Source organism: Bradyrhizobium sp. MI1.4 (genome assembly GCF_055811315.1).
Genome location: NZ_JBVVPP010000011.1, coordinates 85354 through 143024, shown reverse-complemented (window position 1 = coordinate 143024; position 57671 = coordinate 85354). Strand labels below are relative to the sequence as shown.

At 64.0% G+C, this 57671-nt stretch carries 52 protein-coding genes, 1 other RNA gene and 2 pseudogenes (1 of these 55 running past the window's edge); 38 read left to right on the top strand and 17 right to left on the bottom strand.

The genetic code is table 11. The annotated features are described in order from the left end of the window. On the bottom strand, positions 1–185 hold the beginning of the coding sequence (locus AC0L23_RS15680) for an ABC transporter substrate-binding protein (RefSeq protein WP_026232708.1). 982 nt of this gene lie to the left of the window's left edge; only the first 185 of its 1167 coding nucleotides appear in the window; its start codon is at positions 183–185; its stop codon lies beyond the left edge, outside the window. A gap of 316 nt (positions 186–501) precedes the next feature. Between AC0L23_RS15680 and AC0L23_RS15675 the strand changes: the two genes are divergently transcribed. From AC0L23_RS15675 to AC0L23_RS15665, 3 genes are all read left to right on the top strand, one after another. Continuing rightward, entirely contained in the window at positions 502–2892 is a 2391-nt protein-coding gene (locus AC0L23_RS15675) for a bifunctional diguanylate cyclase/phosphodiesterase (RefSeq protein ID WP_473357100.1), read from the top strand. Between the two features lie 100 nt (positions 2893–2992). Continuing rightward, a complete protein-coding gene (locus AC0L23_RS15670) occupies positions 2993–4285 on the top strand; it encodes an MFS transporter (RefSeq protein WP_473357109.1) in 1293 nt (430 codons plus the stop codon). Between the two features lie 151 nt (positions 4286–4436). After that, positions 4437–7022, top strand: a complete 2586-nt coding sequence (locus AC0L23_RS15665; RefSeq protein ID WP_473357099.1) for an EAL domain-containing protein — start codon at positions 4437–4439, stop codon at positions 7020–7022. Positions 7023–7087: 65 nt separating this feature from the next. On the opposite strand, the gene AC0L23_RS15660 is transcribed toward AC0L23_RS15665, so the two are convergent. Beyond that, positions 7088–7372, bottom strand: a complete 285-nt coding sequence (locus AC0L23_RS15660; RefSeq protein ID WP_377829544.1) for a hypothetical protein — start codon at positions 7370–7372, stop codon at positions 7088–7090. A gap of 416 nt (positions 7373–7788) precedes the next feature. Here AC0L23_RS15660 and AC0L23_RS15655 point away from each other — a divergent pair, with 416 nt between their 5' ends. From AC0L23_RS15655 to AC0L23_RS15640, 4 genes are read left to right on the top strand one after another with little or no spacing between them, the layout of a single operon-like run. Continuing rightward, positions 7789–7980: a hypothetical protein gene (locus AC0L23_RS15655; RefSeq protein WP_018454304.1), complete on the top strand. Its 192-nt coding sequence runs from the start codon at positions 7789–7791 to the stop codon at positions 7978–7980. Positions 7981–8004: 24 nt separating this feature from the next. Then, on the top strand, positions 8005–8970 hold the full coding sequence (locus AC0L23_RS15650) for a class I mannose-6-phosphate isomerase (protein WP_377829545.1): 966 nt from the start codon (positions 8005–8007) through the stop codon (positions 8968–8970). Continuing rightward, positions 8958–11234 carry a glycosyltransferase family 4 protein gene (locus AC0L23_RS15645; RefSeq protein WP_446480135.1) on the top strand — a complete coding sequence of 759 codons (2277 nt, stop codon included), beginning with the start codon at positions 8958–8960 and terminating at the stop codon, positions 11232–11234. The genes AC0L23_RS15650 and AC0L23_RS15645 overlap by 13 nt, the downstream gene beginning before the upstream one ends. 44 nt (positions 11235–11278) lie before the next feature. Beyond that, positions 11279–12583, top strand: a complete 1305-nt coding sequence (locus tag AC0L23_RS15640; RefSeq protein WP_247475484.1) for a glycoside hydrolase family 130 protein — start codon at positions 11279–11281, stop codon at positions 12581–12583. 95 nt (positions 12584–12678) lie between these two features. On the opposite strand, the gene AC0L23_RS15635 is transcribed toward AC0L23_RS15640, so the two are convergent. After that, the gene (locus tag AC0L23_RS15635; protein WP_247475483.1) at positions 12679–13482 is read right to left on the bottom strand and encodes an isocitrate lyase/PEP mutase family protein; all 804 of its coding nucleotides are present in this window, start codon (positions 13480–13482) and stop codon (positions 12679–12681) included. A gap of 56 nt (positions 13483–13538) precedes the next feature. Beyond that, positions 13539–14447, bottom strand: coding sequence for an alpha/beta fold hydrolase (locus AC0L23_RS15630; protein ID WP_473357098.1), 909 nt, complete (start codon positions 14445–14447; stop codon positions 13539–13541). A gap of 119 nt (positions 14448–14566) precedes the next feature. Here AC0L23_RS15630 and AC0L23_RS15625 point away from each other — a divergent pair, with 119 nt between their 5' ends. Both AC0L23_RS15625 and AC0L23_RS15620 read left to right on the top strand, forming a co-directional pair. Continuing rightward, positions 14567–15055: a MarR family winged helix-turn-helix transcriptional regulator gene (locus tag AC0L23_RS15625; protein ID WP_240543379.1), complete on the top strand. Its 489-nt coding sequence runs from the start codon at positions 14567–14569 to the stop codon at positions 15053–15055. Positions 15056–15169: 114 nt separating this feature from the next. Further along, entirely contained in the window at positions 15170–15625 is a 456-nt protein-coding gene (locus AC0L23_RS15620; RefSeq protein ID WP_085360651.1) for a hypothetical protein, read from the top strand. A 76-nt stretch (positions 15626–15701) separates the two neighbouring features. Here the strand turns inward: AC0L23_RS15620 and AC0L23_RS15615 are convergent, their stop codons facing one another. From AC0L23_RS15615 to AC0L23_RS15600, 4 genes are all read right to left on the bottom strand, one after another. After that, positions 15702–16124, bottom strand: coding sequence for a hypothetical protein (locus AC0L23_RS15615; RefSeq protein WP_018454312.1), 423 nt, complete (start codon positions 16122–16124; stop codon positions 15702–15704). Positions 16125–16146: 22 nt separating this feature from the next. Next, positions 16147–16500 (bottom strand): hypothetical protein, encoded by a 354-nt coding sequence (locus tag AC0L23_RS15610; RefSeq protein WP_026232714.1) that lies wholly within the window; start codon positions 16498–16500, stop codon positions 16147–16149. Between the two features lie 59 nt (positions 16501–16559). Beyond that, positions 16560–17096 carry a hypothetical protein gene (locus AC0L23_RS15605; RefSeq protein ID WP_085385109.1) on the bottom strand — a complete coding sequence of 179 codons (537 nt, stop codon included), beginning with the start codon at positions 17094–17096 and terminating at the stop codon, positions 16560–16562. A gap of 186 nt (positions 17097–17282) precedes the next feature. Further along, positions 17283–17894 carry a TetR/AcrR family transcriptional regulator gene (locus AC0L23_RS15600; RefSeq protein ID WP_085385110.1) on the bottom strand — a complete coding sequence of 204 codons (612 nt, stop codon included), beginning with the start codon at positions 17892–17894 and terminating at the stop codon, positions 17283–17285. Positions 17895–18021: 127 nt separating this feature from the next. On the opposite strand from AC0L23_RS15600, the gene AC0L23_RS15595 reads away from it, so the two are divergent. The 5 genes from AC0L23_RS15595 (at position 18022) to AC0L23_RS15575 (ending at position 25517) form a co-directional block, all read left to right on the top strand. After that, a complete protein-coding gene (locus tag AC0L23_RS15595; protein ID WP_085385111.1) occupies positions 18022–19251 on the top strand; it encodes a cytochrome P450 in 1230 nt (409 codons plus the stop codon). A 140-nt stretch (positions 19252–19391) separates the two neighbouring features. Continuing rightward, positions 19392–23015: an AsmA family protein gene (locus AC0L23_RS15590; RefSeq protein WP_085385112.1), complete on the top strand. Its 3624-nt coding sequence runs from the start codon at positions 19392–19394 to the stop codon at positions 23013–23015. A gap of 326 nt (positions 23016–23341) precedes the next feature. After that, the gene (locus AC0L23_RS15585) at positions 23342–24460 is read left to right on the top strand and encodes a DUF2336 domain-containing protein (RefSeq protein WP_085385113.1); all 1119 of its coding nucleotides are present in this window, start codon (positions 23342–23344) and stop codon (positions 24458–24460) included. 58 nt (positions 24461–24518) lie between these two features. Continuing rightward, positions 24519–24761 (top strand): hypothetical protein, encoded by a 243-nt coding sequence (locus tag AC0L23_RS15580; protein WP_018454319.1) that lies wholly within the window; start codon positions 24519–24521, stop codon positions 24759–24761. Between the two features lie 270 nt (positions 24762–25031). After that, complete coding sequence (locus tag AC0L23_RS15575; RefSeq protein WP_085360657.1) at positions 25032–25517, top strand: YkgB family protein; 486 nt, start codon at positions 25032–25034, stop codon at positions 25515–25517. A 15-nt stretch (positions 25518–25532) separates the two neighbouring features. Here AC0L23_RS15575 and AC0L23_RS15570 read toward each other — a convergent pair whose 3' ends face one another. Further along, positions 25533–26030: a GNAT family N-acetyltransferase gene (locus AC0L23_RS15570; RefSeq protein ID WP_018454321.1), complete on the bottom strand. Its 498-nt coding sequence runs from the start codon at positions 26028–26030 to the stop codon at positions 25533–25535. A gap of 143 nt (positions 26031–26173) precedes the next feature. Here AC0L23_RS15570 and AC0L23_RS15565 point away from each other — a divergent pair, with 143 nt between their 5' ends. Continuing rightward, positions 26174–27349 carry a GAF domain-containing sensor histidine kinase gene (locus tag AC0L23_RS15565; protein ID WP_018454322.1) on the top strand — a complete coding sequence of 392 codons (1176 nt, stop codon included), beginning with the start codon at positions 26174–26176 and terminating at the stop codon, positions 27347–27349. 319 nt (positions 27350–27668) lie between these two features. After that, positions 27669–29330: a hypothetical protein gene (locus tag AC0L23_RS15560; RefSeq protein ID WP_085385114.1), complete on the top strand. Its 1662-nt coding sequence runs from the start codon at positions 27669–27671 to the stop codon at positions 29328–29330. A 169-nt stretch (positions 29331–29499) separates the two neighbouring features. On the opposite strand, the gene feoB is transcribed toward AC0L23_RS15560, so the two are convergent. The 7 genes from feoB to ssrA form a co-directional block, all read right to left on the bottom strand. Further along, positions 29500–31371 carry a ferrous iron transporter B gene (gene feoB, locus AC0L23_RS15555; protein ID WP_085385115.1) on the bottom strand — a complete coding sequence of 624 codons (1872 nt, stop codon included), beginning with the start codon at positions 31369–31371 and terminating at the stop codon, positions 29500–29502. Between the two features lie 20 nt (positions 31372–31391). Next, positions 31392–31667: a FeoA family protein gene (locus tag AC0L23_RS15550; protein ID WP_018454325.1), complete on the bottom strand. Its 276-nt coding sequence runs from the start codon at positions 31665–31667 to the stop codon at positions 31392–31394. Positions 31668–31807: 140 nt separating this feature from the next. Continuing rightward, entirely contained in the window at positions 31808–32062 is a 255-nt protein-coding gene (locus AC0L23_RS15545) for a ribbon-helix-helix domain-containing protein (protein WP_018454326.1), read from the bottom strand. Beyond that, the gene (locus AC0L23_RS15540) at positions 32059–32247 is read right to left on the bottom strand and encodes a DUF4169 family protein (protein WP_018454327.1); all 189 of its coding nucleotides are present in this window, start codon (positions 32245–32247) and stop codon (positions 32059–32061) included. The genes AC0L23_RS15545 and AC0L23_RS15540 overlap by 4 nt, the downstream gene beginning before the upstream one ends. 276 nt (positions 32248–32523) lie before the next feature. After that, complete coding sequence (fumC, locus tag AC0L23_RS15535; protein WP_244561280.1) at positions 32524–33969, bottom strand: class II fumarate hydratase; 1446 nt, start codon at positions 33967–33969, stop codon at positions 32524–32526. A 99-nt stretch (positions 33970–34068) separates the two neighbouring features. Beyond that, entirely contained in the window at positions 34069–34584 is a 516-nt protein-coding gene (locus AC0L23_RS15530) for an SspB family protein (RefSeq protein WP_018454329.1), read from the bottom strand. 114 nt (positions 34585–34698) lie between these two features. After that, positions 34699–35065: a transfer-messenger RNA gene (gene ssrA, locus AC0L23_RS15525) on the bottom strand. An 84-nt stretch (positions 35066–35149) separates the two neighbouring features. On the opposite strand from ssrA, the gene AC0L23_RS15520 reads away from it, so the two are divergent. The 11 genes from AC0L23_RS15520 (at position 35150) to AC0L23_RS15470 (ending at position 44848) form a co-directional block, all read left to right on the top strand. Continuing rightward, positions 35150–35767, top strand: a complete 618-nt coding sequence (locus tag AC0L23_RS15520) for a chromate transporter (RefSeq protein ID WP_018454330.1) — start codon at positions 35150–35152, stop codon at positions 35765–35767. Then, complete coding sequence (locus tag AC0L23_RS15515) at positions 35764–36294, top strand: chromate transporter (protein ID WP_085385116.1); 531 nt, start codon at positions 35764–35766, stop codon at positions 36292–36294. The genes AC0L23_RS15520 and AC0L23_RS15515 overlap by 4 nt, the downstream gene beginning before the upstream one ends. Positions 36295–36389: 95 nt before the next feature. Next, entirely contained in the window at positions 36390–37151 is a 762-nt protein-coding gene (locus tag AC0L23_RS15510; RefSeq protein WP_018454332.1) for a tripartite tricarboxylate transporter TctB family protein, read from the top strand. A 7-nt stretch (positions 37152–37158) separates the two neighbouring features. Then, complete coding sequence (locus AC0L23_RS15505; protein WP_018454333.1) at positions 37159–38724, top strand: tripartite tricarboxylate transporter permease; 1566 nt, start codon at positions 37159–37161, stop codon at positions 38722–38724. Between the two features lie 221 nt (positions 38725–38945). Next, on the top strand, positions 38946–39740 hold the full coding sequence (locus AC0L23_RS15500; protein ID WP_007613362.1) for a thymidylate synthase: 795 nt from the start codon (positions 38946–38948) through the stop codon (positions 39738–39740). 5 nt (positions 39741–39745) lie between these two features. After that, positions 39746–40231 carry a GNAT family N-acetyltransferase gene (locus tag AC0L23_RS15495; protein ID WP_018454334.1) on the top strand — a complete coding sequence of 162 codons (486 nt, stop codon included), beginning with the start codon at positions 39746–39748 and terminating at the stop codon, positions 40229–40231. Then, positions 40231–40740, top strand: coding sequence for a dihydrofolate reductase (locus AC0L23_RS15490; protein ID WP_018454335.1), 510 nt, complete (start codon positions 40231–40233; stop codon positions 40738–40740). The genes AC0L23_RS15495 and AC0L23_RS15490 overlap by 1 nt, the downstream gene beginning before the upstream one ends. 153 nt (positions 40741–40893) lie before the next feature. After that, a complete protein-coding gene (gene hflK / locus AC0L23_RS15485) occupies positions 40894–42030 on the top strand; it encodes an FtsH protease activity modulator HflK (RefSeq protein WP_007600977.1) in 1137 nt (378 codons plus the stop codon). Then, positions 42027–42923, top strand: coding sequence for a protease modulator HflC (gene hflC / locus AC0L23_RS15480; protein WP_018454336.1), 897 nt, complete (start codon positions 42027–42029; stop codon positions 42921–42923). The genes hflK and hflC overlap by 4 nt, the downstream gene beginning before the upstream one ends. Positions 42924–42994: 71 nt before the next feature. After that, positions 42995–43201: a DUF2065 domain-containing protein gene (locus tag AC0L23_RS15475; RefSeq protein ID WP_018454337.1), complete on the top strand. Its 207-nt coding sequence runs from the start codon at positions 42995–42997 to the stop codon at positions 43199–43201. 144 nt (positions 43202–43345) lie between these two features. Next, positions 43346–44848, top strand: coding sequence for a Do family serine endopeptidase (locus AC0L23_RS15470; protein ID WP_018454338.1), 1503 nt, complete (start codon positions 43346–43348; stop codon positions 44846–44848). 122 nt (positions 44849–44970) lie between these two features. Here AC0L23_RS15470 and serB read toward each other — a convergent pair whose 3' ends face one another. Next, positions 44971–45876, bottom strand: a complete 906-nt coding sequence (gene serB, locus AC0L23_RS15465; RefSeq protein WP_085385117.1) for a phosphoserine phosphatase SerB — start codon at positions 45874–45876, stop codon at positions 44971–44973. 11 nt (positions 45877–45887) lie between these two features. Between serB and miaA the strand changes: the two are divergent. From miaA to AC0L23_RS15410, 11 genes and pseudogenes are all read left to right on the top strand, one after another. After that, positions 45888–46844 (top strand): annotated as a pseudogene (gene miaA / locus AC0L23_RS15460) (tRNA (adenosine(37)-N6)-dimethylallyltransferase MiaA). A 330-nt stretch (positions 46845–47174) separates the two neighbouring features. Then, entirely contained in the window at positions 47175–48950 is a 1776-nt protein-coding gene (locus tag AC0L23_RS15455) for an acetolactate synthase 3 large subunit (RefSeq protein ID WP_085385119.1), read from the top strand. Positions 48951–48955: 5 nt separating this feature from the next. Further along, entirely contained in the window at positions 48956–49939 is a 984-nt protein-coding gene (locus tag AC0L23_RS15450; RefSeq protein ID WP_085350263.1) for a threonine dehydratase, read from the top strand. Positions 49940–49962: 23 nt separating this feature from the next. Next, entirely contained in the window at positions 49963–50505 is a 543-nt protein-coding gene (ilvN, locus tag AC0L23_RS15445) for an acetolactate synthase small subunit (RefSeq protein WP_007613340.1), read from the top strand. 3 nt (positions 50506–50508) lie between these two features. Next, the gene (locus AC0L23_RS15440; protein WP_085385120.1) at positions 50509–51198 is read left to right on the top strand and encodes a class I SAM-dependent methyltransferase; all 690 of its coding nucleotides are present in this window, start codon (positions 50509–50511) and stop codon (positions 51196–51198) included. A 69-nt stretch (positions 51199–51267) separates the two neighbouring features. Then, on the top strand, positions 51268–52143 hold the full coding sequence (locus AC0L23_RS15435) for an EamA family transporter (RefSeq protein WP_473357097.1): 876 nt from the start codon (positions 51268–51270) through the stop codon (positions 52141–52143). A 7-nt stretch (positions 52144–52150) separates the two neighbouring features. Then, complete coding sequence (locus AC0L23_RS15430; protein ID WP_085385122.1) at positions 52151–52753, top strand: LysE family translocator; 603 nt, start codon at positions 52151–52153, stop codon at positions 52751–52753. A 147-nt stretch (positions 52754–52900) separates the two neighbouring features. After that, positions 52901–53920: a ketol-acid reductoisomerase gene (gene ilvC, locus AC0L23_RS15425; protein ID WP_085385123.1), complete on the top strand. Its 1020-nt coding sequence runs from the start codon at positions 52901–52903 to the stop codon at positions 53918–53920. Positions 53921–54391: 471 nt separating this feature from the next. Continuing rightward, on the top strand, positions 54392–55243 hold the full coding sequence (locus AC0L23_RS15420) for an SDR family oxidoreductase (protein WP_473357096.1): 852 nt from the start codon (positions 54392–54394) through the stop codon (positions 55241–55243). Positions 55244–55305: 62 nt separating this feature from the next. Beyond that, positions 55306–55596: pseudogene (locus AC0L23_RS15415) on the top strand (DUF1330 domain-containing protein). A 232-nt stretch (positions 55597–55828) separates the two neighbouring features. After that, on the top strand, positions 55829–57541 hold the full coding sequence (locus tag AC0L23_RS15410) for a sulfatase-like hydrolase/transferase (protein WP_085385124.1): 1713 nt from the start codon (positions 55829–55831) through the stop codon (positions 57539–57541). The last annotated feature ends 130 nt before the right edge of the window (positions 57542–57671 follow it).

Here is a 57671-nt window from a genome sequence, read left to right as displayed (position 1 = left end):
GCTGCGACGATGCCCTGCCGCATGCGCTGTCCGAGTGTGGAGGAGGGACCCTCGAGCGCTGCGGCTTGGCCGAACAGGATCGCATCCTCGCTGACGCCGATCTCGTCGGCTTTCGCCGGCAGCATGATTGCTGCCAGGACGGCGACGGTCATGACGATGCATGTCGCAGATCGAGATCGATACATCAGAAAAGTCTTGCCGGGTGCGGTGAGTAGCTTCGTGAAAGCTATCGCCACGGGATGAATCGGCGATGTATCGACGGCTCCGTACTACTCCGGGGAAAACCGGCAACTTGCTTCGACAGAGCCCGCATCATCCTGCACTTCATTAACTAAACCGGGTAATGCGGAAAAGCCGGGTTCCGAAATTGTGCAGTTCTTAACCGCGGTCCTGTTCCGATAGTGGCTCCGGCGGCTCAACCAGAGGTTCGGTTGAGCGCGACAGGGGACGGCGGTTTTTGGAATGGGCGGTCGGGATCAGAACGATCAGGATCGGGGGCGTATGACCGGATGGTGGCGTGCCGCGCCGCTGCTCGGGCTCTATCGCCCTGCGCTCGTCGCAGTCGGCGTCGGTCTTCTGTTTTCGGTCATGGCTGCAGCCGCCGTGGCGCGATGGGAAGGCCGCGTCAACAAGATCGAGTTCGAGAACGCGGCCGAGACCGAAGTGATCGTCATGCAGAACGGCATGAGCGAGTACATCTCCAGGCTCGTCGCGCTGCGCACGCTGTTCGAATCGACCAATCAGGAGATCACCCGCAGCGAATTCGAGACCTTCAGCGCCCGCCTGTTCGAGCGCCATCCCGGCATGCTGCGCATCTCCTGGGTGCCGCGGGTGAACCGCAAGGAGCGCGCCGAATACGAGGCCGCGGCGATCACGGACGGCGTGTCCGGCTATCGCATCAAGTCGCTCCAGGGCGATGCGTTCGCGACCGCGCCGCAGAGCGACGAATATTTTCCGGTGTTCTACTCGACCCAGCCGAAGACGTCTCCAGTCTACGGAATGGACTACGCGACCGTTCCGGAGCGCCGCGCGGTCCTCGAGCGCGCGCGCGACACCGACCGGATAGGGGCCATTCGCACCCGCCTCTACGAGCCGAAGGAGGGCGGCCGGTTGCCCGACGTCCTCGTCGCCATTCCCGTCTACGCCAAGGGAACGTCGCGCGACGCGGTCGTGGACCGGCGCCGCAATCTCGCCGGCTTCGTCGTCGGCGTCTTCGACCTGCCGCTGCTGATCCAGTCCATTCGCGTGACCACCGGGGCAAGCCCCGCGGTCAGCGTCAACGTCTATCCGCCGTTCGCGGGTCAGATCGTCGGCCTGGAGCAAATGCTGCCGGATTACTCGTCGGCCGCGACGGCGCCGCAGACGATGCGGGACGTCGCGCGGACCCTGCACTGGTCGGGCAATCTCAAGATCGGCGACACCGATTGGCAGGTGCGGGCGGTTCCGGCTGCCGGCGGTCCGCTGGAGACGACTTACGATCGCGCGGGTGCGGTGCTGATCGTCGGCATGCTGCTGACGCTGTCGCTTTCGACCTATCTCATGCTCGCAAGCCGCAATTCGCAGCGGCTGTCACTGGCGAACCGGCGGGTGCTCGAACTAGCCCAGACCGACATCCTGACCGGATTGCCGAACCGCGCTTTCTTCCTGGCCCGGCTCGACGAGCTCAAGGGCCGTTTGAAGGACACCGGTCCGACCTTCTCGATCCTGATGCTCGACCTCGACCGCTTCAAGAACGTCAACGACTCGCTCGGTCACGGTGCCGGCGATGCGCTGCTGCGTCAGGTCGCACAGCGGCTGAAATCCGCTTTGCGCACCAGCGACGTGCTGGCCCGGCTCGGCGGCGACGAATTCGCCATCATCCAGGAAGCTTGCGAGGATCAGCGCGTCTGCTCGACCGAACTGGCGGGGCGGATCGCCAAGCTCGTGGCCGAGCCGTTCCTTCTTCCCGGACACCGCGTCGAGATCGGTACCAGCATCGGCATTGCGATCGCGCCCGATCATGGCAGCGATCAGGAGCAGCTGCTGAAGAAGGCGGACCTGGCGCTCTACCGCTCGAAATCGTCGGGCCGCAACTGCTTCACCATCTACGACAAGGCGATGTCGGCCGAGCTCGAGGCGCGCAGCACGCTGGAAGGCGATCTGCGCGACGCCATCGCGCGGTGCCAGCTCGAGGTGCACTACCAGCCGTTCGTCGACGCCCTCAGCGGCACGCGGCGCGGCTTCGAGGCGTTGGTGCGCTGGCGGCATCCGACGCGCGGCTTGATTGCGCCGGACCAGTTCATCCCGCTTGCGGAGGAGACCGGGCTGATCGTGCCGCTCGGCGAGTTTGTGCTGCGGCGCGCCTGCGCGGACGCGGCCGGCTGGCCGTCCGATCTTGCGGTCGCCGTCAACCTGTCGCCGATCCAGTTCAAGGAGGCCGAGCTGTTCGAGATGATCAGCGCGGCGCTCGCCGATTCCGGATTGCCGCCGCAGCGGCTGGAGATCGAGATCACGGAATCCGTGCTGCTGGAGCGTGGCGTCGAGAACCACGCCTTCATGGAGCGGCTGAAGAGCATCGGCATCGCGCTCGCACTCGACGATTTCGGCACCGGCTATTCGTCGCTCAGCTATCTGACCGCTTTCCCGTTCGACAAGATCAAGATCGACAAATCGTTCATCCGGAACCTCACGCATCAGCCGCGCAGCTCCGCCATCATCTCCTCGATCGTGACGTTGGCGCGCGGGCTGGACATGTCGGTCACCGCCGAGGGCGTCGAGACCCGCGAGGAGTACGAGCGGCTGAAGGCGCTCGGCGTCAATTTCGCGCAAGGCTATCTGTTCGGCCGCCCGCAGCCGATCGAACGGATCCTGTTCGACGCGCCCGCCAAATCGTCGCAACGCGACGCGGCCTGAGGGCGGCCGCCCAAGGGTCGCTCAATGAGGCATGCGCGAAAAGCGCTTGACCCGGGCGGTCCCGGATGGTCGGAAGGACCGTCCAGGGATGAAACACACAATGCGGCTTCCGTTCTTCTACGGCTGGGTCGTGGTCGCGGTGACCTTCGTCACCATGGCCATCGGCGTCAACGCGCGCACCGCCTTCTCGCTGTTCTTTCCTCCCATCATCTCCGAATTCGGCTGGGAGCGCGGCGTCACCGCGGGCGCCTTCTCCTTCGGCTTCGTCGTTTCGGGCATGGTCAGCCCGCTGATCGGCCGGCTGATGGACCGCGCCGGCCCGCGCGCGGTGATGGAGCTCGGCGTGGTTCTGATGGGCGGCGGATTGCTGCTCGCGCCGCTCACGAGCCAGCCCTGGCATCTCTACGTCACCATCGGCGTCATGGTCGGTGCCGGCTCGGTGTGTCTCGGCTATTCCGGACAGTCGTTGTTCCTGCCGAACTGGTTTATCCGCACGCGCGGCCTCGCCATCGGCATCGCCTTCGCCGGGGTCGGCATCGGCTCGGTCACGCTGCTGCCATGGGTGCAACACATGATCGAAGGGACCGGCTGGCGCACCGCCTGCACGGCGATGGGCCTGATGATCCTGATCGTGCTGGCGCCGATCAATCTGTTCCTGCATCGACGTCCCGAGGATATCGGCCTGCGGCCTGACGGCGATGCGGCCCCGGCCGCAGGCGCCGCAAAACCCGTCTCCAACATCGTCGATCCCGTCTGGGCCGGGACCGAATGGACACTCCGGAAAGCGGTCGCCACGACACGGTTCTGGTGGATCGCGCTCGGCTATTTCTGCGGCCTCTACATCTGGTACGCGGTGCAGGTGCACCAGACCAAATTCCTGCTCGACATCGGCTTTAGCCCGGGTGTCGCGGTGTGGGCACTCGGCATCGTCAGCCTGCTCGGCATTCCCGGCCAGATCCTGCTCGGCCATGTCTCCGACCGGATCGGGCGGGAATGGGTGTGGGCGATCAGCTGCGCGGGTTTTGCGATCTCTTTCGCGGCGCTGATGGCCCTGAAATTCCAGCCGTCATTGTGGCTAGTCTATCTCATGGTGTTCACGCAAGGCGCGCTCGGCTACGGCCTGACCTCGATCATGGGCGCGGTGGTGTTCGAGATTTTTCAGGGCAAGCACCAGGGCAGCATTTTCGGCACGATCATGCTGGCGGCATTGGCCGGCGGCGCTGCCGGTCCCTGGGTCACCGGCTTGCTTTTCGATCGGGTCGGCGACTACACGCTGGCCTTTGGCGTCGCCATCATCGTGAGCGGATTGTCGGCGCTCTCGATCTGGCAAGCTGCGCCCCGCAAGGTGCGCGCCGTTGCCGGCAAGCTTCAGGTGGAAACCGGCGCCGAATAGGTTCCGTGCGCGCCCAATTACCTTCGTTTCTTTCGCGGAATGTTAATCATGTCGCGTCTTGGCGCGGTGCGAGGGGACTGCAAAAACGACTTGGACACCATGGTGGCGCTAGCGTCGGTTGCATATTTTCCCGATGCCTCCGGGTCTAGCGATGTCCGCCTCCGATTGTGCCATGATAGAAACTCCGGAAGTGCTATTGGCCGCGCTCGAACGCGCCGACGAGGGCATCGTCATCGTCGACAGCGCGCATCGCATCACGCATTTCAATGCCGGTGCGGAGCGGATCTGGAAACTCGCACGCGCTGATGTGCTCGGTCACGACGCCGAAATTCTCACCCTCAAATGCCTTCAGGCCGATCCGGTTGCAGAATTCCGTGACGAGATCAGCCTCGTGCGAAACGACGGCAGCCGCATCCGGGCGGCCATCTCGCTTTCATCCATTGCAAGTGAAGGCATCACCTATCGCATCGTGTTCGCGCGCGACGTCACCGCGGATGCCGAACGCCGCGCCAGGATCGGGCTTCTCCACGCCGTCTCCGACCAGACCAACCGCGCGGTGCTCATCACCGACACCGACCAGAGCATCGTCTACGTCAATGCCGCCTTCACGACGCTGTTCGGCTACACCAGCGAGGAAGCCGAGGGCCGCCGTGCCAGGGGCCTGCTCGCCGGCCGCCACACCGATCGCAAGGCCGTTGCGAAGCTCGTCAAGCGCCTGATGGAGGGTGGCCACCGCGGCGAGGTCGAGATGCTCGCCTATGACAAGGACGGCGAGGAGATCTGGGTCTGCGCTCGCATCGATGCCTTCCGCGACAGGAAGGGCCAGGTCAAGCACATCTTCGCGCTGCTCGAGGATATCACCGAGACCAAGCAGCTGCGCTCGCTGCAGCAGCTCATCATGGGCGCGCTGGCTGACGAGGTTCCGATCGGCGAGATCGCCGACCGGCTGTGCCGCCGTGTCGAGCAGATCGCGCCCGACGTCGTCTGTTCGCTGCTTCATATCGATGCCGCGGGCCTGATCCATCCGCTCGGCGGCCCAAGCCTGCCCGAGGACTATTCCCGCGCACTGGACGGCGTTGCCATCGGCCCCAATGTCGGCTCGTGCGGAACCGCGGCCTTCTACGGCGAGCCGGTGCTGGCGACGGATCTGGAGACCGATCCGCGCTGGCGGCCGTACAAGGCGATGCCGCTCGCGATTGGCCTGCGCGCATGCTGGTCGACGCCGGTCAAGGCCAAGGACGGACGGGTCATCGCCACCTTCGCCTTCTACTACCGGGAGCCGCGCGCGCCGAGCAATTGGCATCGGCGCATCGTCGAGGCCTGCGTCAATCTCGGCGCTTTCGCGATCGAGCGCAAGGAAGCGCGCGCCGAGATCGCGCGGCTCGCCTATCACGATATCCTCACCGGCCTGCCGAACCGCGCGCAATTGCGGCGCCTGATCACCACCGCCATCGATGCCTGCCCGACCGGCAGCCACGTCGCGCTGGCCTTCCTCGACGTCGATCATTTCAAGGACGTCAACGACACACTCGGTCATGCCGCCGGCGACGAGCTCCTGATCCAGCTCGCGCAGCGCCTGCGCGAGCAGATCGGGCCCGAGGACATGCTGGGGCGACTCGGCGGCGACGAGTTCGTGATCCTGCTGCCGCAGCGCAACGCCGAGGGTGCCGAGCGCGTCGCGGCCGGAATCACCGAAGCGCTGGCCGCGCCGCTGCGGCTCGGCTCCAGGCAACTGCAGATGTCGGCGAGCATCGGCGTCAGCCTCTATCCCGATCACGCCACCGACATCGACACCCTGATGCAGCAGGCGGACGCGGCCATGTACATGGCCAAGCAGGCCGGCCGCTCGACCCATCGCCTGTTCAGCGCCGAGATGAACGGGCTCACCGAGCAGCGGCTGGCCTTGATTGCGGCGCTGCGCCGCGCCATCGCCGAGGGCACGCTGACCCTCCGCTATCAGCCGCAGATCCGCAGCTGCGACGGCGCGATCCATGGCGTCGAGGCGCTGGCGCGCTGGCACGATGCCGAGCTTGGCGACGTCTCGCCGGCAAAATTCATCCCACTCGCCGAAGAGTGCGGCCTGATCGAGCAGATCGGCCTGTGGTCCGTGCGCGAGGCCTGCCGGCAGATGGCGAGCTGGCGCCGCGCCGGGCTGAACATTCCATCTGTGTCGGTGAATCTGTCGCCGATCAATTTCCGCAACGTCACGCTGGCCGCGCGGCTCAAGGACATCCTCGCCGAATACGATCTGGCGGCGGATGCGCTGATGCTCGAGATCACCGAGGGCGCGTTCATGCAGGACAGCGTCGCCGCGCTCGAGACGATGAACGCGATCCGGGAGCTCGGCGTCGGGCTTTCCGTGGACGATTTCGGCACCGGCTATTCCAGCCTCAGCCGGCTCGCCCATCTGCCGATCCGCGAGCTCAAGATCGACCGCAGCTTCATGCGCGACATCGAGCGTGACGCTGGCGCGCTCGCGATCGCCACCGCCGTGGTGCGCGTCGGGCAGGGCCTCGGCATAACCGTCGTCGGCGAAGGGGTTGAGACCGAGGCGCAGCGCAAGGTGCTGGCCGAGCTCGGCTGCGACGTCGTGCAAGGCTTCCTCTACGCGCCCGCGCTCGCGCCCCTAGCGTTTGAGCGCTGGCTGATCGAGCACTGCGCCGAGCAGGCGCGGGCGATGCTCGCTCGTCTCGACATTGCACCGGCCGGCGCGACCGCGGTGAAGCGGTCGGCGTAGGGCGTCTACTCTCGGAGCCGCCACGGCAGCAACGACCGGCTAGTCATCGAAATCAACGAAACGCGTTACTTCGATCGTGTCTGGTTTGATTTTGCTCGGCATTGACGCGGCAATGCATAGTGAACGGTCAGCAGGCTTTCGTTCCTGTCATCGAAAATCAAGTGATCGGTCAAGGCCATTTCCGCGCGCATCGCGTTGCAGCAGAAGATCATCCATCGATTGAACGTGGGCAACTGGCTCATGGAGCGGTAAAGCTCGCCACACTCGATGGTCAGGTTCGGCCGGCCTTGCGCGTTCGCCAATTCGAGCCGGGATCGAATCTCTTGCCGGAAACCATCCGTTGAAACCATGCGACTCCGATAGCCGAAAACCCTTCTGAGAGGGGGATCAGCCGGCCAGTATTGAAATCGAGCGATGAGCCCCGTCAACTCAGACGTCAGGCCGTGTGACCATAGAGCAATGCCAACACAAAGATACAGCTAATAAAGCCGATCGGATCGATGCGCTCGTCTCGCTATTGGGTGACGGCGTTCCTATATGCTCGAGATCACCGCCCGCCCTTGGCAGTTATCGGTGACTGAGAGCATTGCGCTCCCGCCTCAACCACGCAGGCGGTCGGATGTCCGATATCCCAAAATACAAATCTCCTGGACTGATTGGTATCTCGGGTGCCGGTGCGGGTCGCTTCGTCGGCCTGCATGCGGCGGAATCCATTTTCAATTGATCTGCGGCAGCGATCTCGCACGCAGATCGTCAGGAGGTTTACGTGGCAAACACAGCAACGATCCGAAATTCGAACGGACTTCCGGCCACATTCACGGGATCGAAGACCGGGCAGGACGACGCTCCGTTTGTCTTCGTCAAGGTCGGCGATGAAGAGCGCCGCATGCGAAGGGCCGAATGGGATGCGCTTCCGCCCTGGACCGGTCCGCGCCCGGCACGAACAGCCAACGACTGATCGCACAGCCTTGGGGAGGCCCGCTTGACGGTCGAACATGCCATCGTGCGAACCAAGCCGAAGCCCTGGGGCAGTCTCGATCTGCGGCCCTGGAGTGAGACGTCGACGAGCGACGGGCCGATCGGGGAATTGTGGTTCGAGCGCCCGGGTCTTGCTGCGCCCAAGACGACGTTGCTGCTCAAAATGCTCTTCACCACCGAGCCGCTGTCGATTCAAGTTCATCCGGATGATGCGTTCGCGCGCTCGATCGGGCTTGCCAATGGCAAGACCGAAGCCTGGTATATCGTCTCCGCGATCCCCGGCGCCCGGGTCGCGGTGGGATTGAACCATTTGCGCTCCGCCGCGGAGTTGCGAACCGCGATCACTGATGGCTCGATCGCCGATATCGTGGATTGGCAGCCGGTTCATCCAGGCGACGTCATTCTCATTCCTGCTGGAACGATCCACGCGATCGGCGCCGGCATCGTGCTCGTGGAAATCCAGCAGCACAGCGACGCCACGTTCCGGCTGTTCGACTATGGACGAGCGCGCGAACTGCACATCGACCATGCCGTCGCGGTGGCGACGGCAGGCCCACGCCAGATTCAATCGCCGTCCGAACGCCTGAGCGGCGCGCGAACGGTCCTCACGGTCAATTCCTATTTTGCGCTGGAGCAGACGGACCTTGCTCCTGGCTCCGTTTGGATGCTCGACGCACCGAAAGAGACCTGGCTGCTGGCGATCGAAGGCCACGCCCAACTCGGCTCGACGAGGCTGGCGCCGGGGGAGGCGTTCTTCCTAGAAGCCGACCACGCGGAAATCGAGGTCGGTGCGAGCGGCTTGAAAGCGCTGCTGGCCTATCCCGGCCCGAAGATAAACCCTGCTGCGCTAACAGAGCGCAGCGCCGCGAGCGCCAGTCGCGCACCGCACGCCTTTCCCGGCACCCTGGTCCCGTCTCCCGTCGAGACCGCCACGCTCAAACAATCGGAGACGCCAAATTGGCTGCCGTAAATCGTATTGCATTCATCGGCAATTCGCTTCCCCGCCGCTGCGGCATCGCGACCTTCACCACCGACTTGCAGAGCGCCGTTGCGGCGTCCCGGAGTGATCTGGAGACGGTCATCGTCGCGATGACCGATCACGGCCAGGTCTACGATTATCCTGCCACCGTGGGCCTGGAGATCAACGACGACAGGCAAGATGATTATGTCCGTGCGGCTGCCTATCTGAATAGCGGCGGCTTCGAGGCCGTTTCGCTGCAACACGAATTCGGCATTTTCGGCGGCGAAGCCGGATGCCAGATCATGGCGCTTCTGTCGCGCCTGACCATACCGATCGTGACAACCCTGCATACGGTCTTGTCCGAGCCGACCGAGGCTCAGCGCGACGTCATCACGCGCATCGTCGAGTGCTCGTCCAAGATCGTCGTGATGGCTGAAAAAGGCCGGGAGTTGTTGCGCTCCGTCTATCACGTGGCTGACGAGAAGATCGAGATCATCCCGCACGGCATCCCGGAATTTGCGTTCGTCGAACCCGACGCGGCCAAGGCTGCGCTCGGATTCAGCAACAAGTCGGTCATCCTGACCTTCGGATTGCTGTCGCCGAACAAGGGCATCGAAGTCATGATCGATGCGATGCCTTCCATTCTGAAGACCCGACCCGACGCCGTTTACGTCGTCCTCGGTGCGACGCATCCCAACCTCGTGCGCGATCGTGGCGAAGCCTATCGTGAGTCCCTGATCGCGCACGCGCGCCAGGCTGGCGTCGAGGATCACGTCGTGTTCCTCGATCAGTTCGTCGACAAGAAGACGCTGCTCGATTTCATCTCGATGTCCGACGTCTACGTGACGCCGTACCTCAGTGAGGCCCAGATGACCTCGGGCACGCTGGCCTATAGTTTCGGCCTCGGTAAGGCCGTGGTGTCCACCCCGTATTGGCATGCCCGTGAACTATTGGCCGATGGCCGCGGTATCCTGGTTCCGTTTGGCGATGCGGCAGCGCTTGGCGTCGAAATCGCCAAGTTGCTCACCAACGACGTGCTTCGGCAGGCGATGCGCAAGCGCGCCTATTCGAGCAGCCGCGCGATGACATGGGAAAGAACCGCCGAGCGCTATATGTCGGTCTTCGAGAACGCCGGCCGCCGGCATCGGCTCAAGACCATCGCGCGTATGGATACTGGCACGCTGCTGCGCGACAGCCGCGCCCCGCCGGAAATGCAGCTCGGCCATTTCCTGTCGATGTGCGACGACACGGGACTGTTTCAGCATGCCGTTCATAGCGTGCCGGATCGTGCCCACGGCTATTGCGTCGACGACAACGCCCGGGCGCTGCTCGTGGCCTGTGCGCTCAACAATCCGGGTGAAGAGCGGCTGCCGGAAGCGCTGACGGCGCGATTTGCCGCTTTCGTCCAGCACGCCTGGAATCCGGATACACGACGATTTCGCAATTTCATGGGCTTCAACCGCTGCTGGTTGGAGGACAAGGGGTCGGAGGACAGTCACGGACGTACGCTCTGGGCCTTGGGCGTGTGCGCGTTGACCGACGCCAGTTCGTCGCGGCGCTCATGGGCCGCGGCCTTGTTTTCCGAAGCAATGGTGACAGTGGAAGATTTTCGTTCGCCCCGTGCGTGGGCGTTCGTATTGCTGGGCCTCGATGCTTACTGCTCGGCTGTCCCGGGCGATGTCCAGGCGACCCGCCTGCGTGCCGTGCTTGCCGATCGGTTGATCTTGATCTTCGACACCGTGGCAACCGGCGATTGGGTCTGGTTCGAGGACGGGTTGGCCTATGATAACGCGCGCTTGCCCCAGGCGCTGATCATAACCGGTCTTGCCAGCAAGACATCGCGCTATGTCAATATCGGGCTGGAGTCGTTGCGCTGGCTTGTGAAGCGGCAAACCTCAGCGAAAGGCCAATTCCGCCCGATCGGCACGGCGGGGTTTGGCGATCGACGCCAGCCGTCGCAAGCCTTCGACCAGCAGCCGCTGGAGGCCGCGGCGACCATCGCGGCATGCCTCGCCGCGTGGCGGGCCGATCACGATGTCGAATGGAAAGCCGAAGCCGCGCGGGTCTTCGCGTGGTTTCTGGGCAGCAACGACCTGTCGGCCTCGCTGGTCGATCTGGAGACCGGAAGCTGCCGGGATGGCCTGCATCCCGATCGTCCCAATGAGAACCGGGGAGGGGAATCCGCGGTGTCCTATTTGCTTGGGCTTTCCGAGATTCGGCAAATTGCCCGCCTGAGCGAAAGCCGGGCCAAGCCTGCTCCTCTCGTCGCTTGACGGAGCAGGATTACGATTTCCTCCTTCAACCCATCGAGGCCGTCTTGTCGCAATCTCCCTTCCTCAAACGTCAAGCCCTTCAGCTGCGGCCTGATCCGACCCGTGTCATCGTTCGGCCTTTCAAGCCGGCAACAGAGCCGCGCGACCTCAATCCGACGGACAAGACCCGCGCCAACCATATCGTCGAACGGGTCCTCGCGCTCGATGCCGAGACGGCTGACCGGCAATTGGCCGACGTTCTGGAGAATTTCCTCGGCCGTCACCGCAACCTGTTGCAGATATTCGAGACACGCGCCGCGGAAATGGAAGAGGCGCTGGCCGACCATGCTGTATTCACGCAGGTGCAGCGCCAACTCGCGGGCGCCTATTTTCTCAACGAATATTCGTTCGAGGCCTCGGCATTGTTCAATCCGAGTATCGTGCCGCATCCCGATCAATCCGGAACGCCGGAAGGCAGCCTTCGCTTCATCCTAAGTCTTCGTGCCGTCGGCGAGGGTCACGTGTCGTCCCTGACATTTCGCTCGGGGCTTATTGCGGCAGACGGGACCGTGACCATCGACCCGACGGCGCGCCTTGCATCCAGCCCCGATCTCGTCAAGCTGACATCGGGCGCCGGCGGCGACGAGATTGATGTTACATTTGCGGCCGGCCAGGATCTGAGCGAGCGGGTGATTTTCCCGGTCACTGAAGCGCAGTCGAACGGGATCGAGGACGCCCGCTTTGTGCATTTCAGCAACGCCGGCGAGACGATCTACTACGCGACCTACACCGCTTATAGCGGACGGGCGATCCGGTCGGAGCTGATCGAGACGTCCGACTTTGTATCGTTCCGGCTATCGACCCTGAAAGGCAGTGCCGCGCGCAACAAGGGCATGGCGTTATTCCCGCGCAAGATCGGGGGCAGATATGCGATGATCGCGCGCCAGGACAACGAGAACCTCTATCTGATCTTTTCCGACGACCTCCAGACGTGGGATGGCGGCCAGCCGATTCTGAAGCCGCGATACCCCTGGGAATTTGTGCAGATCGGCAATTGCGGATCACCCATCGAACTCGACGTCGGGTGGCTGCTTCTGACGCACGGCGTCGGACCTTTGCGAAAATATTCGATCGGGGCCGCGCTGCTGGACAAGAACGACCCTTCGAAGGTGCTCGGCCGCCTGCGCGAGCCACTATTGCGCCCGGACCCTTCCGAACGCGAAGGATATGTTCCAAACGTCGTCTACACTTGCGGCGCGATGCGCCACCACGACAAGATCATCTTCCCCTACGCGGTCTCCGACAGCTACTGCAATTTTGCGACCATCGAGATCGCATCCTTGATCGCGGCCATGGACAGGAGCGCATAGGAACTGCGCTGACCGTTCTCGACATCCATCCGGTGGATTGGAAAAGCGTGAAGCGGTCGGCGCAGAACACTGCGTCGAGCGGGTGATTTCCGGGCTCAGGCATCCGGTTGCAGGAACGTGCCGTACTGCTTGGTCGCGGCGACCGCGGCCGCGGCCTGTCCGATCATCCGCATCGCGGCCATCATCGGCCACGGCCCAAGGCTGACCCGCCGAACGCCGACGCGAGCCAGATCCGGAAGTGCGGGAACGCCTTGTGTCACCATGATGTTGACCGGCAGAGGCGTGAGCTGAACGAACTTTTCAATGAGAGCGAGGTCGGTGAGGCCGGGGACGAAAATTCCGTCGGCGCCGGCCTCGGCATAGACCTTCGCCCGCCTTGCCGCTTCATTCATGCACTCGTCCGGCGATCCGAATTTCAGTAGGAACGGATCTGTTCTCGCATTGATGAATAGCTGAACTCCCAGATCTTTCGCGGCGTCGCGCGCGGCCTTGATCTTGGCGGCATGGAGTTCGGGATTGACCAGTTGCCGCTTTCCCCCCGATAGCCCGTCCTCGATATTGATGCCGACGGCGCCGGCTTTCAAAATCTCGGTCGCCGATCTGGCGGCGGCCTCCGGGGTGTCGCCATATCCTGCCTCCAGATCGATTGAGACTGGAACCGACACGGCCGCAGTCATCCGCGATACGAGGCCAGTCACCATGTCGAACGGGACATTTTCTCCGTCGGCGTATCCAAGTGCGGAGGCGACCGCGCCGCTGCTGGTCGCGATGGCCGGAGCGGTCTTCGCGATGGCTTTGGCGGTGGCGGCGTCCCAGGCGTTGAACAGGACGAGCGGATCGCCCTTCCTGTGAAGGGCATGAAAGGTCTCGGCATATTGATGTTGTGTCTTGGCGTCCATTGCGCGCACTCCAGATTAGAAAATCGAAGGATGTTGTGGGCCACCGCCCTCTGCGTTCAGTCAGGCGCGTGCGTCTTGAACCAGTCCATGATCAGGCCGGTGACTTCTTCCTCACGCTCGAGGTGCGGGAAGTGCCCGACATCGGGCAGGACAATCCGCTTGTGCGGCCCCTTGAACAGCGGCTCCTCCTTGACCGAGTACCTCGCTGTCGGATCGTTGCTGCCATAGATCGTCAGCGTCGGCGTGTGCATGTCATTGATCGGCAGCCGGCCCGTGAGCCCCGCATCGGTCAGGCCTCCGTAATATTTCAGCGCCGCGGCCATCGTGCCGGGCGAGCTGAGTGTCTCCTTGATCGAACGGATGTGCTCGGCATTGTTGAATGTCGGTGACCACAGCTTCCAGAGATAGTCGACGAAGGGGAGGCCCTCGGTATTGACCGCGGATTCGGCGCCGGGCAGCTGGAAAAAATAGACGTGGAAGACGGCTCGAACGAGCTCCGGATCCCGTCTGATGCTCGAAATTGTAATCGGGTGCGCGGTGTTCATGACCACGGCGGCCTTGATTGCCGATGGCGCCGTGGCCAGCGCCTGAAGGGTCGAGGTGCCGCCCCAATCCATGCCGACGACGCGTGCCTGTCCGTCGTCGCTCAGCGCCGCGATGAGGGCTTCGAGATCCTTGCCCAGTGCGATCGGATCGAAAATGCCGTCCGCCGGAATCTCGGTCGGCGCATAGCCACGCAGGAACGGCGCGACGGCACGATACCCGGCATCCGCGAAGACCTGCAGCTGCTTTCGATACGACCAGGCATTGTCGGGAAAGCCGTGCAGGAGCATGACCAGGGGGCCATCGCCCTGTTCGAGATAGGCGAAGCGCACGCCGTTGGCCTGCACGTATTTCAAGGCGGGTTCGGTGCCCCTGGTATCCGCTTGGGCATTCGCTTGTCGTGCCGCGCTCCGAGTATTCATCGTCATTCTCCATGTGATCGAGCCTGCGATCCAAATTATGTGCGGAGTGCACATATCGTCAAGTTGTTTTTTGTGCGCTCCGCACATATTGTCGGCGTATGGAAACTGGAATCGCAAATTTGCTGGGGGCGCTTTCGCTCGCCGTCATGGATCGGATTGAGCAGGGCGCGCGCGAGGTCATAGGCCGCGGTGGCGAGACCCCTGCGGCACTGGTCGTCATCGGCTATGGCCAGGGCATGACCAACGACAAGCTGCGGCGGATCCTTGGCCTGTCGCATTCAGGAACGGTCCGGCTGGTGGACCGTCTGGTGTCGGATCGGCTGGTCGAACGTCGGCCCGGACAGGACGGCCGCGAGGTTGCCTTGCACCTGACGGCGAAGGGCGCCGCAATCCGCAACGATTTGATGACTTCGCGGATTTCGGCCGTCGCGTCGCTTCTGGATGTACTGTCGCCGGCCGAAACGAAGCGCCTTGAAACGCTGCTCCATGAGTTGTTGGCTCGGCAGGATACCTCCGAGATGGATCGCTTCACGATCTGCCGCATGTGCGACGACAGCGCTTGTACGAATTGCCCCTTGCCCACGGACAAGGGCAAACGCGCTCGCTAGCGGGCGCGCTCGAGACTATCATCCGGCTTGGGCGCAACGCGCGTTCACATCGCGGAAAGGAACGTCCGGCGTTTCCCCACGTTGTCGGCCCACCAGCAAAAGCCGGGCCATACGATGAAGAAGATCGCCACCATCCTTGTCATGCTCTTTGCCTTTCCGGCTGCCGCCCGCGCGGACAGCTGGAGCGGCTATCGCATTCCCGAGACCGGGACCAGCGTCGATATCCCTTCGTCCATCTTCACCGAGCAAGCCGGCCGGCCCGACGGCTATGGCATGCAGTACCGGACCAGCGACGGCCGTGCGGATTTGACGGTGCAGGCCGTTCCCAATGACGGCAGCTCACCGGCCGCTTTCCTGGCGCGGAAGAATCCGCCGCCCGGCATCACCTACAAGCGCATCACGCCGCGCTTCTTCGTGGTCTCCAGCACCCGGGGCGGCAAGATCTGGTACGACCGCTGCAACTTTGGCCGCCGCTACGTGCATTGCGTGCTGATCAACTATCCGGCCGCCGAGAAGCGGCAGTGGGATGCACTCGTGACCCGCGTCAGCCGCACGCTGAGCGGCGGTTGATCCGTTCACCAACGAACAACCTGCTCACAAAGAAAAACTGCCCGCAGGTTGCGGGCAGCAGTCTCGTGAGGATGGTTCAGCGCACGTTGGTCGATGTCGTCGACATGGTCGGCTTGGAGCCCGGCACGTGCGACATGGTCTTGGTGGTCGACCCGACCTCCTCGCCCGCCTTGACTTTCGTGCGGGTGTGGGAGCGGCTGAACGTACCACCCTCATGCGCCTGCGCGCGCGCATTGGAATTGAGCACCGGACCGTTGCCCTTGTTCATGCTGGTGCCGGACTGCGCCTTGCCGTTGGCAGACGCGGCGCTGCCGCCCGCTGCAATCGACGAGCCGGTCTGTCCGGAGCCCGACGTCGACGTGCCGCCGGTGCCGAGCGTGCTGGCCGAGGTGCCGCCGGCCGCGGCCGAGCCCCCAGTGCCGCCGGTCATGCTGGTTTGCGCCGACAACGGTGAGGCGGCGGCGAGCAGAAGTGCGACCGACGAGGTCGCGATCAACATTCTCATCTGTGAAATCCTTTTGCTAGGGCGACGATGTCGAGATGGTGCAGCCGTTGACCGTGACGGTGCTCGCGCTGGTCGAACCCGGGCCGCCGGCCGTCGAGGACGAACTCGACACGTTGCCGCCACCGGCCTGGACGTGCACCGACGATCCGCCGGCCGAGCTAGAGCTCGACAGCGAGCCGCTCGATGAGGTCGAGCCGGTGGTGCCCGAACCCGATGACCCCAGCGCGGTAATGCTGCCGTCGGGATGTTTTTCCACCGTGACCCGGCAGGTCTCGCCGGACGCGGTCTTGCCGGTTTTCTGCATGGTTTCCCCCGCAGCGGCGCTGCTCATCAAAGTCAAAACTGCGATCGCAACGATTGGTCTGTTCATGCCAGTCCTCCTCAGGAAGGACGAAGGAGCGGCATTGCTGCCGCTCCGCCGGCCGGATGTCAGTCCTTGTCCTTCTTCATCTCGTCCTTGTGGTGGCCTTTGCCCTTTTCCCTGCCCATGTCGCTGGCATGTCCCGCGGAGGAGCCGGCCGCTCCCACGGTCGAGCCGCTCTTGCCGCCGCCGGCCGACGAGCCGCCCGTGCCGACTGTCGATGCCGAGTTGGAGCCGGAGCCTGCCGCAGAGCCGCCGGTGCCGACGCTGGACGAACTCTTGCCGCCACCCGCCGACGAACCACCGGTGCCGAGCGTCGAGGCCGAGCCTGAGCCGCTGCCGGAGCCTGCGGCGGAGCCGCCGGTGCCGATCGACGAACTGCTGGTGCCGCCGCCCGCCGACGAGCCGCCGGTGCCAAGCGTCGAGGCCGAGCCCGATCCGCTGCCCGAACCCGCCGATGAACCGCCCGTGCCTACGGTCGAGTTGCTGGTGCCACCGCCGGCTGACGACCCGCCAGTGCCGACCGTCGAACTCGACTGCGCCACGGCGAGCGCGGTACCGGCCAGCAGCGCAGCTGCGGCCGCAGACAATTTCAGAATCCTCATCGCTGTCTCCTCGAATGATCAAATTGCCAAAACAGGCACGGGATAAAGTGGCAAGCTGCAGAAACGTTCCTTGGATCGGTATGAGGATGTGGAAATGCGCGCGAGAATTGCGACGAGGTTCCAGCGGCGCGGCGCGCCGATGCCGAGCGGGAACAGCGAAGCGCGACGATCTGAAGAAAACAAACGCTACTTCAACGACAATCCCGTCCTGCGCCGCAGATCCGTGATCGCGCGCAGAAAACTGTCGGCCGGCGTCGTCTCCGGATCGATCAGGCGGTGCAGGCGAAAGCCGTCTTCCAATGCCAGCACGACGGAGGCCATCCAGGGGGGATTGAGCGTGTCGCCCTTCGCGTTGCTCTTCAGCGTTGCCTCGATGATGTCGGCGACCAGCTTGCGCCGCGCGCGCAGGCGCTTTGCAAGCTCCGGTCGGCGCTTCTCGGCGCGGGCGACAAACAGGATCATCTCCATGTGGAGCAGCGGCGAGCGGCCGAGCGGATCCTGCCTTGTGCGATCCATCGCCTTCAGCGCCGCGATGAAGTCGTCGAGATTGTCGTGCTGCGCGAGGATGTCCATGTTGCGCCGGATCGACTGCGCGACATGGTCCTCGAGCATGGCGATAATCAGCTCGTCCTTGCTCTTGAAGTTGGAATAGAACGCGCCGCGGCTAAATCCGGCCGCCGCCGCGATCGCCTCGATGCTGGCGCCGCCGATGCCGTCCTGCTCGAACACGCGCGCCGCCGCCTCGAACAGCCTGTCGCGCGTGTCGTCCCTGGTCGGCCTAGTTCTCACCCTTGACATCGGGGCAGTTTAGGGCAAAATGCAACTCGATACAACAATGTATCGAGTTGATAATTCCGGGATGGTTACGCTGCGCAAGAGGGGCTGCGGCGTATGCGATTCATGCGGCAACCGATATGAGGTCACCATGAACGAGCACGTGCAGGGCACCGGCGGTCCGCTGTTCAACCCGCTGTCGCCGGACTTCATCCGCGATCCCTATCCGCATTATGACCGGCTCCGCGCGATCTACCCGATTCACGTGACGCCGTTCGGCCAGTTCGTCGCCAGCCGCCATGCCGATGTCAGCCTCGTGATGCGCGACAAGCGTTTTGGCAAGGATTTCGTCGAGCGCTCCAGGCGCCGCTATAGCGAAAAGATCATGGAGGAGCCGGTCTTCCGCAGCATGAGCCACTGGATGCTGCAGGCCGATCCGCCCGACCACACCCGCCTGCGCGGCCTCGTCGTGAAGGCCTTCACCGCCCGCCGCGTCGAGGACATGCGGCCACGCATCCAGGAGATCGTCGACCAGACCATCGATGCCGTGATCGACCGCGGCCACATGGACCTGATCGAAGACTTCGCCTTCCGCCTGCCTGTGACCATCATCTGCGACATGCTCGGCATCCCCGAGGACCATCGCGAGACTTTCTATAACAGCTCGCGCGATGGCGGACGGCTGCTCGATCCCGTGCCGCTGTCGCCGGAGGAAATCGCCAAGGGCAACGCCGGCAACATGATGGCGCAGATGTATTTCCAGCAGCTGTTCGAACTGCGTCGCAGAAATCCCGGCGACGATCTCATCACCAAGCTGGTGCAGGCCGAGGAAGACGGCAACAAGCTCACCAACGAGGAACTGACCGCCAACATCATCCTTTTGTTCGGCGCCGGCCACGAGACCACGGTCAATCTGATCGGCAACGGCCTGCTGGCGCTGCATCGGAATCCGGACCAGCTCGCGCTTTTGAAGGCGCGGCCGGACCTGATGGTGGGCGCGATCGAGGAGTTTCTGCGCTACGATTCCTCGGTGCAGATGACCGGGCGGGTCGCGCTGGAGGATATCGACGATCTCGGCGGCGCCAAGATCCCCAAGGGCGAGACCGTGCTCTGCCTGCTGGGCTCGGCCAACCGCGACCCGGCGGTCTATCCTGACCGCCCCGACCGGCTCGACGTCACCCGCCAGAATGTGAGGCCGCTGTCGTTCGGCGGTGGCATCCATTTCTGCCTGGGGGCCCAATTGGCCCGGCTCGAGGCCGAGATCGCCATCGCCACGCTGTTGCGTCGGCTGCCCGACCTGCGCATCGACGACGTCGAAAACCCCGAATGGCGGCCGACCTTCGTGCTGCGCGGCCTGAAGCGGCTGCCTGCGAGCTGGTGATGGCTCGCCGGCGTTAACCTCCGCGCGCAACAGTCGCTGTGACTTCGCCACACTTCCCCCTATATAAGGGGCTGTTCCGGTACGTCTGAGGCCCTGCGGCTCAGGCAAGGCCCGCATCCGGTTTGGCCGAGGGGAGACCCGTGCAGACGACGCTGCTCGGATTGGCGATTGCCTTTATCTTGGCGCTGCTGGCCGCTCTGATCGGACCGTACTTCGTCGACTGGAACCAGTTCAGGCCCCAGTTCGAAGCAGAGGCCGGCAGGATCATCGGCGTGCCGGTGCGGGTGGCGGGCGAGCTCGACGCGCGGCTGTTGCCGGCGCCGACGCTGCGGCTGCGCGCGGTCACCTTCGGCGGCAACAACGATCTCGGCCGCCTGCGCGCCGACAAGCTCGACGTCGAATTCAGCCTGAGCTCGCTGATGCGCGGCGAATGGCGCGCCACCGAGCTTTCGGTCAACGGCATGGCGGTCGATCTCGGTCTCGACGCGCGCGGGCGGGTCGATTTGCCGTCCACGGCGAGCGGCAGCTTCAATCTGGCATCGCTGGCGATCGAGCGGCTGAACCTCACCGGCCGCATCGCCCTGCATGATGCCGCCAGCCATTCGACACTGGAGCTCAACGACATCGCTTTCTCCGGCGATGTGCGCTCGCTGGCCGGCTCGGTCCGGGGCGACGGCAGTTTTGCCCTCAGCGGCGTGCGCTATCCGTTCCGCGTCTCCTCCGGCCCGAGCGCCGACGGCAACGCCACCCGCCTCCACCTCAACATCGATCCCGGCGAGCGCGCGATCCTCGCCGATCTCGAAGGCGTGCTCGCCTTCGACAACCGCCTGCCGAAATTCGAGGGCGCGCTGACGTTCGCCGTGCCGGCGCCGAAGAAGCCGGGCGAGGCGGGGCCGATGCCCTGGAAGCTCACGACGAAACTCAAGGCTGATCCGGCCGGCGCCAAGTTCGAGCAGGTCGACGCCAGCTTCGGGTCCGAAGACTCCGCGCTGAAGCTCGGCGGCGTCGGCGATATCAGTTTCGGGGCTTCGCCGCTGCTGCGTGCGGTGCTGTCGGCGCGCCAGGTCGATGCCGACAAGCTGACCGGCAAGGATGAGCCGCAGCGCATCCTTCCGGCGCTCCGCGCAGGCCTCGCCGCAATCCCGCAGGCGCCGATCCCGGCACAGATCGAGTTCAACTCCGACCAGATCATGCTCGGCGCACGGCCGCTCCAGAACATCACGGCCGAGCTTGCGACCGACGGACGATCCTGGACCTTCCAGCGGCTCGAGCTGCGCGCGCCGGGACAGACGCAGCTCTCGCTCAACGGCGCGACGCCCGGTGCCGACAGCTTCAGCGGCCGTCTCAGCGTCGATTCCTCCGATCCCGATACGCTAGTGGCCTGGCTCCAGGGCCGCAGCGAGGTCAACCGCCGCAGCACGCGGCCGCTGCGCCTTGCCGGTGACGTGACCATCGCCGCCAACCATTTCGCCATCGACAGGCTGAAGGCCGAGATCGACGGCGGCGCGGTCGAAGGCCGCATCGCTTTCGTCCAGACCGGCGCGAGCAAGGGCTCGCGGATCGACGCGGAGCTCAAGGCCGACCGCCTTGACCTCGATGCGGCCGCAAGTTTTGTGCGCGCGCTTTCGGGATCGCAGGGCGAATGGCCGGAGGAAGCGAAGCTGTCGCTCGATATCGGCCGCGCGATCTCGGCCGGGCAGGAGCTGCGGCCGTTCACCGCGAAACTCGGCTACGGCCCCGCATCGCTCTCGCTGGAGCAGTTGCGGTTCGGCCAGGCCAGTGGCGTGACCACGGAAGCAAGTGGCAGCTTCGACCGCGCCAAGGCCACGGGCAAGCTCGCGCTGAAATCCTCCGCCAATTCGCTGCGCGATCTCACTGCACTGCTCGAGCCGTTTGCGCCATCGGTGCGCGCGCGCTTCGACGCCATCCCGTCGCTGCCGGGTGCGACCCGCCTGAAGCTCGACCTCAGCCTCGACAAGAACGCCGAGCACGCCGATCGCAACGACGCGCGCGCTGTCCTCGAACTCGACGCGCCGCAGCTCAAGGCCACCGCGACGCTGGCTGCGCAGACGCCGGTGGCCGCCGTCAACGGCATCGACGTCGACCGCTTGCGCAACAGCGACTTCACGCTGGACTCGAAAGTCGCGACACCGCAAGCCAGTGCACTGCTGGCGTTGCTCGGGCTCGATCGCGTGGTGGCCGCAGGCGAGGGCGCTTCGCAGTTCGAAGGCCGCTTGAGCGGCGCGTGGCGCCATCAGCTGCAATTGAATGCCAAGCTTAGCGGCGGCGGGCTGGATGCGGACGCACAAGGCAACGTCGAATTGTCGGAGCCGAAAGGCAGCGTAAATTTGCGCGTGCGCAACGCCAATCTGGGGCCGCTGTTCGGGACCAGCCCGGCCGATAAATCGGTGCAGAGCGTCAATCTGTCCTCGCGCGTCGGCCTCTCCGGCAACCGCCTGACCTTCAACGATCTCGAGAGCACCCTGGCCGGCTCGCATTTGCGCGGTCATCTGGCGGTGACGCTCGATCAGGAGAAGACCGTCGACGGCGAAGTCGGCCTCGATACGCTCGACCTCGTGCCCGCGCTCGCGATGGCCATCGGCGCGGCCGGACACGATGCCAATGCGCCGCTGAGTGCCGGGCTTCTCGGCGGCTGGCGCGGCCGCGTCGCCTTCCAGGCGTTGCACGGCACGTTGCCCGGCGGCATCGAGCTGCGCCCCTTCGGCGGTACGGTCCGGAGCGACGGTCAGTCGCTCGCGCTCGACGCAATGAAGGGCGGCGTCGGCGGCGGCGAGATGTCGGCGAGCCTTGATGCGCGCAATGGCGCCAATGGTCTGACGCTCAACGCGCGCATCGAGCTCGGCAATGTCGACGCGGCGGCGCTGCGCTACCGCGACCTCGCGCTGCCGAAGGGACGAGCCTCGGCGCAGATGGCGCTGACCAGCCAGGGCCGTAGCGTCGCGGCGCTCACCGGTGCGCTCGCCGGCAACGGTACGGTGACGCTCGAATCCGCTGAAATCTCCGGCCTCAATCCACGCGCCTTCGAAATCGCCATCCGCGCCAGCGACGGCGGCCAAATTGCCGACGACAATCGGCTGCGGCAGCTGGTCGAGCCCGCGCTGTCGGCGGGTCCGATTGCAGTGGCCTCGGCGCAGATCCCGTTCACGATCCGGGACGGGCGCCTGCGCGTCGGCGCAACGTCGCTAGAGGCGAAGAACGCGCGTGCCATCGTCTCCGGCGGTTACGACATCCCCGCCGACCAGGCCGACATCCGTGCCAGCCTGACGCCGATCATGACCGGGCTCTCCGGCGCGCCGCCCGAAATCCAGCTGTTCGCGGCCGGTCCCCCCGACAGGCTCAATCGCACCGTCGATCTTGGGCCGCTGTCGTCGTGGCTCGCGGTACGCACGATCGATCGCGAGACGCGCCGGCTGGACGCCATCGAGCGCGGCGAGCCGCCGCCGGCCACCGCCGCGTTGCCGACGCTGGTGTCGCCCGAACCGGCGCCGGAGCCGTCGCTCACGGATGTGCCGATGCCCGGCCGCGATCCGCGCCGTGCGCCGCCGCCGAAGCCCAAGTCCGATATCAGGGTTGCGCCGACGCCAAAGGCGCCGCAGGCCGCTCCCGCGGCACCAAGCCCGCCGCTTGCAAGCACGCAGATCGCGCCGCTGCCTCCGCCGATCGACGTCAGGCCGGCCCCGGGCCCGCCGCCCGCAAAGCCCAAGCCAAAGCCGCCGCTGGTGCTGACGCCGTCAAATCCGTAGGCGATAGTCCGTCATGCCCGGGCTTGTCCCGGGCATCCACGTTCTCCGTCCCAGGCGGTGAGACGTGGATGGCCGGGACAAGCCCGGCCATGACGCCGGAGAGACACCCTCACCCCAACCCTCTCCCGCAAGCGGGAGAGGGGGCGCAGCTTCCTCGTGACGTACCGGTAAACTCATTCTCTCGCTTTTTATCGAATTTTCCGCGGCAAAACTGATCTGCCGACTTTACCGGATTCTCGCGTTTGTTCCCTAGCCTCTGTTCCCAGAGGAACTCGGCGTCCTGCCGGCACAAGCAGGATGGCCAGCCAAGAACTGGGGTCATCGGGATGAACGGCGCGACAACACTTCTGCAGGATCTGGACGACGCAATCGCACGCGGCACCGACGAAAGCCGGACCAAGGCGTTGTGGCATGCGACCGACATTCTGATCACCGGTCGCTACAGCGACGACGAGATCAGCACGTTCGGCGAAGTCATCGGCCGGCTCGCCGACGAGATCGAGGTCGCCGCACGGGTGCAGCTCTCCGAGGTGATGGCAGCCTGCGATCACGCTCCGCTCAATGTCGTTGCGCAACTCGCGATCGCCGACGAAATCGAGGTCGCCGGTCCCGTGCTGCGCGATTCCAATCGTATCGACGAGAAGCTGCTGGTCGAGAGCGCCATGACCAAGAGCCAGTCGCATCTGCTCGCGATCGCCCAGCGCAAGTCGATCGGCGAGGCCGTCACCGACGTGCTGGTCAAGCGCGGCGACCAGGAGGTCGTGACGTCGGTCGCCAAAAACGAGGGCGCGCGCTTTTCAGGTTCGGGTCTGCTCCACATGGTCCGCCGCGCCGAGGGTGACTCGATTCTCGCCGAGCAGCTTGGCCTGCGCAAGGACGTGCCGCGTCACATCTTCCAGCAACTGATCTCGAAGGCGTCGGAGGACGTCCGTCGCCGGCTCGAGCACGAGCGCCCGGAAATGATGGCGCAGATCCAGAGCTCGGTAAGCGACGTCACCGGCGATCTGCAGTCCAAGTTCGGCCCGTCCTCGCGCAGCTATTTCGTTGCCAAGCGCGTGGTGACGACGCAGTACCGGCAGGGCAACCTCAACCAGGACTCGATCTCGAACTATGCTCGCCAGCACCGGTCCGACGAGGTGCAGATCGGCCTGTCGCTGTTGTCGTCGCTGCCGGTCGACGTGATCGAGCGTGCGATGATGGACCGCAATCGCGAGATGATCCTGGTGCTGTGCAAGGCGCTCGACTTCTCCTGGGACACCACCATGTCGCTGCTGTTCCTCGGCGCCAAGGATCATCTGATCACGGCGCGCGAGCTCCACGACAACGAGCGCGATTTCGGCAAGCTCAAGATCGAGACCTCGCGCAGCGTCTTGAAGTTCTACCAATCGCGCAAGACCGGCACCGATCCCGTCACGGGTCGTCAGCCCGAGCTGCAGGTGCACTGAGCGGTACACCGAACAGGTACACCGAGCATCATCCGGGAATTGGCAGGGAGTATTTTCAATGTTGCCTCAATTCGGCACCGCAGTTCGCAAGAAGAACCTCAACAACGCCGCAGCCGGCGAGATCGGCGGCGGAGCAGCGGACCAGGCCTCGGTCGATGCGGCATGGCTCGTGCTGGAAGCCGCCAACGACCTCGGCGACCATGCCGCGATCGAGGCTTGCCGCCGCGTCATCGACGCCGAGCTGAACGGCACGGCGGCCGGCAGCGCGGATGTCGATCTCGTGCTCGGGTATTTCAGGTAAGACTCCGCGGGCGTCCGCTCCATCCGCGCGATAGCGGCTGTTTCCACACCGTCATTGCGAGCGCAGGGCACCGCCGTCGCTCCTTCAACGGCACATTAACGCGCCGACAGCCCCAGACCGGGCGGCCATCCCGCGAACACGCGCATCGCACGCAGCTGTGATCTCCGGAACCGGCCGACGCGGGTAACGACCGAAGCTCCCCTTCGTACAGCCTTCAGCGAGCGTAGTCTCGCAGAGCTGATGGATGTGAAACCGGGGAGACATGGTCGGATGAAAGAGTTCAACGTCGCTGAGGTCGGGGGCGGTTCCTATCGTCCTCTTGCCATTCTGCGCTGGGTCATGGTGATCATCTTCGTATCGTTTGGCATGCAGAAATTCACGCCGCAATCTGCGCAGGGCATCGCGCAGTTCATCAGCAACAGCCCGTTCATCTCCTGGCTGTCGGTGTTCGGCCTGAGGGGAGAGGCCTATGTCCTCGGTGTCGCTGAATTCGTGATTGCGGCGCTGCTCGCGGCAGGCAGCTTCAGCCCGGTTTCGTCCGCCCTCGGTTCATTCATGGGCATGGTGACCTTTGCGATCACCTGGTCGTTCTTCTTCACGACGCCCGGTGTGGTCAAATGGAGCCTTTCATCCGATCCGATGGCGTGGAATCTGACCGGCGAATTTCTGTTCAAGGACATCGTCCTGCTGTGCGTTTGCGCGGTGTTGTTTCTGGCCTCCCTGCCGCAATCGGTTGTCCGGCTGCGCACCGGGTGATCGTCAGGCCGTCTCTCACCGCCGGATCCGGTAGAGGACGCCGTTCTCGCCGTGACGGAACGTGGTTCGCTCGAGGAGATAGTTGGACTTCTCCAGAACTCGGCGCGATGCGCCATTGCCGACATAGACCAGGCCAATGAGGGACGGCAGCTCATGGTGTAACAGTCCAATATCGGTGAGTGCGGTCGCGGTCTCGCTTGCAAGGCCACGGCCCCAGAATTCGCGCTTGAACGCGTAGGCAATCTCGATCTCGTCGACATCGTCCACGAGGATATGCCTGATGCCCGCTCGCCCGGCGAATGCCCCGTCTTTCGTTCGCAGCACCCACAGACCGAAGCCATGCTGATCCCAATGCGCCATATTGGCGTCGAGATAGGTCTTCGTCTTCTCCGCCGAACGGACGCCGCCGAGATAGCGCGAAACCTCGGCATCGAGATGCAACGCGACGAGGTCGGCGAGATGATTTTCACGAAGCCTTTCGGCGCTGAGCCTCGCCGTTCTGAAATGTTCCATTGGGAACAGATAGCCGCTTCCGAGGTGGGGCGTCGAGTAACATTGACGCGGAATGACTTGGCTGGCAGTGCTTTTCACCGTTGCAAGGACGCGCTTTCAGTTGGGCGGCCGGCCCGGGGCGAATGTTCCCAAGCGGAGTGGCAATGGATTTCGAGCGCGACATAGCCAAGATCAGCGGGATCGCTGCGGTCTCGACCATCCTCGACGTGGTCAGCCGGACCACCGGCATGGGGTTTACGGCCGTTGCCCGCGTCACCGAGGACAGGTGGATCACATGTGCCTCGCGTGACGAACTTGCGTTCGGGCTGAAACCCGGTGACGAGCTCAAGGTCGAGACCACGATCTGCCATGAGATCCGGCAGAGCCGCGAGGCGGTCGTCATCGAGAATGTCAGCAAAGACGCCGGCTACTGCAAGCATCACACGCCTGCACAATATGGCTTCCAAAGCTACATCTCCGTGCCGATCATTCTGCCCGACGGTTCATTCTTCGGAACTCTTTGTGCGATCGATCCGAAGCCGCGCAAGCTTCGGACTCCCGAAGTCATCGGCATGTTCAAGCTTTTTGCCGAGCTGATCGCGTCTCATCTCGACGCGGCCGAGCGCGTCGAACTGATCGAGAACAGGCTCGCGCTGGAACAACGCAATGCGGAACTGCGCGAGCAGTTCATCGCCGTGCTCGGTCACGACCTCCGAAACCCTCTTGCCTCGATCCAGGGCGGCCTGCGGCTTCTGAACAAGAAGGTCGATGACGAGGGGAAGAACTGGATCAACCTCCTGCAGGGAAGCGTGGGCCGGATGGCGGGCCTGATCGACAATGTCATGGACTTCGCCCGCGCGCGGCTCGGCGCCGGGATGCAGCTCAAGTTGAAAGAACAGCCACTCGAGCCTGTCATCAGGCAAATCGTCGCGGAGTTCGAGAACGTGCACCCGGATCGCGTCATCGAAACGGTCGTCAACGTTCCGGGACCTGTGAGAATCGACGCCGACCGCATAGGTCAGATGCTGTCCAATCTTCTCGGCAACGCGATTTCCTATGGCGCCGCCGACAAGCCGATCAGGGTGCTGGCGCAGACGACCGGCGCTGGCTTTGATCTCAGCGTTGCCAACAAAGGCGCGCCAATTCCGGCTGATGCGATCCCGCGCCTTTTCACTGCGTTCGATCGCGGCGACGTTCTGCCGAACCAGAAAGGGCTTGGGCTCGGACTGTACATTGCCCAAGAGATCGCGCGCGCCCATGGCGGGTTGATCGTCGCGTCGTCGATGCGAGATGAAACGGTGTTCACCGCGACGTTTCCGGCGAGCCCGGCCCGCGGCTGAGAAGGCGTGCTACGCCGGCCTAGCTTGCCGTCACGAAGCGTCGCGCCAATTCTCCGACAATACCATCATGCGCCTGTTTTGCGCGACGGTGCAACCGGCGAACAGCTGATAGCGCTGATTGTGCGAGGCTCTTTCCGGATGCGGTCCGGCGATTTTCTTGCGGGCAAGGCATTGTGCCTCTTCAGAGAGAGAGCTGCACGAAAACGTCCAGAGGATGTGAATTGGTTCACACACACGTGGTCGCTCCGGATTTACGGTACGCCTAATTCCGCGTAGAGCGGCCCGTTCGAACTATCTCGCTCAAGAGGGAGTTCAGGCTATGGCTAGCATCGTGTTGGGAATTGTCATTTCCATTTTACTATCGACACAAGCCTCCGCAGATCAGGTCCGTGACGCCGCGTCCGACCTGGTTCCTTCGCTGGTGCGCTGGTCCATCACGTTGTTGGGCCTGGTGGTGGCAGGCCGGTTGGCCTGGCAGGCTTTTGGCCGCGCGGTCAACATTGCCGAAGTCCCGACTTTCCCGCGATACATGACGACCCGGCAGCAGTATCGATTGGGCGGGTTCATCTTTGTCGTATTCTCATGCGGCTTCTTCCTTCTTCTCATCCATGAGAACCGCGACGTCATTGCCCTGGCGCCGCTGGTTCCTGCATTTCCAGTAGCCTTCATAGAGGCTGCGAAAAGTCAGTCTGCTCCGTACCTGACCGTCGTCGCCGCAATGGGGATCGTGTATCTGTTCCTCCTGACGAAGGAGGCTCAATGGAACGTCCTGCTGATGGTGCGCGATGTGATCCAGAGCTGGATCAGCGTGCCTCAGCTCGCGAAGCAGATCATGGCGCAAATCCGCTTTTCGCTGCGTGTGCCGCAGGAGGTGCTCTCGAAAGTCATCGCGAATTCTCCAGATGTCGTCGATCAGGACTTCCGCAAGGATCCGAACACCCCGGATCGGATGTGGGCGGAAATCTGTTACATGAAATGGTGGCTGACGCAGGGACGCGACACCGGAGATGACGCCACCTTCTTCACCGAGGACAGCTTTGGTTTCGACAAGCTGATGGCAGACTTCCAGCAGGGGGCGCCGACGATGAGCCAGTGGAAGGCTGGGACGTTGACGGGCCTTGCTGCGCCCCAGGCCACGCAACTGATCAAGGACCTCTACAACCGATTTGCCAGGCTTGTCGCGTGTTACCTGATCTATCGCAACGGCTCCCGCATCGACCTGCGCAATGAGGCCAGCAAATTCGGCATCGAAATCGATGCGCCCATTCACGACAATCCGCTACGGTACTGGATCGTCTATATCATTGCCTTGATCTGCTCCGTTTATCTGGGCGTGACCATTTCGGCCGTGATTTATGACGTGCTGCAAGGCAGAGGCGTCGTCTGGGCGCAGGACCCCAATCGCTCGATTGCATGGGTCATGTATTCGCTTTGCAATTATGGATTGGCAATCGTCGTCGTTCTCTTGCTTCGATTTGCGATGTCATCTCTGGGAAGCGATTCAGATCAGTCCCACCTCACCACTTATTGCTGGAGCTTCCTGGTCGCGCTCGCCGTAGGGCCCGCTGGTCTGACGTTGGCCGTGCATAACTTTGGCGAGGGCAATTTGCGGGAAATGTCCCTTGCCAGCCTTTACTTTGCGATGTTGCGGTGGGGCCTCGGGCCGGCGCTCGTGACAGTCTATATTTCGTACTATCTCGACAGGCAGAGTTGCTCCGATCTGCCGGACATCGACAATTCGATGCGAACGGTCGCGTGGCGACTGTTCAATTGCTTCGGCTTTGCGGCAACCAATGTGTTGTTGCTTCTGCCCCAACTGCTGTCGCTGATGGCACAGGAGGGGGCAATCTGGGAAACCAATAAGCTGCGCTTCATTGCGGCTGGGACGACGTTCTGCCTGGCATTCGGCCTCGCATTGGCCGCGCAGTTCGCGCTCAAGAAGGAGCGGATTGGAACGGTGCTGGCGCATAAACCGGCTTGACGCCAGATATGGTCGGTCGTGGCGATGATGGCATCATGCTCCTGTTTTGCCCGACGGAGCAACTGGCGCAGCCCTGCGGCCGGACGATTTTCGCCCAAGTGTAAGTCATTGATTTCACAACACCCGTCTACTGTGCATGGGGTTGTTTTCGCAGTTTTTTGTTTGGGGCCTACCCCGCCCCGAACGCGACCGCGACATTGTAGGTCAGAAGGCTCGCGGCATAGGCCAGCACCAGCATGTAGAAGAAGGTGACGGCCATCCAGGTCCAGCTTCCGGTCTCGCGCCGGATCACGGCCAGCGTCGATGCGCATTGCGGGGCAAAGATGTACCAGGCAAGCATCGACAGCGCGGTCGCGAGCGACCATTTCGTCGCCAGCACCTGGCCGATCTGCTCGGCCGCTTCCTTGCCGCCTTCGATCGCATAGACGGTGCCGAGCGCCGCGACCGCGACCTCGCGCGCTGCCATGCCGGGGATCAGCGCGACCGCGATCTGCCAATTGAAGCCGACCGGCGCCAGCAGCGGCTCGAGCGCCTTGCCGATGATCGCAGCGAGGCTGAAATCGATCGCCGGTTCGGTGGCGCCTGCGGGCGGCTGCGGGAACGAGGCCAGGAACCAGATCAGCACCATCATCGAGAAGATCGTGGTGCCGGCGCGGTGCAGGAACATCTTGGCCCGCGTGTAGACGCCGATCGCGATCGATTTCAGCCGCGGCATCTTGTAGTCCGGCAGCTCCAGCATGAACGGCGCCGGCGCATAGTCGCGCAGCATGAAGAATTTGATGAGAAACGAGACCAGCAGCGCGCTGATGATGCCGGCAGCGTAGAGGCCGAACATCACGAGGCCCTGGAGGTTGATGAAGCCCCAGACGTCTTTGGCCGGAATGAAGGCGGAGATGATCAGCGTGTAGACGGGAATGCGCGCCGAGCAGGTCATCAGCGGCGCGATCAGGATCGTGGTCAGCCGGTCGCGCTTGTTGTCGATCACGCGCGTCGCCATGATGCCGGGGATGGCGCAGGCGAAGCTCGACAGCAGCGGAATGAAGGCGCGGCCGTGCAGGCCGGCGCCGCCCATGATGCGGTCCATCAGGAACGCGGCGCGCGCCATGTAGCCGAAATCTTCCAGCAGCAGGATAAACAGGAAGATGATGATGATCTGCGGCAGGAACACGACGACGCTGCCGACGCCTGAGATCACGCCGTTCTGAAGGAAGCTCTGCAGCAGGCCTGCGGGTAAGGTCGCGTGCACGAACTCGCCGAGGGAGTCGAAGCCGGAATTGAGCAACTCCATCAGCGGCTGCGCCCAGGCGAACACCGCCTGGAACATCACGAACAGGATCGCCGCGAGCACGATCAGCCCCCCGACGGGATGCAGCACGACCGCGTCGATCCGCGCCGTCCAGGTGTCGGGCCGGCTGGGCAGGCTGACGCAGTCGGCGATGATGCGGTCGGCTTCGCGCTGGGTGGCGCGCAAGTCGGCCACGCTGAGCGCCCGCCAATTGTTCTCTCCCGGCTCGGCGGCGAGCTTTGCCGAAATCTCGTCGGTCAGCGACAGCAGGTCGGCCGTGCCGCCCTTGCGCACCGCGATCGAGGTGACCACGGGCACGCCGAGCTCCTTGGCGAGCCGCTCGACGTCGACAGTGATGCCGCGGCGGGTCGCGATGTCGAACATGTTGAGCACGAGGATCATCGGCCGGCCGGTGCGCTTGAGCTCCAGCAGCAGGCGGATGGTCAGGCGCAGATTAGTCGAGTCCGCCACGCACAGCACGAGGTCGGGCACGATCTCGCCGGTGGCCTTGCCGAGCACGAAGTCCCGGGTGATCTCCTCGTCCGGGCTCCGTCCGCGCAGCGAATAGGTGCCCGGCAGGTCGACCACGGAGACCTGGCGTCCCAAGGGCGTGACGAAGAAGCCTTCCTTGCGCTCGACGGTGACGCCGGGATAGTTCGCGACCTTCTGCCGGCTGCCGGTCAGCGCATTGAACAGCGAGGTCTTGCCGCTGTTTGGCGTGCCGACCAGGGCGAGATGCAGCAGGGGTGCTTCCATGGAATTGGGGTCCGGTCGCTTCAGGCGACAATAATGGCCATGGCTTCGCGACGGCGGACCGCGATGGTGATGCTGTCGACCCGCACGGCGATCGGGTCGCGGCCGACCAACCCCTCGTGCAGGATCTCGACCCGCGCGCCCTCGACGAAGCCGAGCTCGATCAGCCGACTCTCGAGTTCGATGTCCGAGAGTGCCGAGCCTGCGTCCTTGGGGGAAAGGTGCTGGATGACGCCGGTATAGCCGCGCTGGGCCAGGCCCAGCGGCATCTGCGGACGCGTATCATGGATGTCGGTCATGCCCTGTATTTTCAACGCAGGGCATCGAGGTCAAGCGCGCTCGGTCGCTGAAACTGCACCTTAGAGTGATTTTAAAGTACCAGCTTCGTGACAGAAGCGATCGGCGCCAGGATCGGCATCAAGGATCGGCGCAAAGACGGCTACTGGGCCGGGACCTTTTCCGCCTGGATGGCGGCCATGGCGCGGCTCTTGAAGTAGTCGAGCACGAACAGGCGGATCGCCGAGGACAGATTGCCCTGCTGGCGGTTGCTGTCGATCTCGCCGACCAGCTCGGACAGCGTCATGTTGCGCAGGCCCGAGATCTCCTTCATGCCGTTCCAGAACGCCTCTTCCAGGCTGACACTGGTCTTGTGGCCGGCGACGACGATCGACCGTTTCACGACGGGCGACTTCATGGCTGCTCCTCGCAATCGATCCGGTGCTGGTCCAGGTGCGTCTTCGCCTGATCCGCGCGCGTCTCCTCCGCCGACCGCTCCGCCTTCGTGCGGCCGAACTTCGTTCGGTTGGCGTCCGCCTGCTTCGCCGTGGCTTCCCGCTCGGCGCGCTTCCGGAAACGATTCAGGTTGATGACGTTCGCCATGTCGCGTCTCCATCATCCGATCCTCCGTGGGCAGGATGAAACATTCAGAAACTGTGCGCCGAATTGCGCCCGATGAGACTTGATCGCCATTCGCTTGTCCTCGTCAATCGACCCTTGGGCCATCAAACGATGAATTCCGCCCCGTGGGGGCGGAGGGGCTACGTAACACGCAATCCCGCCGCGACATTGACGGTAATCAAATCCCGTCCTTTAAGCCCTACATTTAATGGAGCTAGGGGCTCCGTATCATTACGGATGGCTATCGGAATTCGGAATTTATCCCGGGCTGGTCATCTTCTCGGGGCGCACCAGGCGGTCGAATTCCTCGCTTGAGACGAAGCCAAGCCGCAGCGCCTCTTCCTTCAGGGTGGTGCCGTTGGCATGCGCCGTCTTGGCCACCTTGGCCGCGTTGTCGTAGCCGATCTTGGGGGCGAGCGCCGTCACCAGCATCAGCGAGCGCTGCATCAGTTCCTTGATGCGCTTCTCGTCGGCGCGGATGCCGCTGACGCAATGCTCGGTGAAGGAGCGCGCGGCGTCCGCCATCAGCCGGATCGAGTGCAGCATGTTGTAGGCCAGTACGGGCTTATAGACGTTGAGCTCGAAATGGCCCTGGCTGCCGGCGACCGTGATCGCGGTGTGATTGCCGAACACCTGGCAGCACACCATCGTCATCGCCTCGCACTGCGTCGGATTGACCTTGCCCGGCATGATCGAGGAGCCCGGCTCGTTCTCCGGCAGCATGAGTTCGCCGAGGCCCGAACGCGGACCCGATCCGAGCAGGCGGATGTCGTTGGCGATCTTGAACAGGCCTGTCGCGACCGAATTGATGGCGCCGTGCGCCGATACATAGGCGTCGTTCGAAGCCAGCGCCTCAAATTTGTTGGCCGCGCTGGTGAACGGCAGCTTGGTAATCCCGGCAACGTGCTTTGCGAACAGTTTTGCAAAGCGCGGCTTCGAATTGAGGCCGGTGCCGACGGCGGTGCCGCCCTGCGCCAGCGGATAGAGCTCCTTCACCGCGACCTTGAGCCGGGCGATGCCGCTTTCGACCTGTGCGGCATAGCCGGAAAATTCCTGGCCGAGCGTCAACGGCGTCGCGTCCTGGGTGTGGGTGCGGCCGATCTTGACGATCTTTGCGAACTCCTTCTCCTTCTTGCGCAGTGCACGCAGCAATTCGCCAAGGGCAGGGACCAGATCGGCGGTAATGCGGCTTGCCGCCGCGATATGCATCGCGGTCGGGAACGAGTCGTTCGACGACTGGCTCATGTTGACGTGATCGTTGGGATGCACCGGCTTCTTGGCGCCAAGCTCGCCGCCCAGGATCTCATTGGCGCGGTTGGCGATGACCTCGTTGAGATTCATGTTGCTCTGGGTGCCCGAGCCGGTCTGCCACACCACCAGCGGAAAATGATCGTCCAGCTTGCCCTCGATCACCTCGCGCGCAGCGCGGATGATGGCGTTGGCGCGGCGCTGGTCGAGCAAACCGAGCTCCTGGTTGGACTGCGCTGCGGCGAGCTTGACGATGCCGAGCGCATGCACGAGCGAGATCGGCATGCGATCGATGCCGATGCGAAAATTCTGGCGCGAGCGTTCGGTCTGCGCGCCCCAATAACGATCGGCGAGGACCTCGATCGGGCCGAAGCTGTCGGTCTCGGTGCGGGTCGCCGGGCGCGAGGAGCCGTCGGTCTTCGAGGGGGAAGTCTTCGAGAGGGAAGTTTTGGCCATGAGCACATCCATTCCGCCGCGCGAAATGCCGCGCGGCCTCATCATGTGCCTCTATATAGGGAGTTTGGCCGCCTGCGACGGGCGCCGACCCGATCTAGATCATTTCTTGCGGAAACGATCCAATCGCACGACTTCGGCGCCGCCCTGGTTCGGAGCCGCCGGCTCCTCAGTGCCTTCCGCAGGGTCAGTGGCAGGGGCCACCGCGACCGCGGACGGGGCGGGAGCGGCCGGCAAGGTCTCGGCCGAGACGTCGGCGACATCGGAGGTGTCGAACTGGAGGCCGAATTTCACGGACGGATCAAGGAAGCTCTTGATGGCGCTGAACGGCACGATCAGCCGCTCCGGAATGCCGCCGAAAGACAGGCCGACCTCGAAGCGGTCCTCGAGCACGGTCAAATCCCAGAACTGGTGCTGCAGGATGATCGTCATCTCTTCTGGATATTGGGCCAGCAGCCGCGACGACAGCTTCACGCCCTCCGCCTTCGACACGAAGGTGATGAAGAAATGATGCTCGCCGGGTAGTCCCTGGGACGCGGCGTCGGTCAGCACCTTGCGCAACACGCCGCGCAGCGCGTCGCGGGCCAGCACATCGTATCGGATATGATCGGTCGCCATGGTGGTCCTGTTGCATTCCAGGAGCTGGGCCCTGCCGGCCCGACTCGCCAAGTCGCAATAGTACCGCGCCTGACGGGTCAGCAGGAGTCCCCGCGGGGTAGGAAATAAGAGGTAAGTGGAGGCTTCTGTTGCCAGGTGCCTCCGAACCCCGCCTAACGGAGCTTAACCCGTTAGGACTTCAGAATGGTCTTTCAAACTGCGTTACGCAGCCTGAGCAACCGGAGCAAAGTTGTCGTTGGCAACTATTGCATAGCCCGATAACGGCGGAACAATACCGGGAAAAAGAACGCCCTTTACGCCCTCGTCGATCCTATTTCGCCCCCGCCAAAGCCCGCTTTCAGGGCCAGCCCGCTGGTGGGCTTTGGTGGAGGCGCCGGGTACCGCCCCCGGGTCCGAATGGTTTATTGCGACGACCGTTTATTTCCATAGCCGGCGAACCGGCACTCCCAATATAGGGGGCAAACGTTTCAAATAACAGGTGTTTCGAGCGATCATTCCGAGGTTCCCTCTGGATAGGTTCCCGGCAGGCTTGGCCGCCTGCCGGCCGGCGTTCTAAGCTCCTGACATGTCCGAGGATTCCGCACCGGTCGCGCAACAACCAGTTCAAGAGCCGGACGGTCCAGCCACCAGCGCCGTTCCGCCGGGCTTGCTCGCGCTGTTCCTCGCCTTCGCCAGGATGTCGCTGGCGGGCTTCGGAGGGGTTTTGGTATTCGCCCGGCAGGCCATCGTCGAGCAGCACCGCTGGATGACGGCGGACGAGTTCAACGAGACTTTTGCGCTCTGCCATTTCCTGCCCGGGCCCAACATCGTCAATCTCTCGATGGTGTTCGGCGCGCGGCTGCGCGGGATCGCCGGCGGCATTGCCGCCTTTGCAGGGCTGTTGCTGCCGCCCACGCTGATCATGACGGTGCTCGCGATCATCTACGCCCGGTTCGGCGATGTGGACGTGCTGCGCCGCATCCTCGCGGGCATTTCCTGTGCGGCCGTCGGCCTCTTGATCGCGGTGGTCTTCCGGATGATGACGCCGCTGCTCAAGCGGCTGGACGCCTTGGCGCTCATCCTGATGCTGGGCGTGTTCCTCGCCATCGGCGTCCTTCGCCTGCCGCTCCAGGCCGTGCTTTTGGTCGCGATCCCCGTCAGCGTCGGCGCCACTTTCCTGATGCGGCGGAAGGTAGCAGCATGAACGCGGAGAACCCGATCTGGGGGCTGATCTCGACCTTCGGTCTGATGTCGCTGTTCGCGGTCGGCGGTGCCGCGGCGGCGGTGCCCGAGATGCACCGCATCGCGGTCGATGTGCATCACTGGATGACCGACAAGCAGTTCGCCGATGCCTATGCGATCGCGCAGCTCTCACCAGGTCCGAATGTGCTTATCGTCACGTTGATCGGCTATGCTGTCGCCGGCATCCCCGGCGCCCTGGCGGCGACTTTGGCCATGTGCCTGCCCACCGCGTTGCTTGCCTATTATGTCAGCCGGCTCCTCAACCGGCCGAACCAATCGCGCTGGCCCGGGCTGATCCAGGCTGCACTGGTTCCGCTCTCGATCGGCCTGATGGCGGCGAGCGCCCTGATCCTCGCCGAGTCGACCGATCGTACGCTTGCTGCGCTAATTCTGACCGCGACGGTTGCAGTGGTCGCATCCGTCTCGCGCATCAATCCACTATGGATTTTGCTCGTCGGGGGCTTGTTGGGTTTTGCTGGCATTGTGTAATGAAAATGGCTAGGCAGGGATCCGGGCGGGGGCATCGATTTCCAGCCGATTAGAACAACAGTGCTCGTGGCTTACGGGTCGCGGAGGAGACATGCATGGCCGATACGATGGGCCACTCGGCGACAGCCAACCGAAACACCTCGGTGGTGATCAGCTTTTGTCTGCTGGCCATAGCGCCGCAGATTTTCGAATTCATCTGGTCGTTCGGGACGATCTTTGGCTGGGGCGCTGGACGCGGGCCGGCCGCCGTCGTCATCAGCCACGCGACTGCGCTGCTCGCGGGGGCGCCCGGCGCGTTGCTCGGGGCGGTCGGCGGTGACACCAAGAAGGCGTCATCCGATGTGCTGCTGGCGCTGATCTATTCCTATCCGATCTTTGCGGTGGCGATTCTCACGTTCTTCATGACGATCAGGTCCGCGCAGGACTATGTCGGCGGAATCGTGCTGATGGCGCTCGCCTTGTTCGCACTGTGGGCCTCTAGCGATTTGCAGGGGATGCGGGGCTTCTCCTTTGGCGCCGGCACGGCGCCGCGGATGTTTGGCGGGCTCCTCGTCGCACTTGGCGCCGGCATCGCGTTGACGGGGCTGCTGACCGACGGGCCCAGCATGGCGCACTATGCCTGGCGTGGGCCGCTCTTCGTGATGTTCTCGATCGTCTTCTTCGCGCTGGCGATTCGTCCGCTTGGGGTGGTGGTAACGGCGTTCGCAAGCTTCATGATCGCGGCGATGGGTACGCATGAGACACGCTGGGTCGAAGCGCTCATTGTCGGCGCCTGCCTGACGCTCGGCTGCGCGCTGCTCTTCCCCTACGTGCTAGGCCTGCCGATGCCGATGTTCCCGCGCTTCCTGGTTCAGTGAGGGTGTGATGTTCGATCTCTTCCACAATCTGGGCCTTGGTTTCGGTGTGGTGTTTCAGATCTCCTGGTGGTCACCCTGGTGGCTCTACGGTCTGTCGCTCCCGATCTCGATCAATATTCTCATGTGCCTGATTGGCGCATTGGTTGGCACACTGGTCGGCGTGCTGCCCGGTATCGGCACCGTCGCAACCGTGGCGATGCTCCTGCCGATCACGTTCGGATTGCCGCCGGTCGGCGCGCTGATCATGCTCGCCGGCATCTATTATGGTGCCCAGTACGGCGGCTCCACCACCTCGATCCTGGTCAATATTCCCGGTGAGGCGACGTCGGTCGTTACCGCCATCGACGGTCACCAGATGGCGAAGCAAGGCCGTGCCGGCCCGGCGCTGGCGATCGCGGCGATCGGCTCGTTCTTCGCCGGATGCGTTGCGACCGTGCTCATCGCCGTGCTCGGTGCGCCGCTGACCAAGCTCGCTCTGGCGTTCGGCCCGGCGGAATATTTCTCGCTGATGGTGCTCGGCCTGATCTTTGCGGTGGTGCTGGCCAAGGGCTCGGTCCTGAAAGCGATCGCGATGATCGTGTTCGGCCTGATGCTGTCGATGGTCGGCTCCGACATCGAGACCGGCGCCTCGCGCATGGCGTTCAACATTCCGGAGCTTGCCGACGGTCTCGGCTTTGCGACGGTGGCGATGGGCGTGTTCGGCTTCGCCGAGATCATCCGCAACCTCGACGCCGGCGCCGAGATGAACCGCGACCTCGTGCAGCAGAAGATCACCGGCCTGATGCCGACCAGGAAAGACCTGATCGACTCGGCGCCTGCGATCCTGCGCGGCACCGTGCTCGGATCGATCCTCGGTATCCTGCCGGGCGGCGGCGCGGTCATCGCGTCCTTTGCGTCCTACACGCTCGAGAAGAAGATCGCCAAGAACCCGTCGCGGTTCGGCCGCGGTGCGATCGAAGGCGTGGCGGCGCCGGAAAGCGCCAACAATGCCGCGGCGCAGACCTCCTTCATCCCGCTGCTGACACTCGGCATCCCGCCCAATGCCGTGATGGCGCTGATGGTGGGCGCGATGACCATCCACGGCATCGTGCCCGGTCCGCAGGTGATGCAGAAGCAGCCGGAGCTGGTTTGGGGCATGATCGCCTCGATGTGGATTGGCAATCTGATGCTGATCATCATCAACCTGCCGCTGGTCGGAATCTGGGTGCGGCTGTTGCGCGTCCCTTACCGGCTGATGTTCCCCTCGATCGTGATCTTCTGCGCGATCGGCATCTACTCGGTGAACAACGCGCCGGTCGACGTCATCCTGGCAGGCGTGTTCGGTCTGGTCGGCTACTGGCTGATCAAGCACGATTTCGAGCCGGCGCCGCTGCTGCTCGGCATGGTGCTCGGACCGCTGATGGAAGAGAACCTGCGCCGCGCGCTGCTGATCTCGCGCGGCGACTGGAGCGTGTTCCTGACGCGTCCGCTGTCGGCCGTGCTGCTCGGCATCGCCGCTTTCCTCCTGGTGCTCACGGTGCTGCCGGCGTTGCGTGCCAAGCGCGACGAGGTGTTCACCGAATCCGAAAACTAGGGGCGCCGCCAGCGTCGGCGCGCCGTGACCCGAACCCAAGCCGGCAAGTTGGCCAGCAGGATCAATCTGATAGACAAGGGGCGGGACGCTGAGTTCCGCCCCTTGTCGTTTGCACCGGGAGCGCTCACTTTTCCGGGTATAATGCGCATGGATGGCGAATCGCCGCTGTCGCAGCGCGGGGGCGGCCGCTAAGTTCGCCGCCTCCCCAAAGGCTCACGCACATGCACCAGTATCAGGACCTGCTCGAGCGGATTCTTTCAGACGGCGCCGAAAAGACCGACCGGACCGGCACCGGCACGCTGTCGGTGTTCGGCCATCAGATGCGCTTCAACCTGTCCGCCGGTTTTCCGATGCTGACGACAAAGCGCCTGCCGCTGAAGGCGATCGTGCACGAACTGTTGTGGTTCCTGAAAGGCGATACCAACATCAAATATCTGCGCGACAACGGCGTCACCATCTGGGACGAGTGGGCCGACGCCAACGGCGATCTTGGCCCCGTCTACGGCCACCAGTGGCGCTCCTGGCCCGCGCCGGACGGACGCAGCATCGATCAGATCGCGAATGTGATCGACATGATCAAGCGCAACCCGGACTCGCGCCGCCTGATCGTCTCGGCCTGGAATCCGGCCGAGGTCGACAAGATGGCGTTGCCGCCGTGCCACTGCCTGTTCCAGTTCTATGTCGCCAACGGCAAGCTGTCGTGCCAGCTCTATCAGCGTTCGGCCGACGTGTTCCTCGGCGTCCCCTTCAACATCGCCTCCTACGCACTGCTCACCATGATGGTGGCGCAGGTCACGGGCTTGAAGCCCGGCGACTTCGTGCATTCGTTCGGTGACACCCATCTCTATTCCAACCATCTGGAGCAGGCGAAGCTCCAGCTCACGCGCGCACCGCGCGCGCTGCCGGTGATGCGGATCAACCCCGACGTGAAGGACATCTTCTCCTTCCGTTACGAGGACTTCGAGCTCGTCGGCTACGATCCGCATCCGCACATCAAGGCCGCGGTCGCGGTCTGAAGTCGATGCAGCTCAACATCCGCCGTGTGCGTCCCGGTGAGGCCGGGCTGGTTCTCGCTTTCATCCGCGAGCTCGCCGAGTACGAAAAACTTTCGCACGAGGTCGAGGCGACCGAGGCTGACATCGCCGACGCACTGTTCGGCGAACGACCGCAACTCCATTGCGCTCTCGCCGAGTGGAACGGCGAGCCGGTCGGCTTCGCGGTGTGGTTTGCGAATTTTTCGACGTTCAGCGGCCGCCACGGCATCTATCTCGAAGATTTGTATGTGCGGCCATCGCATCGGGGCAGGGGCCTCGGCAAGGCTCTGCTCGTGCACCTCGCCAGGGAATGCGTCGAGAACGGCTGGTCGCGGCTGCAATGGGCGGTGCTTGACTGGAACGCGCCGTCGATCGCGTTCTACAAATCGCTCGGTGCCATCATGCTGGAGGACTGGACGCTGTGCCGCGTCACCGGTCCGGCGCTGACGCGGCTTGCCGGGAGCGCGACCTGATGGAGATCGTCTTCGTCGTCGCGATCGCGGAGAACGGCGTCATCGGGGCCGGCAACGCAATGCCGTGGCGAATGAAATCCGACATGGCGCGCTTCAAGGCGCTCACGATCGGCAAGCCCGTGATCATGGGCCGCAGGACCTTCGAATCCCTGCCCCGGCCGCTTCCCGGCCGCACCAACATCGTCGTCACGCGCGATGCGGATTATCGCGCCGCCGGCGCCATCGTGACGACATCGACTGCCGCCGCAGACGCCATCGCGCGCGGCGATGCCCTGCGGCGTTCGGTCGCCGAGATCGCCGTGATTGGCGGCGCCGAAATCTTTCGGCAATGGCTCGATCGCGCCGATCGCCTCGAGATCACCGAAGTGCATGCCCGGCCCGAAGGCGACACGCATTTCGACATCGACAGGGCAGAGTGGGATGAGGTTGAACGCATCCGTCATCCTGCCGGACCCCACGACAGCGCCGACTACTCCTATGTGACATATCGTCGGCGGGCAGGCCATTAACCGCATTTGCCAATGTTAACATTGACTTTTCTGCCCCCAAGCTTAGCTCGGAGGGCGGCGAGGGCTGCGTTGTAAGGGACCTGCCTGTCCCCTATAAAGCCGGACCGGACAAAGCGGGCGGGGGCAATTTCACCCTGCCGAGGAGAGCGTCGAATGCCGTGGAAGAATCAGGGCGGTGGCCCATGGGGCTCGGGTCCGAAGGGACCATGGGGCAACGGCCCGCAACCGGTCGGGCCAAGGCCGCCGGATCTGGAAGATCTTCTGCGGCGCGGCCAGGATCGCCTCCAGCAGATCATGCCGGGTGGCTATTTCTCCGGCATCGGCATCACGCTGATCGTGCTGCTCATCGTCGCGTTCTGGCTGCTGTCGGGCTTCTTCCGGGTGCAGTCCGAAGAGCTCGGCGTCGTGCTGCGCTTCGGCAAGCATGTCCGCACCGTGGAGCCCGGCCTGAACTACCATCTGCCCTATCCAATCGAGACCGTGCTGCTGCCAAAGGCCTTGCGCGTTTCCACCATCTCCATCGGCATGACGCTGATCGACGACCCGGCGCGGCGCGGCCGCTCCATTCGTGACGTGCCGGAAGAGAGCCTGATGCTGACCGGCGACGAGAACATCGTCGACGTCGACTTCACCGTGCTCTGGCGCATCAAGCCCAACGGCGTCGGCGATTTCCTCTTCAACATCCAGAATCCCGAAGGCACCGTGAAGGCAGTCGCCGAGAGCGCGATGCGCGAGGTGATCGGCCGCTCGCAGATCCAGCCGATCCTGACCGGCGCGCGCAACGTTACCGAACAAGGCGTGCAGGAACTAATCCAGAAGACCCTGGACAGCTACGGCGCCGGCATTCAGATCAGCCAGGTGCAGATGCAGAAGGTCGACCCGCCGGCGCAGGTGATCGACGCCTTCCGCGACGTCCAGGCGGCGCGCGCCAATCTCGAGCAGCTGCAGAACGAGGCGCAGACGTATGCCAACCAGGTCGTGCCGCAGGCACGCGGGCGTGCGGCGCAGATCATGCAGGCCGCCGAAGGCTACAGGGAGCAGACCGTCGCCGAGGCCAAGGGCCAGAGCTCGCGCTTCCTGAAGGTTTACGAGGAATACAAGAAGGCCCCCGACGTGACGCGTGAACGGATTTATCTGGAGACGATGGAGCGCGTGCTCGGCGGTTCGGAAAAGCTCATTTATGACGGCGGCCAGTCGGGCCAGGGCGTCGTGCCTTATCTGCCGCTCAGCGAGTTGACTGCCAAGCGGCCGCCTGCAACCGGCCAGCAGACGACCGGAGGCAACCGATGAGATCTCCGGTCACAGGTATCGTCACGCTGCTCGGCCTCCTGCTCGTCGTGATCGTGGGCTACATGTCCCTGTTCACGGTGGCGCAGACCGAGCAGACCATCGTGCTGCAGTTCGGCAAGCCCGTCGATGTCGTTACCGCTCCCGGCCTGCACTTCAAGGCGCCGTGGAATTCGGTGATCAACATCGACAAGCGCATCCTCGATCTGGAGAACCCGTCGCAGGAAGCGATCGCGTCCGACCAGAAGCGGCTCGTGGTCGACGCCTTCGCGCGTTACCGCATCAAGGACGCGCTCCGCTTCTATCAGAGCATCGGCTCGATCCAGGCCGCCAACATCCAGCTCACCACGCTCTTGAACGCTGCGCTGCGCCGCGTGCTCGGCGAGGTCACCTTCATCAACGTGGTCCGCGACGACCGCGAGAAGCTGATGCAGCGCATCCGCGATCAGCTCGACCACGAGGCCGACGGCTACGGCATCCAGGTCGTCGACGTCCGGATCCGCCGCGCCGATCTGCCGGAGCAGAACAGCCAGGCGGTCTATCAGCGCATGAAGACGGAACGCGAGCGCGAAGCCGCCGAGTTCCGCGCGCAGGGCGGCCAGAAGGCCCAGGAGATCCGCTCCAAGGCCGACCGCGAGGCGACCGTGATCGAGGCGGATGCAAGGTCGCTGGCCGAGCAGACGCGCGGCGTCGGCGATGCCGAGCGCAACCGTCTGTTCGCCGAAGCCTACGGCCAGGACGCGGATTTCTTCGCCTTCTACCGTTCGATGGCGGCCTATGAGACCGGGCTGCGCGCGAACGACACCCGCTTCCTGCTGCGCCCGGACTCGGATTTCTTCCGGTTCTTTGGTAACCCGTCCGGCAAGACGGCGACCACGACGCCAGCGAAGCCGTAAGTGAGACAAGGGCGGCAAGTCCGGCCGCCCTTCGTCCAGACAAGAACAGCACAACGGGAGGTTCCAATCCGATGAGGTCCATTGCGTTCGCCGACTTCCTCATCGGTTTGGGCATCCTGTTCGTGCTGGAAGGCTTGATGTTCGCGGCAAGTCCGGCCTGGATGCGCAAGGCCATGAAAAGCGCGATGGCCACGCCGGATAACGTCCTGCGGGCGGTCGGCATTGGTTCGGCCGTGGCCGGCCTGGTCCTGATCTGGGTTATGCGACGTCCAATTTAGCCGTCGCACCAACGCCAAAGTGAAGGCGAGGGACCGGTTTTCGCCTTATTATCCGGGTCTTGAGGCCCGTTAAGGTCCGCGCTTGCGCCGTCCCCCCGTTCGAGCGCAGTCTTGACGTCGAATCCTTGTTTCCTGGAGATCACAATGACCGCTGCCACCATTGCCCCGACCCGTTTGCGCTTAGGGCTGGCCGCGCTCGCCGTTGGCGCTTTCAGCGCACTCGGCACACCGGCCTATGCGCGCGGACCGGATGGCATCGCCGACGTCGCCGAGAAGGTGATTGACGCGGTCGTCAACATCTCGACCTCGCAGACCGTCGAAGCCAAGGGCGGGGGCGGCGGCAGCAATGCCATGCCGCAACTGCCGCCCGGTTCGCCCTTCGAGGAGTTCTTCGACGACTTCTTCAAGAACCGCAAGGGTCCCGGCGGCGGCAGCAAGGGCGGCGAGAACAGCCCGGCGCCGCGCAAGACCAACTCGCTCGGAAGTGGCTTCATCATCGACACGTCAGGCGTCGTCGTCACCAACAACCATGTCATCGCGGACGCCGATGAGATTAACGTCATTCTCAACGACGGGACCAAGATCAAGGCCGAACTGGTCGGAGTCGACAAGAAGACCGACCTTGCCGTGCTCAAGTTCAAGCCGTCGAAGCCGCTGGTGTCGGTGAAGTTCGGTGATTCCGACAAGCTGCGCCTCGGCGACTGGGTCGTCGCGATCGGCAATCCTTTCAGCCTCGGCGGCACCGTGACGGCCGGTATCGTTTCGGCGAAGAACCGTGACATCTCCTCAGGTCCCTACGACAGCTACATTCAGACCGACGCCTCCATCAACCGCGGAAATTCCGGCGGTCCGCTGTTCAACCTCGATGGCGACGTCATCGGCGTCAACACGCTGATCATCTCGCCGTCCGGCGGCTCGATCGGCATCGGCTTCGCCGTACCGTCGAAGACGGTGGCGGGTGTCGTCGACCAGCTCCGCCAGTTCGGCGAATTGCGCCGCGGCTGGCTTGGCGTGCGCATCCAGAGCGTCACCGACGAGATCGCCGAGAGCCTCAACATCAAGCCGCCGCGCGGCGCGCTGGTTGCCGGTGTCGACGACAAGGGCCCGGCCAAACCGGCCGGCATCGAGCCCGGCGACGTCGTCGTCAAGTTCGACGGCAAGGACGTCAAGGACCCGAAGGATCTGTCTCGCGTGGTCGCCGACACGGCGGTCGGCAAGGAGGTCGACGTCGTCATCATCCGCAAGAGCCAGGAGGAAACCAAGAAGGTCACGCTCGGCCGGTTGCAGGATGCCGACAAGGTGCAGGCCGCGGTGAAGACCGACGAGCCTCCGCCTGAAAAGACCGTGACACAGAAGGCGCTCGGCCTCGATCTCGCCGCGCTGAGCAAGGACCTGCGTGCGCGCTACAAGATCAAGGACAGCGTCAAGGGCGTGGTCGTCACCAATGTCGACGCCAATTCGGATGCCGCCGAGAAGCGCCTCTCGGCCGGCGACGTCATTGTCGAGGTGGCGCAGGAGGCCGTCTCCAGCGGCGCCGACATCCAGAAACGGGTCGACCAGCTCAAGAAAGACGGCAAGAAATCGGTGCTGCTGCTGGTGTCGAACGCCGACGGCGAGCTGCGTTTTGTCGCGCTGAGCGTGCAGTAAGAGCGCTCGCTTTCACCTCTCGTCATGGCCGGGCTTGACCCGGCCGTCCACGCCTTGCCATGCGGACGAGCGTAACGTGGATGCCCGGGACAAGCCCGGGCATGACGGCGGAGAGGAGGAGGCTACGCCTCCACGAACTCCTCGCGCCGATACCCCTGCGCATACAGCAGCGCGGTGAGATCGCCATGATCGATCCGCGCCGCGGCTGCGGCCGCGACCGCCGGCTTCGCATGATACGCCACGCCCAGCCCCGCCGCCTGGATCATCGCGAGATCATTGGCGCCGTCGCCGACCGCCAGCGAGTCGACGTCGTCGAGATCGAACGACTCCATCAGATCCACCAGCGTCGCGAGCTTTGCCGCGCGCCCCAAAATCGGCTCCTTCACCTCGCCAGTGAACTTGCCGTCGCGGACGACGAGCTCGTTGGCGCGGTTCTCCTGGAAACCGATCCTGGTGGCGACCGCGCTGGTGAAAAGCGTGAAGCCGCCGGAGACGAGGCAGGCATAGGCGCCATGGGCGCGCATGGTCGCGACCAGTTCGCGGCCACCCGGCGTCAGCGTAATGCGCTTGGCCAGCACCTCGTCGACGGCACTGGCGGGAAGGTCCTTGAGCAGCGCGACGCGCTCGCGCAGCGCCGGCTCGAACTCGATCTCGCCGCGCATCGCGCGCTCGGTGATGGCGGCCACATGGGCCTTCACCCCGACGAAATCGGCGAGCTCGTCGATGCATTCCTGACCGATCATGGTGGAATCCATGTCGGCGAGAAAAAGCTTCTTGCGCCGGAAGCCGACTGGCTGCACCACGATGTCGATGGGCAGGTCGCCGCGAAGCTCGCGGAGCCGCTGCTCGATGGCGTGACGGTCGCCTTCGAGGTTACTGTCGGCGCCGAATGGGATGTCGACTGCAACCCCGTCGAACAGCCAGTGCGCGGGAGCTGCCTGAGGCAGCACGGCGCGGGCGCCGTCGACGATGGTGGAGTCGAGCGCGGGATTATTCGGGTTGCAGATCAGCGTGGCAACGAGGGACATTTGAGGTTTTCGTGAGCGAGGGGCAAGTCGGCAGAAGGCATGTTGGCAAGGCGGTGCTTATCGCAGGCCCGACCGCCAGCGGCAAGTCGGCGCTGGCGCTCGAGCTTGCGCTCGCTGCGGGCGGGGTCGTGATCAATGCCGATTCCATGCAGGTCTACCGCGACCTCCGCATCATCACCGCGCGCCCTACAGATGGCGACGAGGCGCGGGTGCCCCATCGCCTCTACGGCCATGTCGATGCGGCCGTGAATTTTTAGGCTGGCGCCTGGGTGGGCGACGCGGCCAAGGCGCTCGAAGAGGCGAAAGCCGAAGGCCGCCTGCCGATCTTCATCGGCGGCACCGGGCTGTACTTCAAGGCGCTGACGGCGGGTCTTTCCGTGGTGCCGCCGATCCCCACCGAGGTGCGCGAGGGCGTTCGAGCGCGGCTGGAGCGGAACGGCGTCGAGGCGCTGCATGCGGAACTCGCAGCCTCCGATCCGCGAGCCGCCGAGCGATTGAACCCGCGTGATCGCATGCGCATTGCGCGCGCGCTCGAAGTGGTCGAAGCCACCGGCCGTTCGCTGCTGGACTGGCATCATGAGGGCCAGCCGCCGCTCTTGCCCAAGGACAGTTTTCGGGCGGTGTTCCTCGCGCCCGAGCGCGACGAGCTCTATGCGCGCATCGACGCCCGCTTCGACGCCATGTTGGGTGCCGGCGCGCTAGAGGAGGCGGTGCGTCTCGCCGCCCGAAACCTCGATCCGCTGCTGCCGGCGATGAAGGCTCATGGCGTGCCGGCGCTAATCCGGCATCTGCGCGGTGAGCTCAACCTGGAGCAGGCGGCTACCATCGGCCGCGCCGACACCCGCCACTACGCCAAGCGGCAGTTCACCTGGTTCCGGCACCAATTGCCCGAATTCGAGTGGGTGAAGCCGGGGGAGATTCGGGGCTGGCTGGCGGCGATCGTGAACGCGGCGCGGGACCAAGGCTGACACGCTTTTGTGCCTCGGCTCCCGAATTTACCTCTCGCCCAACCCCGGGAACACCGCTACACTGCCAAAATCGCGCGGGAACGGCCGCATTGCCTTGACATCGGGGCGCTGGCCGCTATGTTTCGCGCAACCTTTGGGAAGCCGGGCACCTGCCATGCGTAACATTATTACCAAACTCCTTATCGCCGTCGTACCCAGGCACACCGCCGGGGGTGGCTAGCTGCCATCCACATGACAGGCGGTGTGCATGGGCCCTCTTCGGGGCCTTTTTTATTTCCGAAAACCCGACACGAACGAAGCCGCTGACAACAGCGCATCCGGAGCAAGCCAATGAGCGACAAGAGCCACGATCCGAACCAGATGACCGGCGCCGCGATGATCGTCCGCGCGCTCATCGATCATGGCGTGACCGACATTTTCGGCTACCCCGGCGGCGCGGTGCTCCCGATCTACGACGAGATCTTCCAGCAGAGCGAGGTCCAGCACATCCTGGTCCGCCACGAGCAGGGTGCGGGTCACGCCGCCGAGGGCTATGCGCGTTCGACCGGCCGGCCCGGCGTTGCCCTGGTGACCTCCGGTCCCGGCGCCACCAACATGGTGACGCCGCTCACCGACGCGCTGATGGACTCGATCCCGCTGGTCTGCATCTCCGGCCAGGTGCCGACGCATCTGATCGGCAACGACGCGTTCCAGGAATGCGACACCGTCGGCATCACGCGCCCCTGCACCAAGCACAATTGGCTGGTGCGCGACGTCAACGATCTCGCAAAGGTGCTGCACGAGGCGTTTTACGTTGCGACTACGGGTCGACCGGGCCCGGTGCTCGTCGACGTGCCCAAGGACGTGCAGTTCGCGACCGGCACCTATCATCCGCCGCGCAAATCCGACGTGCATCGCTCCTACGCGCCGCGGGTGAAGGGCGATGCGACGCAGATCCGCAAGGCCGTGGCGCTGCTCTCAGGCGCCAAGCGCCCCGTAATCTACAGCGGCGGCGGCGTGATCAATTCCGGCCCTGAAGCCACCAGGCTGCTGCGCGAGCTGGTCGAGGTCACCGGCTTTCCGATCACCTCCACGCTGATGGGCCTCGGCGCATATCCCGCCTCGGGCAAGAGCTGGCTCGGCATGCTCGGCATGCACGGCACCTACGAAGCCAACATGACCATGCATGATTGCGACGTCATGCTGTGCGTCGGTGCGCGCTTCGACGACCGCATCACCGGCCGCGTCGATGCGTTCTCGCCGGGCTCGAAGAAGATCCACATCGACATCGACCCGTCCTCGATCAACAAGAACATCCGCGTCGACGTGCCGATCATCGGCGACTGCGGCAACATTCTCGGCGACATTCTCCAGGTGTTCAAGGCGGAGGCGAAGAAGCCCGACATCAAGGCCTGGTGGCAGCAGATCGCGCAGTGGCGCGCCCGCAACTCGCTCTATTACAGGAAGAGCAACGACGTCATCCTGCCGCAGCACGCGATCCAGAGCCTGTTCGAGGCGACGCGCGGCAGGGACACCTACATCACCACCGAGGTTGGCCAGCATCAGATGTGGGCCGCGCAGTTCTACGGCTTCGAGGAGCCGCATCGCTGGATGACCTCGGGCGGTCTCGGCACCATGGGCTACGGCCTGCCGGCCGCGGTTGGCGTGCAGGTTGCCCATCCCGACAGCCTCGTCATCGACATCGCGGGTGATGCCTCGGTGCAGATGACGATGCAGGAGATGTCGACGGCTGTGCAGTACGAGCTGCCGATCAAGATCTTCATTCTGAACAACCAGTACATGGGCATGGTGCGGCAGTGGCAGCAGCTGCTCCATGGCAACCGCCTGTCGCATTCCTATTCGGAGGCGATGCCGGACTTCGTCAAGCTCGCGGAAGCCTACGGCGGCGTCGGCCTCCAGGTGCACAAGCCCGGTGATCTCGACGGAGCCATCCAGGAGATGATCTCGGTCAAGCGCCCGGTGCTGTTCGACTGCCGCGTCGCGTCGCTGGAAAACTGTTTCCCGATGATCCCCTCCGGCAAGGCGCACAACGAGATGCTGTTGCCGGAGCAGGCCAACGACGAAGCCACCGCGAAGGCGTTCGCCGGCGGTAAGGCGCTGGTGTGAGCGTGATGTTCGACCTGAACGAGCTCGAACGCGCACATGCGATCGTGGGGCAGGCGGTGCCGGCAACGCCGGCGCACGCCTGGCCGCTGCTCGCCGAGCGGCTCGGCACGCAGGTCGTGGTCAAGCACGAGAATCACACGCCGACGGGCGCCTTCAAGGTGCGCGGCGGGTTGGTCTATCTCGATCGGCTGAAGCGCGAACGGCCGAACATTCCGGGCATCATCTCGGCGACGCGCGGCAATCATGGCCAGAGCCTCGCCTTTGCGGCGAGCCGCCATGGCGTAACTGCCGTGATCTATGTGCCGCGCGGCAATTCGGTCGAGAAGAACCGCGCGATGAAGGCGTTCGGCGCCGAACTCGTTGAGCACGGCGAGGACTTTCAGGCCGCACGCGAGGAAGCCGGACGCCACGCGCAGTTCGCCGGGCTGCACATGGTGCCGTCGTTCCATACGGACCTGGTGCTGGGCGTGGCGACCTATGCGCTCGAATTGTTCCGGGCCGCGCCCGATCTCGACATCCTCTATGTGCCGATCGGGCAAGGCTCGGGGATCTGCGGCTGTATCATGGCGCGCGATCTGCTCGGCCTGAAGACCGAGATCGTGGGCGTGCAGTCGACCGAGGCGCCGTCCTACGCGCTGTCGTTCGCGGCGGGTCAGGTGGTGACCACCGAGACCAGCAACACGCTCGCGGACGGCATGGCGACGCGGATTCCCGATCCGGAAGCGCTCGCGGTCATCCTCAAGGGCGCCTCGCGTATCGTCCAGGTGACGGACGATGAAATCGCGCTCGCGATCCATGCGCTCTGGACCGACACGCATAACCTCGCCGAAGGCGCTGGCGCCGCCGCGCTCTCCGCGGCGCTTCAGGAAAAGACAACATTGTCGGGCAAGCGCGTCGGTCTCGTGCTGTCCGGCGGCAATATCGATTTCGATCTGTTCCGCGGTTGGGTCGGGACGGATGCGCCGGTCGCTCATCGGGCGACGGCGTAACGACGAGAATGAAGGGGACGACAATGAACCAGCCCGCATCCGCCTATTTCATCGAGGAGCGCCACGACCCGAACGAGACGCACACGCTTTCGGTGCTCGTGCAGAACGAGCCCGGCGTGCTCGCGCGCGTCATCGGCCTGTTCTCGGGGCGCGGCTACAATATCGAGAGCCTCACGGTCTCGGAGACCGAGAGCCAGAAGCATCTCTCGCGCATCACCATCGTCACCACGGGTACGCCCATGGTGATCGAGCAGATCAAGCATCAGCTCGACCGCATGATCCCGGTCTATCGCGTCGTCGACATGACGCTGACCAAGCGCTCGATCGAGCGCGAGCTGGCGATGGTCAAGGTGCGCGGGCAGGGCGAGCATCGCGTCGAGGCGCTGCGGCTGGCGGACGCGTTCCGCGCCCGCGTGATCGACGCCACCACCGAGAGCTTTGTGTTCGAGATCACAGGCAATACAGATAAGATCAATCAGTTTATCGACCTGATGCGTCCGCTTGGCCTCGTCGAAGTGTCGCGCACCGGTGTTGCCGCGATTGGTCGCGGGCCTGAAGGAATGTGAGCCATGCTGGCGCGCGACTGGTATTACAACGAGCGGAACCGGATAGGGATCGGGCCTGCAGTGGCCTCGATCTACGACAGTCATGACGATGCCGATCTACGGGCGCGCGCCGCGCTGAAAATGCTCGGCGTCCAGCGCGGCTGGCGCATTGCCGATATCGGTTGCGGCAACGGCGTGCTCGCGACCGAGGCGGCGCTGATGGGCGCCGAGGTCGATGCCATCGACATCTCGCCCGCGATGCTGGCGCTCGCCGAGATCTACGCGCGCGAGCGCAAGGCGCCCGTGCGCACGCAGTCCGCCGGCCTGCTCAGCTTCGCCTACCGGCCGGAATCCTATGACCTGATCGTCAGCGAGTTCACGCTGCACCATCTGCCGGATTTCTGGAAGGCGGTAGCCATGTCGCGGATCTATCGCGCGCTCAAGCCCGGTGCCACTTTCTATTTGCGCGACATCGTCTACGCCTCGATGCCCGATGCGCTCGAGCGCGACGTTGACCAATGGGCCGACTTTGAGATCAAGAACCACGATGTCCCGCGTGAAAGCGTCGTCACCCACATGCGCGACGAGTATTCCACTTTCGGCTGGGTCATGGAGCGGATGCTGACCGACGTCGGCTTCACGCTGGTCTCGGCCGATTACCACGCCCCGATGCACGGCACCTATCTGCTGCGGAAACCCAATTCCTCGACGTAACGGCCGGCGAGCAAGGCTCGACCAGAACAACAAACAGGGCTGCACGACAGGGCAGAACCGGGAACGACAATGAAGCCGGCCGACATCCTCATCGCCATCCTGGTGGCGGTCATCTGGGGGCTTGCCTTCGTGGCAAGCCGGATCGCGCTCGACGAATTTTCGCCGGAGCTGATGACGGCGATGCGCTTCACCATTGCCGCGGTGCCGTGCCTATTCATCCGCAAGCCCAAAGTCGCCTGGTCGCTCCTGATCGCGATCAGCTTCACGCTCTTTCTCGGCCAATTTCTGAGCCAGGCCTATGGCATCGCCAATGGCGTGCCGGTGGGGCTGACCAGCGTCGTCGTGCAGAGCCAGGCGCTGTTCACGATCGGCTTTGCCGCGATCGCATTCCGTGAGCGGCCGACGCCGGTGCAGACGCTGGGCATCGTCATCGCAGCCATCGGCCTTTTGATGATCTGCGGCACGGTCGGCTATGATTTCAGCGTCGGTGCCTTCGCCGTGCTGATGATCGCGCCGGTCAGCTTTGCGGTCGGCAATGTCCTGCTGCGCGGCGCCCGCGGCGTGCCGATGTTCGATCTGTTCGCCTGGTTGTGCCTCGCCACCGCGGTGCCGCTGTTCGCGCTCACGCTGGTGGTCAACGGACCGACGCCGACCTGGCAGTCGCTGGTCCACATGTCGCTCACCGGCCTCATTTGCCTGCTGTTGATCGGCGCCATCTCCACCAGCATCGCCTATTGGCTGTGGGGCCGGCTGCTGCGTGACTATCCCACCGCGCAAGTGGTGCCGTTCGCGCTGCTGGTGCCGTTCGTCGGCTCGGCTGCGTCCAGCATCGTGTTCGGCGAGCGGTTCGGCCCGCTGCGTCTCGCCGGCATGCTCACCGTGATCGGCGGTATCGCGGTGATGGTGCTCGCGAAGCGTCCGCAGGTCCTGCCGAAGACCGCTTGAGGTGACTATGGCCTATTCGCTCTTCTATGCCTTCCTCGCCTTTATGGTCGTGATGTATTTCACGCCCGGGCCGAACAACATCATGCTGCTGGCCTCGGGCCTGACCTACGGCTTTCGGCGCACCATCCCCCACATCGCCGGTATCGTCATCGGCTTTGCTTTCATGATCGCCGCCGTGGGTCTCGGGCTCGGTACAGTGTTTCTGGCCTATCCGATCCTTCAGACCATCCTGAAATACGCCGGCGCGGTCTATCTGATTTACCTTGCCGCCGTGATTGCTTTGTCCGGCCCGACCACGCCGGACGGCGAGACCGGCCGCGGCCCGATGACCTTCTGGGGCGCGGCGATGTTCCAGTGGATCAACGCCAAGGGCTGGGTGATCGTGATCGGCACAATCACCGCCTACGCGGCGATTGCCCAATTCCCCATCAATATCGCGATCCAGACCCTGGTCAGCCTACTCGTCGGCGCGGTCTCGACCGTGGTCTGGGTCCTGTTCGGCACTGCACTACGGCCGGTGTTGACCTCCGAGCGGCTGGTCCGCGCCTTCAACATCCTGATGGCGATCCTGCTGCTGGCGTCTCTCTACCCCGTCGTTATGGATGCATGATGCCTCAGCTTTCCATGCAGAAACGGGTTTCCCAGGGGGCCGAAAATGCTCTAGACAGCCCCCGAAATCCGCAAATTTCACCGTCCGAGACCTGACCGACAAGACCTGACCAACGGCCGATTCCGGCCCCTGAACGAGGAAACGACCATGCGTGTTTATTACGATCGCGACGCCGACCTGAACCTGATCAAGGGCAAGAAGGTCGTCATCGTCGGCTATGGCAGCCAGGGCCACGCCCATGCGCTGAACCTGAAGGATTCCGGCGTCAAGGACGTGGCGATTGCGCTCCGCAAGGGTTCGGCCTCGGCCAAGAAGGCGGAAGCTGCCGGCTTCAAGGTGATGGAAGTCGCCGAGGCCGCCAAATGGGCCGATCTGGTCATGATGCTGACCCCGGACGAGCTCCAGGGCGACATTTACCGCGAGCAACTGCACGACAACATGAAGAAGGGCGCCGCCCTCGTCTTCGCGCACGGTCTCAACGTCCACTTCAACCTGCTCGACCCGCGCGCCGATCTCGACGTTCTGATGATCGCGCCGAAGGGCCCCGGCCACACGGTGCGTTCGGAATACCAGCGTGGCGGCGGCGTGCCCTGCCTGATCGCGATCGCCAAGGACGTCTCGGGTAACGCCCACGACCTCGGCCTGTCCTACGCCTCCGCCGTCGGCGGCGGCCGTGCCGGCATCATCGAGACCACTTTCAAGGAAGAATGCGAGACCGACCTGTTCGGCGAGCAGGTCGTGCTCTGCGGCGGCCTGGTCGAGCTGATCAAGGGCGGCTACGAGACGCTGGTCGAAGCCGGCTACGCCCCGGAGATGGCCTATTTCGAGTGCCTGCACGAAGTGAAGCTGATCGTCGACCTGATCTATGAAGGCGGCATCGCCAACATGAACTACTCGATCTCCAACACCGCGGAGTACGGTGAGTACGTCACCGGCCCGCGCATCGTCACCGACGAGACCAAGAAGGAGATGAAGCGGGTTCTGAACGACATCCAGTCCGGCAAGTTCGCCCGCGACTGGATGCTCGAGAACAAGGTCAACCAGACCTCGTTCAAGGCGACCCGCGCCAAGCTCGCCGAGCACCCGATCGAGGAAGTCGGCGCCAAGCTGCGCGACATGATGCCCTGGATCAAGAAGGGCGCGCTGGTCGACAAGTCGAAGAACTAAGCGGCCGTTCGGATGCGGCGTATCGGTTGCGCCGCATCCGGACACGCGAGCGAAAACACAAGCTTCGCTCGCCAAACCAATTCTTAAATCTTCGCGATTATATTCGAGCGAGATCGCAACCAGCGGTCTCGCTCTTTTCGTCTCGCGCGAAGCATTGCTGCTTCATTCAAATTCTTCGCGAGCTGAAGTGCTCCCTGAGCATGAAGAACTGACGCTTAAACCACATTCTTGGTCTCGCGTTGTTTTCGGAATTTCTCAGAAGCTCCCGATCCTCAAAAGCCCAGCGTCTTCAGGGTCAAGGATTCGGCTCTTCATCCATACCTTCAGGATGCAATCAATCGCACGTCGCGAGGTTCGCACCTCGCTTCAACTTAAGAACTGACACCCGCGGCGTCTCCTTGAGCGGTGGACGGCATTGCGCCCCGGCACCTTTCGCCTGCATGATCGCGGGAGCTCTTGGGGAGGAAGATCATGCGATCCGTCGTCGTCACCGGCGCGTCCACTGGCATCGGCTGGGCCATTGCGAAGTTTCTGATCGGGCGCGGCTATCGTGTTTTCGGTAGTGTCCGCAAGCAGGCCGATGCGGATCGGCTCATGGGTGAATTCGGTACGAACTTCACGGCGCTGCTGTTCGACGTCACCGACGAGGCGGCGGTCCTCGCGGCTGCGCGAAAAGTCCGCGAGGCGCTGGGCGGCGAGACGCTGGCCGGTCTCGTCAACAACGCCGGCGTCGCGGTCGCCGGTCCCGTGCTCGAATTGTCGGTCGACGACTTTCGCCGGCAGATGGAGATCAACGTCATCGGCCCGGTCATCGCGACGCAGGCCTTTGGGCCGCTGCTGGGCGCCGACCCGTCGCTGGAGGGACCGAAGGGCCGGATCGTGATGATCAGCTCGGTCGCGGGCAAGAACGGCAATCCGTTGTCGGCGCCTTACTGCACGTCCAAGCATGCCATCGAAGGTCTGTCGGAGAGCTTGCGCCGCGAATTGATGCTGTTTGGCATCGACGTCATTATCGTCGCACCCGGCGCCGTCAAGACGCCGATCTGGAGCAAGGCCGAGCAGATCGATCTTTCGGTCTACCAGAACTCGCCTTATCTGCCGGCGCTGAACAAGGTCATGGCGTTCACGATGAAGCTCGGCGAGACCGGGCTGCCGGCCGAGCGGATTGCCGAGGTCGTTTTCGAGGCGCTCACCGCCGAGAGGCCCAAGGTTCGCTACCAGATCACGCCGGACCGGATGCGGCATTTGATGACGGCCACGCTGCCCAAGCGTGTGGTCGACCGCATCATCGCCAAGCGGCTCGGGCTGCTGCCGCAGGGCTGAGCCTCCGAGGTGAGACCATTGCCGGACAGGTGATCAATTTCCGATCGTGGGAGCGTCTTGAGATGCCGGCTTATGTGATTTTCGACGTCGAGATCAGGGATTTGCAGCAGTACCAAAGCTTCATGTTGGGCGTGAAGCCCGCCCTGGAGGCCGCTGGAGCTCGATATCTGGCGCGAGGGGGCGCCCACTAGGTCTACGAGGGAGACTGGCAGCCCCGCAGGATCGTTCTGCTGGAATTCCCATCCGTCGCAGCTTGGGAGGCATTTTACACAGGCGCGACCTACCAGGGACTCAAAGCGGTCCGGGACGCTTGCAGTTCTGCCCGCCTGGTCAGCGTCGAAGGCCTCGACTAGACGGCAAGTCGGTTCTGCACTGCGGGATTTGCCCTAGGGACGAATTGGGCCCGGAGACCGATCGGCTTCCGCTAACATTAAGCGAAGGTCGGACCGCGACACGCGTTGCTTGTCCGTGACCGTTCAATTACAGTTTTATGACACGGTGCAGGCCTTCCGGCTGCGCCGAACGCCGCAGGCCCGGTCAGCCGGCTCGGCATCACCGTGCCGGACCAGCAGTTGCGTGTCGTCGATGGCGTCCGCGCCCAATCCAGGTCCTTCTGGCACGACCGCCGTGCTGGCAAGCGTCGCTGCGCTCGGCATCTGGCGGCTGCTCGCGGTTGCAGCGCCGCATCTCGCGGCGCTCGTCCTGATGTACGAGACCGAGACGGATTTCGGCGCACGGCTCTCCTTCGTGCTGGCCTGGGGCATCCTCAACTTCTTCTGGATCGCGCTGCTGCGGCGGCCGGCGCTCTCGGGTGCGCTGTCGCTGACTATGGTCGTGGTGCTGGTGCTGCTGTCACGGCTGAAGCACGACGTCGTGCAGATGACGGCCAACTTCATCGACCTGATGATGATCGACCGCGACACGGTGGCGTTCCTGTTCACGATCTTCCCGAATTTGCGCTGGTCGGTGATCGGGGCCGGCCTGGTCACGCTGCCGCTGATGTATGCGCTGTGGTGGCTCGACCCATTCCGCATCCGTAGGCTACCGGCGCTCGCCTCGATGCTCGCCTGCCTCGCCGCGCTGGTCGGCTATTCGCTCTACCATCCGGACGAGGCTTGGCGCGGCTATTACGACGACGGCTATCTCTCGAAGTTCTTCCGCTCCGGCGTCAGCGCGGTCTCCGACTTCGCGCAATACGGCTTCATGGAGTCGGCCGCTTCGACCAACGAACGGCTCAACATGCCGCTGGTCGATGCCTGCCATCCTGCCGGCCGGCGGCCGAACATCATCATGGTCCATGATGAATCGAGCTTCGACATCCGCGCCGCGCAGGGCATCAAGGTGCCGGCCGGCTACGGCAGCCATTTCAAATCCTGGGACGGCAAGGAGCGCGCGTTCCTGGCCGAGAGCAATGGCGGGCCGAGCTGGTTCACCGAATACAACGTGCTCGCGGGGTTGTCGTCGCGCTCGTTCGGCCGCTTCGCCTATTTCGTGACGCGCATTGCAACAGGCCGTGTCGAGCGCGGCCTGCCGCTGGCGCTGCGCCGCTGCGGCTACGACACGATGTCGCTGTACCCCGCCTATGGCGGCTTCATGGCCGCGCGCAGCTTTCAGGTGACGACCGGCATCGAACGCTTTCTCGACTCCAAGGATCTCGGCGCCAAGGATGTCGAGCCGGATAGCTTCTTCTACGACAAGGCGCTCCGGCTGATGGGCGAGCGGACGCCGAACAAGCCGCTGTTCACCTTCATCTATCTCGGCGCCAATCATTTCCCCTGGGAGACGCGCTTCCGCCCGGATCTGCTGCCGAACTGGCGCGCACCGGGCAATGTGCCGTCCATCGACGAGTACCTGCGGCGGCAGGCGATGAGCGCCGAGCAGTACAACGCTTTCCTCGCGGGCTTGAAGAAGAAATTTCCCGGCGAACCCTTCCTGATCGTGCGCTACGGCGATCATCAGCCGGAATTCGCGCCCGGTATCCTCGAGCCCGGGCTCGACGAGGGCGCTCTCGGCAAGAAGCTCGACGCCTACGACGCACGTCTCTACGCGACTTACTACGCGATCGACGCCGTCAATTTCGAGCCGGTGAAAAGCGAGGCCGTGATGGACACGGTCGACGGCCCGTATCTGCCGCTGGTCATCCAGGAAGCCGCCGGCATCCCGCTCGATCCGTCCTTCGCCGAGCAGAAGGAGATCATGCTCCGCTGCAAGGGCATATTCTACGGATGCAAGGACGGGGCCGAAGCGCGCCGGCTTAACCGGCTGCTGATCGATGCGGGGATGATCAGGGGGCTGTAGCGTCTCTCCAACGTCGTGCAGGGGGAGGGCCCGGCGCCCAACCGGGGACCCCCCCCCCCCCCGATCCCCAAGGCCATTAGCCCCAGCCCCCCGGTTATCCCGCGCGCGTGGGGCCCCGGCGTGGGAGCGG

Coding starts and splice junctions, on each gene's coding strand:
- AC0L23_RS15515 (WP_085385116.1), top strand. CDS start 35,764: ATGAACGCGGAGAACCCGATCTGGGGGCTGATCTCGACCTTCGGTCTG.
- AC0L23_RS15510 (WP_018454332.1), top strand. CDS start 36,390: ATGGCCGATACGATGGGCCACTCGGCGACAGCCAACCGAAACACCTCG.
- AC0L23_RS15540 (WP_018454327.1), bottom strand. CDS start 32,247: ATGGCGAACGTCATCAACCTGAATCGTTTCCGGAAGCGCGCCGAGCGG.
- AC0L23_RS15410 (WP_085385124.1), top strand. CDS start 55,829: ATGGCGTCCGCGCCCAATCCAGGTCCTTCTGGCACGACCGCCGTGCTG.
- AC0L23_RS15615 (WP_018454312.1), bottom strand. CDS start 16,124: ATGTTGATCGCGACCTCGTCGGTCGCACTTCTGCTCGCCGCCGCCTCA.
- AC0L23_RS15495 (WP_018454334.1), top strand. CDS start 39,746: ATGCAGCTCAACATCCGCCGTGTGCGTCCCGGTGAGGCCGGGCTGGTT.
- AC0L23_RS15670 (WP_473357109.1), top strand. CDS start 2,993: ATGCGGCTTCCGTTCTTCTACGGCTGGGTCGTGGTCGCGGTGACCTTC.
- feoB (WP_085385115.1), bottom strand. CDS start 31,371: ATGGAAGCACCCCTGCTGCATCTCGCCCTGGTCGGCACGCCAAACAGC.
- AC0L23_RS15665 (WP_473357099.1), top strand. CDS start 4,437: ATGTCCGCCTCCGATTGTGCCATGATAGAAACTCCGGAAGTGCTATTG.
- AC0L23_RS15500 (WP_007613362.1), top strand. CDS start 38,946: ATGCACCAGTATCAGGACCTGCTCGAGCGGATTCTTTCAGACGGCGCC.
- AC0L23_RS15420 (WP_473357096.1), top strand. CDS start 54,392: ATGCGATCCGTCGTCGTCACCGGCGCGTCCACTGGCATCGGCTGGGCC.
- AC0L23_RS15605 (WP_085385109.1), bottom strand. CDS start 17,096: ATGAGGATTCTGAAATTGTCTGCGGCCGCAGCTGCGCTGCTGGCCGGT.
- ilvC (WP_085385123.1), top strand. CDS start 52,901: ATGCGTGTTTATTACGATCGCGACGCCGACCTGAACCTGATCAAGGGC.
- ilvN (WP_007613340.1), top strand. CDS start 49,963: ATGAACCAGCCCGCATCCGCCTATTTCATCGAGGAGCGCCACGACCCG.
- fumC (WP_244561280.1), bottom strand. CDS start 33,969: ATGGCCAAAACTTCCCTCTCGAAGACTTCCCCCTCGAAGACCGACGGC.
- AC0L23_RS15435 (WP_473357097.1), top strand. CDS start 51,268: ATGAAGCCGGCCGACATCCTCATCGCCATCCTGGTGGCGGTCATCTGG.
- AC0L23_RS15550 (WP_018454325.1), bottom strand. CDS start 31,667: ATGACCGACATCCATGATACGCGTCCGCAGATGCCGCTGGGCCTGGCC.
- AC0L23_RS15675 (WP_473357100.1), top strand. CDS start 502: ATGACCGGATGGTGGCGTGCCGCGCCGCTGCTCGGGCTCTATCGCCCT.
- AC0L23_RS15565 (WP_018454322.1), top strand. CDS start 26,174: ATGGATTTCGAGCGCGACATAGCCAAGATCAGCGGGATCGCTGCGGTC.
- AC0L23_RS15520 (WP_018454330.1), top strand. CDS start 35,150: ATGTCCGAGGATTCCGCACCGGTCGCGCAACAACCAGTTCAAGAGCCG.
- AC0L23_RS15470 (WP_018454338.1), top strand. CDS start 43,346: ATGACCGCTGCCACCATTGCCCCGACCCGTTTGCGCTTAGGGCTGGCC.
- AC0L23_RS15585 (WP_085385113.1), top strand. CDS start 23,342: ATGAACGGCGCGACAACACTTCTGCAGGATCTGGACGACGCAATCGCA.
- AC0L23_RS15660 (WP_377829544.1), bottom strand. CDS start 7,372: ATGGTTTCAACGGATGGTTTCCGGCAAGAGATTCGATCCCGGCTCGAA.
- AC0L23_RS15575 (WP_085360657.1), top strand. CDS start 25,032: ATGAAAGAGTTCAACGTCGCTGAGGTCGGGGGCGGTTCCTATCGTCCT.
- AC0L23_RS15570 (WP_018454321.1), bottom strand. CDS start 26,030: ATGGAACATTTCAGAACGGCGAGGCTCAGCGCCGAAAGGCTTCGTGAA.
- hflK (WP_007600977.1), top strand. CDS start 40,894: ATGCCGTGGAAGAATCAGGGCGGTGGCCCATGGGGCTCGGGTCCGAAG.
- hflC (WP_018454336.1), top strand. CDS start 42,027: ATGAGATCTCCGGTCACAGGTATCGTCACGCTGCTCGGCCTCCTGCTC.
- serB (WP_085385117.1), bottom strand. CDS start 45,876: ATGTCCCTCGTTGCCACGCTGATCTGCAACCCGAATAATCCCGCGCTC.
- AC0L23_RS15455 (WP_085385119.1), top strand. CDS start 47,175: ATGAGCGACAAGAGCCACGATCCGAACCAGATGACCGGCGCCGCGATG.
- AC0L23_RS15545 (WP_018454326.1), bottom strand. CDS start 32,062: ATGAAGTCGCCCGTCGTGAAACGGTCGATCGTCGTCGCCGGCCACAAG.
- AC0L23_RS15440 (WP_085385120.1), top strand. CDS start 50,509: ATGCTGGCGCGCGACTGGTATTACAACGAGCGGAACCGGATAGGGATC.
- AC0L23_RS15560 (WP_085385114.1), top strand. CDS start 27,669: ATGGCTAGCATCGTGTTGGGAATTGTCATTTCCATTTTACTATCGACA.
- AC0L23_RS15600 (WP_085385110.1), bottom strand. CDS start 17,894: ATGTCAAGGGTGAGAACTAGGCCGACCAGGGACGACACGCGCGACAGG.
- AC0L23_RS15620 (WP_085360651.1), top strand. CDS start 15,170: ATGAAGAAGATCGCCACCATCCTTGTCATGCTCTTTGCCTTTCCGGCT.
- AC0L23_RS15505 (WP_018454333.1), top strand. CDS start 37,159: ATGTTCGATCTCTTCCACAATCTGGGCCTTGGTTTCGGTGTGGTGTTT.
- AC0L23_RS15630 (WP_473357098.1), bottom strand. CDS start 14,447: ATGAATACTCGGAGCGCGGCACGACAAGCGAATGCCCAAGCGGATACC.
- AC0L23_RS15530 (WP_018454329.1), bottom strand. CDS start 34,584: ATGGCGACCGATCATATCCGATACGATGTGCTGGCCCGCGACGCGCTG.
- AC0L23_RS15595 (WP_085385111.1), top strand. CDS start 18,022: ATGAACGAGCACGTGCAGGGCACCGGCGGTCCGCTGTTCAACCCGCTG.
- AC0L23_RS15580 (WP_018454319.1), top strand. CDS start 24,519: ATGTTGCCTCAATTCGGCACCGCAGTTCGCAAGAAGAACCTCAACAAC.
- AC0L23_RS15475 (WP_018454337.1), top strand. CDS start 42,995: ATGAGGTCCATTGCGTTCGCCGACTTCCTCATCGGTTTGGGCATCCTG.
- AC0L23_RS15610 (WP_026232714.1), bottom strand. CDS start 16,500: ATGAACAGACCAATCGTTGCGATCGCAGTTTTGACTTTGATGAGCAGC.
- AC0L23_RS15490 (WP_018454335.1), top strand. CDS start 40,231: ATGGAGATCGTCTTCGTCGTCGCGATCGCGGAGAACGGCGTCATCGGG.
- AC0L23_RS15450 (WP_085350263.1), top strand. CDS start 48,956: ATGTTCGACCTGAACGAGCTCGAACGCGCACATGCGATCGTGGGGCAG.
- AC0L23_RS15635 (WP_247475483.1), bottom strand. CDS start 13,482: ATGGACGCCAAGACACAACATCAATATGCCGAGACCTTTCATGCCCTT.
- AC0L23_RS15430 (WP_085385122.1), top strand. CDS start 52,151: ATGGCCTATTCGCTCTTCTATGCCTTCCTCGCCTTTATGGTCGTGATG.